Source organism: Pseudacidovorax intermedius, from assembly GCF_003350475.1.
Lineage (GTDB): Bacteria > Pseudomonadota > Gammaproteobacteria > Burkholderiales > Burkholderiaceae_C > Xenophilus > Xenophilus intermedius.
Window position 1 is genome coordinate 224,158 of sequence record NZ_QQAV01000006.1, and the last position, 55,972, is coordinate 280,129.

At 69.8% G+C, this 55,972-nt stretch carries 49 protein-coding genes and 1 riboswitch (2 of these 50 running past the window's edge); of the genes, 30 read left to right on the top strand and 19 right to left on the bottom strand.

Annotation, left to right across the window (positions count from 1 at the left end; translation table 11 throughout):
- Both DFR41_RS16630 and DFR41_RS16635 read left to right on the top strand, forming a co-directional pair.
- A protein-coding gene (locus DFR41_RS16630; RefSeq protein ID WP_114803529.1) for an LLM class flavin-dependent oxidoreductase crosses the window boundary here: on the top strand, window positions 1-605 show its 3' portion. Its footprint begins 250 nt before the window's first position; only the last 605 of its 855 coding nucleotides appear in the window; its start codon lies beyond the left edge, outside the window; it ends in the stop codon at window positions 603-605.
- 13 nt (window positions 606-618) lie between these two features.
- Complete coding sequence (locus tag DFR41_RS16635) at window positions 619-1,437, top strand: tRNA nucleotidyltransferase (protein ID WP_114803530.1); 819 nt, start codon at window positions 619-621, stop codon at window positions 1,435-1,437.
- 30 nt (window positions 1,438-1,467) lie between these two features.
- On the opposite strand, the gene DFR41_RS16640 is transcribed toward DFR41_RS16635, so the two are convergent.
- Window positions 1,468-3,681: a TonB-dependent receptor gene (locus DFR41_RS16640; protein ID WP_114803531.1), complete on the bottom strand. Its 2,214-nt coding sequence runs from the start codon at window positions 3,679-3,681 to the stop codon at window positions 1,468-1,470.
- A 272-nt stretch (window positions 3,682-3,953) separates the two neighbouring features.
- Between DFR41_RS16640 and nifE the strand changes: the two genes are divergently transcribed.
- The 13 genes from nifE to DFR41_RS16705 all read left to right on the top strand — a co-directional run bounded on the left by nifE (window position 3,954) and on the right by DFR41_RS16705 (window position 14,147).
- A complete protein-coding gene (gene nifE / locus DFR41_RS16645) occupies window positions 3,954-5,516 on the top strand; it encodes a nitrogenase iron-molybdenum cofactor biosynthesis protein NifE (protein ID WP_114803532.1) in 1,563 nt (520 codons plus the stop codon).
- Window positions 5,517-5,527: 11 nt separating this feature from the next.
- Window positions 5,528-6,955 carry a nitrogenase iron-molybdenum cofactor biosynthesis protein NifN gene (gene nifN, locus DFR41_RS16650; protein ID WP_114803533.1) on the top strand — a complete coding sequence of 476 codons (1,428 nt, stop codon included), beginning with the start codon at window positions 5,528-5,530 and terminating at the stop codon, window positions 6,953-6,955.
- 30 nt (window positions 6,956-6,985) lie between these two features.
- Window positions 6,986-7,408: a nitrogen fixation protein NifX gene (nifX, locus tag DFR41_RS16655; protein ID WP_114803534.1), complete on the top strand. Its 423-nt coding sequence runs from the start codon at window positions 6,986-6,988 to the stop codon at window positions 7,406-7,408.
- Entirely contained in the window at window positions 7,401-7,895 is a 495-nt protein-coding gene (locus DFR41_RS16660; protein WP_114803535.1) for a NifX-associated nitrogen fixation protein, read from the top strand. The genes nifX and DFR41_RS16660 overlap by 8 nt, the downstream gene beginning before the upstream one ends.
- A 153-nt stretch (window positions 7,896-8,048) precedes the next feature.
- Window positions 8,049-8,249: a CCE_0567 family metalloprotein gene (locus DFR41_RS16665; protein WP_017758743.1), complete on the top strand. Its 201-nt coding sequence runs from the start codon at window positions 8,049-8,051 to the stop codon at window positions 8,247-8,249.
- Between the two features lie 31 nt (window positions 8,250-8,280).
- On the top strand, window positions 8,281-8,586 hold the full coding sequence (gene fdxB / locus DFR41_RS16670; protein ID WP_017758742.1) for a ferredoxin III, nif-specific: 306 nt from the start codon (window positions 8,281-8,283) through the stop codon (window positions 8,584-8,586).
- Between the two features lie 28 nt (window positions 8,587-8,614).
- Window positions 8,615-9,202, top strand: a complete 588-nt coding sequence (locus DFR41_RS16675; RefSeq protein WP_425326707.1) for a nitrogen fixation protein NifQ — start codon at window positions 8,615-8,617, stop codon at window positions 9,200-9,202.
- Window positions 9,203-9,295: 93 nt separating this feature from the next.
- On the top strand, window positions 9,296-9,901 hold the full coding sequence (locus tag DFR41_RS16680; RefSeq protein ID WP_114803537.1) for a globin family protein: 606 nt from the start codon (window positions 9,296-9,298) through the stop codon (window positions 9,899-9,901).
- Window positions 9,898-10,941 carry an LLM class flavin-dependent oxidoreductase gene (locus tag DFR41_RS16685; protein ID WP_114803538.1) on the top strand — a complete coding sequence of 348 codons (1,044 nt, stop codon included), beginning with the start codon at window positions 9,898-9,900 and terminating at the stop codon, window positions 10,939-10,941. Before DFR41_RS16680 ends, DFR41_RS16685 begins: the two co-directional genes overlap by 4 nt.
- 63 nt (window positions 10,942-11,004) lie before the next feature.
- Window positions 11,005-11,712: a molybdate ABC transporter permease subunit gene (gene modB, locus DFR41_RS16690; protein WP_114803539.1), complete on the top strand. Its 708-nt coding sequence runs from the start codon at window positions 11,005-11,007 to the stop codon at window positions 11,710-11,712.
- An 89-nt stretch (window positions 11,713-11,801) separates the two neighbouring features.
- A complete protein-coding gene (gene modA / locus DFR41_RS16695; RefSeq protein WP_114803540.1) occupies window positions 11,802-12,578 on the top strand; it encodes a molybdate ABC transporter substrate-binding protein in 777 nt (258 codons plus the stop codon).
- On the top strand, window positions 12,578-13,363 hold the full coding sequence (locus DFR41_RS16700; protein ID WP_211322610.1) for a sulfate/molybdate ABC transporter ATP-binding protein: 786 nt from the start codon (window positions 12,578-12,580) through the stop codon (window positions 13,361-13,363). Before modA ends, DFR41_RS16700 begins: the two co-directional genes overlap by 1 nt.
- On the top strand, window positions 13,356-14,147 hold the full coding sequence (locus DFR41_RS16705) for a TOBE domain-containing protein (RefSeq protein ID WP_114803541.1): 792 nt from the start codon (window positions 13,356-13,358) through the stop codon (window positions 14,145-14,147). The genes DFR41_RS16700 and DFR41_RS16705 overlap by 8 nt, the downstream gene beginning before the upstream one ends.
- A 33-nt stretch (window positions 14,148-14,180) precedes the next feature.
- Here the strand turns inward: DFR41_RS16705 and DFR41_RS16710 are convergent, their stop codons facing one another.
- Window positions 14,181-15,446 (bottom strand): lipase family protein, encoded by a 1,266-nt coding sequence (locus tag DFR41_RS16710; RefSeq protein WP_017760578.1) that lies wholly within the window; start codon window positions 15,444-15,446, stop codon window positions 14,181-14,183.
- Window positions 15,447-15,630: 184 nt separating this feature from the next.
- Complete coding sequence (locus DFR41_RS16715; protein WP_114803542.1) at window positions 15,631-16,956, bottom strand: voltage-gated chloride channel family protein; 1,326 nt, start codon at window positions 16,954-16,956, stop codon at window positions 15,631-15,633.
- Between the two features lie 79 nt (window positions 16,957-17,035).
- Window positions 17,036-17,107, bottom strand: a riboswitch (Fluoride riboswitch).
- Between the two features lie 216 nt (window positions 17,108-17,323).
- Between DFR41_RS16715 and DFR41_RS16720 the strand changes: the two genes are divergently transcribed.
- Entirely contained in the window at window positions 17,324-18,445 is a 1,122-nt protein-coding gene (locus tag DFR41_RS16720) for an HDOD domain-containing protein (protein ID WP_114803543.1), read from the top strand.
- An 18-nt stretch (window positions 18,446-18,463) separates the two neighbouring features.
- Here DFR41_RS16720 and DFR41_RS16725 read toward each other — a convergent pair whose 3' ends face one another.
- The 5 genes from DFR41_RS16725 to DFR41_RS16745 all read right to left on the bottom strand — a co-directional run bounded on the left by DFR41_RS16725 (window position 18,464) and on the right by DFR41_RS16745 (window position 27,408).
- The gene (locus DFR41_RS16725) at window positions 18,464-19,759 is read right to left on the bottom strand and encodes an Hsp70 family protein (protein WP_114803544.1); all 1,296 of its coding nucleotides are present in this window, start codon (window positions 19,757-19,759) and stop codon (window positions 18,464-18,466) included.
- Window positions 19,760-20,544: 785 nt separating this feature from the next.
- Entirely contained in the window at window positions 20,545-22,725 is a 2,181-nt protein-coding gene (locus tag DFR41_RS16730; protein ID WP_114803545.1) for a phosphocholine-specific phospholipase C, read from the bottom strand.
- A gap of 39 nt (window positions 22,726-22,764) precedes the next feature.
- On the bottom strand, window positions 22,765-22,974 hold the full coding sequence (locus tag DFR41_RS16735) for a hypothetical protein (protein ID WP_114803546.1): 210 nt from the start codon (window positions 22,972-22,974) through the stop codon (window positions 22,765-22,767).
- A gap of 50 nt (window positions 22,975-23,024) precedes the next feature.
- Window positions 23,025-25,271, bottom strand: coding sequence for a phosphocholine-specific phospholipase C (locus tag DFR41_RS16740; RefSeq protein ID WP_114803547.1), 2,247 nt, complete (start codon window positions 25,269-25,271; stop codon window positions 23,025-23,027).
- A gap of 13 nt (window positions 25,272-25,284) precedes the next feature.
- Window positions 25,285-27,408 carry a LamG-like jellyroll fold domain-containing protein gene (locus tag DFR41_RS16745; RefSeq protein WP_114803548.1) on the bottom strand — a complete coding sequence of 708 codons (2,124 nt, stop codon included), beginning with the start codon at window positions 27,406-27,408 and terminating at the stop codon, window positions 25,285-25,287.
- A 467-nt stretch (window positions 27,409-27,875) separates the two neighbouring features.
- Between DFR41_RS16745 and DFR41_RS16750 the strand changes: the two genes are divergently transcribed.
- Window positions 27,876-28,652: a DeoR/GlpR family DNA-binding transcription regulator gene (locus tag DFR41_RS16750; RefSeq protein ID WP_114803616.1), complete on the top strand. Its 777-nt coding sequence runs from the start codon at window positions 27,876-27,878 to the stop codon at window positions 28,650-28,652.
- Between the two features lie 64 nt (window positions 28,653-28,716).
- On the opposite strand, the gene DFR41_RS16755 is transcribed toward DFR41_RS16750, so the two are convergent.
- From DFR41_RS16755 to DFR41_RS16765, 3 genes are read right to left on the bottom strand one after another with little or no spacing between them, the layout of a single operon-like run.
- A complete protein-coding gene (locus tag DFR41_RS16755) occupies window positions 28,717-29,151 on the bottom strand; it encodes a YeeE/YedE family protein (protein WP_114803549.1) in 435 nt (144 codons plus the stop codon).
- Between the two features lie 7 nt (window positions 29,152-29,158).
- The gene (locus tag DFR41_RS16760; RefSeq protein WP_114803550.1) at window positions 29,159-29,593 is read right to left on the bottom strand and encodes a YeeE/YedE family protein; all 435 of its coding nucleotides are present in this window, start codon (window positions 29,591-29,593) and stop codon (window positions 29,159-29,161) included.
- Between the two features lie 33 nt (window positions 29,594-29,626).
- Window positions 29,627-29,938: an ArsR/SmtB family transcription factor gene (locus DFR41_RS16765; RefSeq protein WP_043113376.1), complete on the bottom strand. Its 312-nt coding sequence runs from the start codon at window positions 29,936-29,938 to the stop codon at window positions 29,627-29,629.
- Between the two features lie 134 nt (window positions 29,939-30,072).
- Between DFR41_RS16765 and DFR41_RS16770 the strand changes: the two genes are divergently transcribed.
- Complete coding sequence (locus tag DFR41_RS16770; RefSeq protein ID WP_114803551.1) at window positions 30,073-30,966, top strand: MBL fold metallo-hydrolase; 894 nt, start codon at window positions 30,073-30,075, stop codon at window positions 30,964-30,966.
- Here the strand turns inward: DFR41_RS16770 and DFR41_RS16775 are convergent.
- From DFR41_RS16775 to DFR41_RS16790, 4 genes are read right to left on the bottom strand one after another with little or no spacing between them, the layout of a single operon-like run.
- Window positions 30,941-34,066 (bottom strand): efflux RND transporter permease subunit, encoded by a 3,126-nt coding sequence (locus tag DFR41_RS16775; RefSeq protein WP_114803552.1) that lies wholly within the window; start codon window positions 34,064-34,066, stop codon window positions 30,941-30,943. The two genes, DFR41_RS16770 and DFR41_RS16775, sit on opposite strands and share 26 nt — an antisense overlap.
- A gap of 17 nt (window positions 34,067-34,083) precedes the next feature.
- Complete coding sequence (locus DFR41_RS16780) at window positions 34,084-35,241, bottom strand: efflux RND transporter periplasmic adaptor subunit (RefSeq protein WP_114803553.1); 1,158 nt, start codon at window positions 35,239-35,241, stop codon at window positions 34,084-34,086.
- 28 nt (window positions 35,242-35,269) lie between these two features.
- A complete protein-coding gene (locus DFR41_RS16785) occupies window positions 35,270-36,871 on the bottom strand; it encodes an efflux transporter outer membrane subunit (protein WP_114803554.1) in 1,602 nt (533 codons plus the stop codon).
- Window positions 36,868-37,551 carry a CerR family C-terminal domain-containing protein gene (locus DFR41_RS16790; protein WP_114803555.1) on the bottom strand — a complete coding sequence of 228 codons (684 nt, stop codon included), beginning with the start codon at window positions 37,549-37,551 and terminating at the stop codon, window positions 36,868-36,870. Before DFR41_RS16790 ends, DFR41_RS16785 begins: the two co-directional genes overlap by 4 nt.
- Before the next feature lie 398 nt (window positions 37,552-37,949).
- On the opposite strand from DFR41_RS16790, the gene DFR41_RS16800 reads away from it, so the two are divergent.
- The 3 genes from DFR41_RS16800 to DFR41_RS16810 are packed head-to-tail and all read left to right on the top strand — an operon-like array spanning window position 37,950 to window position 42,882.
- On the top strand, window positions 37,950-40,403 hold the full coding sequence (locus DFR41_RS16800; RefSeq protein ID WP_147284374.1) for a DUF6351 family protein: 2,454 nt from the start codon (window positions 37,950-37,952) through the stop codon (window positions 40,401-40,403).
- The gene (locus DFR41_RS16805) at window positions 40,403-42,025 is read left to right on the top strand and encodes an AMP-binding protein (protein ID WP_114803558.1); all 1,623 of its coding nucleotides are present in this window, start codon (window positions 40,403-40,405) and stop codon (window positions 42,023-42,025) included. Before DFR41_RS16800 ends, DFR41_RS16805 begins: the two co-directional genes overlap by 1 nt.
- Complete coding sequence (locus DFR41_RS16810) at window positions 42,022-42,882, top strand: SDR family NAD(P)-dependent oxidoreductase (RefSeq protein WP_244917778.1); 861 nt, start codon at window positions 42,022-42,024, stop codon at window positions 42,880-42,882. The genes DFR41_RS16805 and DFR41_RS16810 overlap by 4 nt, the downstream gene beginning before the upstream one ends.
- Window positions 42,883-42,916: 34 nt before the next feature.
- Here DFR41_RS16810 and DFR41_RS16815 read toward each other — a convergent pair whose 3' ends face one another.
- The gene (locus tag DFR41_RS16815; RefSeq protein ID WP_170159404.1) at window positions 42,917-44,008 is read right to left on the bottom strand and encodes an AraC family transcriptional regulator; all 1,092 of its coding nucleotides are present in this window, start codon (window positions 44,006-44,008) and stop codon (window positions 42,917-42,919) included.
- A gap of 20 nt (window positions 44,009-44,028) precedes the next feature.
- Between DFR41_RS16815 and DFR41_RS16820 the strand changes: the two genes are divergently transcribed.
- The 9 genes from DFR41_RS16820 to DFR41_RS16860 all read left to right on the top strand — a co-directional run bounded on the left by DFR41_RS16820 (window position 44,029) and on the right by DFR41_RS16860 (window position 54,233).
- The gene (locus DFR41_RS16820; protein WP_114803618.1) at window positions 44,029-45,270 is read left to right on the top strand and encodes a lipid-transfer protein; all 1,242 of its coding nucleotides are present in this window, start codon (window positions 44,029-44,031) and stop codon (window positions 45,268-45,270) included.
- A gap of 50 nt (window positions 45,271-45,320) precedes the next feature.
- A complete protein-coding gene (locus DFR41_RS16825; RefSeq protein WP_114803560.1) occupies window positions 45,321-46,856 on the top strand; it encodes a sigma-54 interaction domain-containing protein in 1,536 nt (511 codons plus the stop codon).
- Window positions 46,857-47,007: 151 nt separating this feature from the next.
- Window positions 47,008-48,192 (top strand): substrate-binding domain-containing protein, encoded by a 1,185-nt coding sequence (locus DFR41_RS16830; RefSeq protein ID WP_114803561.1) that lies wholly within the window; start codon window positions 47,008-47,010, stop codon window positions 48,190-48,192.
- A 138-nt stretch (window positions 48,193-48,330) separates the two neighbouring features.
- Entirely contained in the window at window positions 48,331-49,782 is a 1,452-nt protein-coding gene (locus DFR41_RS16835; RefSeq protein ID WP_114803562.1) for an extracellular catalytic domain type 2 short-chain-length polyhydroxyalkanoate depolymerase, read from the top strand.
- 20 nt (window positions 49,783-49,802) lie between these two features.
- Complete coding sequence (locus DFR41_RS16840; protein WP_114803563.1) at window positions 49,803-50,567, top strand: ABC transporter ATP-binding protein; 765 nt, start codon at window positions 49,803-49,805, stop codon at window positions 50,565-50,567.
- Complete coding sequence (locus DFR41_RS16845) at window positions 50,564-51,289, top strand: ABC transporter ATP-binding protein (RefSeq protein WP_114803564.1); 726 nt, start codon at window positions 50,564-50,566, stop codon at window positions 51,287-51,289. The genes DFR41_RS16840 and DFR41_RS16845 overlap by 4 nt, the downstream gene beginning before the upstream one ends.
- Window positions 51,286-52,278, top strand: coding sequence for a branched-chain amino acid ABC transporter permease (locus DFR41_RS16850; protein WP_114803565.1), 993 nt, complete (start codon window positions 51,286-51,288; stop codon window positions 52,276-52,278). The genes DFR41_RS16845 and DFR41_RS16850 overlap by 4 nt, the downstream gene beginning before the upstream one ends.
- Before the next feature lie 18 nt (window positions 52,279-52,296).
- Window positions 52,297-53,361, top strand: coding sequence for a branched-chain amino acid ABC transporter permease (locus DFR41_RS16855; protein ID WP_114803566.1), 1,065 nt, complete (start codon window positions 52,297-52,299; stop codon window positions 53,359-53,361).
- Window positions 53,358-54,233 carry an alpha/beta fold hydrolase gene (locus DFR41_RS16860; protein WP_114803567.1) on the top strand — a complete coding sequence of 292 codons (876 nt, stop codon included), beginning with the start codon at window positions 53,358-53,360 and terminating at the stop codon, window positions 54,231-54,233. Before DFR41_RS16855 ends, DFR41_RS16860 begins: the two co-directional genes overlap by 4 nt.
- 199 nt (window positions 54,234-54,432) lie before the next feature.
- Here DFR41_RS16860 and DFR41_RS27400 read toward each other — a convergent pair whose 3' ends face one another.
- The 3 genes from DFR41_RS27400 to DFR41_RS27405 all read right to left on the bottom strand — a co-directional run.
- The gene (locus DFR41_RS27400) at window positions 54,433-55,317 is read right to left on the bottom strand and encodes a hypothetical protein (RefSeq protein WP_147284375.1); all 885 of its coding nucleotides are present in this window, start codon (window positions 55,315-55,317) and stop codon (window positions 54,433-54,435) included.
- A 131-nt stretch (window positions 55,318-55,448) separates the two neighbouring features.
- Entirely contained in the window at window positions 55,449-55,814 is a 366-nt protein-coding gene (locus DFR41_RS16865) for a DUF4160 domain-containing protein (protein ID WP_114803568.1), read from the bottom strand.
- 123 nt (window positions 55,815-55,937) lie between these two features.
- Window positions 55,938-55,972: the 3' portion of a hypothetical protein gene (locus DFR41_RS27405; protein ID WP_147284376.1), read on the bottom strand. It continues 826 nt past the right edge of the window; only the last 35 of its 861 coding nucleotides appear in the window; its start codon lies off the right edge, out of view — the gene reads right to left on this strand; it ends in the stop codon at window positions 55,938-55,940.

A 55,972-nucleotide genomic window follows, 5' to 3' on the forward strand; every position in this document is an offset into this window, starting at 1 on the left:
AGGCGCTGGCGCAGAGCCTGGCGACGGCCTCGCTGCTCAGCCGGGGACGGTTGGCGCTGGCGGCCGATGCGCGCGGCACACGCAGGGAAGCGCTGGCGTCGCTGGCGGCGCTGCAGTCCAGGCTGTCAGGGCAGGGCGGCCCGCTGATTCCGGCGGCGCCGGGCGGGTCGGTGCCGGCCTGGGCCCTGGTCGACGGCATCGAGGCCGCCCGGCAGGCCGCCGCCCTCGGGCTGGGCCTGTGGCTGCCCGCCGAACTGGACGAGGAGGCGGTGCACGCACTGATCGCCGCCTTCCGCGAGGCGGGCGGCTTGGCCGACGCCGGCGTGCTGCTGGCGCGCTTTGCCTGCCCGGGTGCCACGCGCGAGGCAGCGCTGGCGCTGGCCCAGCCCTTTGCCCAATGGCGTGCCGGTGCCGACGGGGCCCCCGCGATGCTGGCGCGCAGCCTGATCGGCAGCCATGCCGAGGTGGCGCAGGCGCTGCGCCACCTCGGCGAGCGCTTCGGCCTGCTGGGCGTCATCGTGGTGCCGATGAGCGCCGGCTTCGACGATGCCAAGCACATCCTGGCCGACCTGGTCGACGAGGTCCGGCCGCTGCTGGACGATTGAGGGTTCGCTGACCATGACCCGGTCGCGCGCGTCCCCCGCGGTGGGGCAGCAGCTGATCCGCCTCGCGCTGGGTGCCGCCCAGAGCGCGGGGGCTGCGCCCGATGCCGCGGACCTCGCACTGATGGTGAGCGCCGTGCAGCGCGACGCCATCGAGCGGCTGACGCCGGAGCAGGCCGGCGCGGCATTGCAGCGCGCGCTGCTGTCGCCCTATCCGGCGGGCTTCTTCCTGGCACTGCGGGCCTGCGCCGGCCTCCGGCGTTTCCTGCCGGAGCTGGACGCGCTCTTCGGCGTGCCCCACCTGTCGGACGAGCCTCTGCCGGTGGACGTGGGCGAGCATCAGTTGCGCGCCCTGGCCATGGCCGCGCGGCGCCATGCGCCGCTGGCGGTGCGCTTTGCGGTGTTGGCGCACAAGTTCGGCATGGCGGGTACGCCACCCCATTGTTGGCCTAGCCACGTGGGCCACGAACTGCGCGGCCAGGCCCGGTTGCGGGACTTGGCCGGCCGCATGGCGCTGGCTGCCGAGGCACTGGACCTGGCGGAACTGGCCATTGCCGAGGCCGACCGGGTGCACCGCGCCAGCGACATGCGTGCCGGCCCCATCGCCGAGCTGCTGGCGCGGGTGGAGGCCGTGGAGCGGCCCGAGCGCTTCGAGCAGCTGCTGCAGGTGTGCATCTGCGATTTCGCCGCCTATGCCGGCCACGGCGAAGACGACTACGCCAAGGCACCGCGCATGCGGCGGGCGCTGGCGGCCTTCGCGCGGGCGGGCGCCGATCCGCAGGCGCGCGCCATGGCCGTGGCGCGCGCGCTGGGGGGATCGTCGGATTCGCGCTGAGCGGCGCCCGGCGGGCGGAAGGCCGCCTGCCTAGAACTTGATCTGCCCCGACAGTGCCACCGTGCGCGCGCTGCCCAGGTAGTTGGCATTGAGCCAGTAGCGCTTGTCCGCCACGTTGGCCACGTTCAGCCGCAGCGTCAGCGGCAGCCCGGCAGCGCGCAGGGCGTGGCGAAGTCCGAGGTCAAAGGTGGCGAAGCCCGGCAGGCGCTGCGTGTTGGCCGCATCCGCGTACTGCGGGCCGGTGTAGTAGGCCCCGCCCGTGAGCGTCAGGCCGGGAACGTCGTCGAGTTCATATTCGAGATAGAGCTTGGCGCTGCGCTCGGCCACGTTCATGGGCGTCTTGCCTTCCAGGGCGGGCGATTGACGGTTCTCCTTGACCTTCGCATCCAGCAGCGTCAGGCCGCCCACCACGGTGAGGCCGCGCATCGGCTTGCCCGTGGCGGTGAACTCCAGGCCCTGGTGCACCTGCCGGCCGTCCTGCACATAGATCACCGGGCCGCTGCCGCTCACGTCGTAGTACTGCAGGCCCTTGTCGATCTTGAAGAGCGCCGCCGTCCACAGCACGTCGTGCGCATCGGCCTTCAGGCCCAGCTCGACCTGCTTGCTCTGCAGGGGCGCCATCACTTCGCCGGCATTGCTCACCAGGCGACCGTTGTAGGTAGCCGCGGCCACGCCGCCCTGTTCCAGGCTGCGCATGGTGCTGCCGTAGAGCGAGAGCCAGGGCACGGGCTTGTAGATGAGCGCGGCCGTCGGCGTGACGCGGCTGTCGTCGTAGCGGCTGGTGCTCGCGCCGGTGGCGCCGTAGCCCGTGTCCAGGATGCCCGCCTGGTTCACGCCGACGAGGGCGGACCATTGGTCGCCCAAGCGGATGTCGTCGCCCAGCAGCACATTGCGGCGCAGCGTGCGCTGGGCCAGGTACTTGCTGCCGGTGGGCACGAGGCCCGGGTCGGGCAGGTAGACGGGTTGGCCGAAGCTGACCGGCATGCTCGTGAGGGTGGTCCAGCCGCCCGCGGACGAGCGGTAGTTGGTGGCGGTGGTGCGGTCGGCCGACCAGCCGGCGGTCAGGGTGTGCTGCACCGGCCCGGTGGCGAAGAGCCAGTCCGCATAGGCATAGGCGCCCTGGTTGAGGTAGTCGGGGTACTCCCAGGCGCTGGTCTGCATCAGGTAGCGGCCGTCGCCGCCGGCGATGAAGGTGTTGTTGGCCACCACCAGGTCGGAGCGGCTGGTGCGGCGGGCTACGCCCGCGCGCAGCACCACCCTGTCGCCCAGCTGCCAGCGCAGGCGGCTGGCGACATGGTCCTGCGCGGTATCGGTCAGCGTGAAGGGCTGGCCGTAGAAGTTGCTGCGGGCGCGGTCGGCGGATGGATAGCCGGCGCCCGTGGCGGCGCTCCAGTAGGCCTCGCTGCCGCGCATGCGGTAGACGCTGCGCGAGGCGTCGAACTGCAGCTGCAGCCGGTCGCTCAGGTTCCAGTCGAGGGCGCCGCTGACCAGGCCGCGCCGGATCGACTGGTGGTCGGTGGCGGTGTCGCCGTCCTGACCGACGACGTTGAGCCGGTAGGCCAGCTTGCCGCCGTCGTCGATGCGGCCGCCGAAGTCGCCATGCAGGTAGGCGTTGCTGCCCTCGGTCACGCCCGCCGTCACGCTGCGCAGGGGTTCGTAGGTTGGCCGCTTGAGCACGTAGTTGAGCGTGCCGCCCACATTGCCCGCGCCCCAGAGGAAGCCGGAGAGGCCGGTGAGCACCTCCAGCCGCTCCTTGTCCTCCATGTCGACGCTGACCATGTTGGTGTTGGGCATGCCGTCGATGCGCTTGGTGGCGCCCAGGCTGAAGCCGCGCACCGTCACGCCGGTGAAGAAGCGCGACTGCGGCGTGGTGAGTTGCGTCACGGGATTGATGCGCAGCACGTCGTCGGGCTTGGTGGCCTGCAGGTTTTCCATCAATGCCTGGGGCACCACATTGACGGAGTAGGGCGTGTCCAGCAGGGGCCGTGAATCCAGCGGGCCGATCTGCGCGGCGGTGCGGGCCCGGTAGCCGCTGGCGGCCGAGCCCTCCTGCTGCAGGTCGGGCACCCGGTCGTCCTCGACCTGCACGGCGGGCAGCTGAGGGCCGGACGGGGCCTCGGCTTGCGCCCAGGCCGCCAGGGGGCCGGCGAGCGCCAGGGCCAGGGGCCAGGTGGCACGAGGTCTGGAAGGGGGGATGGCGCGAGCGCGCCGCGTGGGCAGATGGCGAGGGGGCAGCGAGGGCACAGCCGGACTCCGGGAGTAAGGAGGTGCGCGGCTGGCAGCGGCTGGCTGGCGCGGGATGCGGCCCCGGACGGGGCGCGCGGACGGCGCGGATTATAGGAACGGGTCGCGGTGGCCCAGCCGGTTGGCGCGAATGTCGCGATTGCTTCAAAACTGCCACGGCCTGCGGCTGCGACCCGCCGCCAAGCCGCTTCTGCGTGGGGTTTCGCACGCATCGGCGCTGGCACCGAATCTGCAATGAAGGTGTCACCCCGCCCAGTGCAAGGAGCCTTCCGATGTCCCCCTCGCTCAAAGCCAAGATCGCCCAGGTGTTCGACGAACCCGGTTGCGACAAGAACCAGGCCAAGGGCGCCAAGGAAAAGAAGAAAGGCTGCACCAAGCAGCTGTCGCCCGGTGCCGCCGCGGGCGGCTGCGCCTTCGACGGCGCCAAGATCGCGCTGCAGCCCATCGTGGACGTGGCGCATCTCGTGCACGGTCCCATCGCCTGCGAAGGCAACTCCTGGGACAACCGGCACAGCGCCAGCAGCGGCTCGCAGCTCTACCGCACCGGCTTCACCACCGACATCAACGAGCTGGACGTGATCTACGGCGGCGAGAAGCGCCTGTTCAAGAGCGTGCGCGAGATCATCGAGAAATACGACCCGCCTGCCGTCTTCGTCTACCAGACCTGCGTGACTGCTCTGATCGGCGACGACATCGAGGCCGTGTGCAAGCGCGCCAGCGAGAAGTTCGGCAAGCCGGTCATTCCGGTCAACTCGCCTGGCTTCGCCGGCCCCAAGAACCTGGGCAACAAGCTGGGCGGCGAATCGGTGCTCGACTACGTGATCGGCACGCGCGAGCCCGAGTACACGACGCCCTACGACATCAACATCATCGGCGAGTACAACCTGGTGGGCGAGCTGTGGCAGACCAAGCCGCTGCTCGATGCGTTGGGCGTGCGCGTGCTCTCGTGCATCTCGGGCGACGGCCGCTACAACGAGATCGCCAGCAGCCACCGCGCGAAGGTGAACATGATGGTGTGCTCCAAGTCGATGATCAACATCGCCACCCGCATGGAGCAGCGCTGGGGCATCCCGTACTTCGAAGGCTCGTTCTACGGCATCTCGGACATGAGCGAGACGCTGCGCAACATCGCGCGGCTGCTGGTGCGCCAGGGCGCGCCCGAGGACCTGATCGAGCGCACCGAGCGGCTGATCGAGGTCGAGGAAGCCCGCGCCTGGAAGCGCATCGCCGCCTACCGTGAGCGCCTGGCGGGCAAGCGGGCACTGCTGATCACCGGCGGCGTGAAGTCGTGGTCGGTGGTGTCGGCCCTGCAGGAGGCGGGGATCGAGGTGGTGGGCACCAGCATCAAGAAGTCGACCAAGGAAGACAAGGAGAAGATCAAGGAGATCATGGGCGACGACGCCCACATGATCGACGACATGACGCCGCGGCAGATGTACACCATGCTGCGCGATGCCAAGGCCGACATCATGCTGTCGGGCGGTCGTTCGCAGTTCGTGGCGCTCAAGGCCCGCATGCCCTGGCTGGACATCAACCAGGAGCGCTACTACCCCTATGGCGGCTACGAGGGCATGGTGGAGCTGGTGCACCAAGTGGACCGCGCGCTGTCCAACCCCGTGTGGCAGCAGGTGCGCATTCCGGCGCCCTGGGGCGACGACGGCGAGAGCCTGGGCGCCGTGACCGCGGGCACGCCGGTGCCGGCGCCTGCGCCCATCCCGCCGCAGGCGCCGCAGCCCGCCGCCCTGGCCGACTGCACGCCTCTGCCGGGCCTGGCCTTCCTGGCCGACGTGGCGCGCAGCGCCATGGGCCTGACCCTCGACGAAATGCCCGCCTGAGGAGCCGCGCCATGGCAGAAGTCGTCGAGTCGAAGAAAGCCTGCGCGGTCAATCCGCTCAAGATGAGCCAGCCGCTGGGGGCGAGCTTCGCCTTCATGGGACTGGATGCCTGCATGCCCGTGATGCACGGCTCGCAGGGCTGCACCTCCTTCGGGCTGGTGCTGCTGGTGCGGCACTTCAAGGAAGCCATCCCGCTGCAGACCACGGCGATGAACGAGGTGACCACCATCCTCGGCGGCTACGAGAACATCGAGGCCGCGCTGATGAACATCCACCAGCGCGCGGCGCCGCGCATCATCGCCATCTGCTCCACCGGCCTGACCGAGACCAAGGGCGACGACGTGGAGGGCTTCCTGGCCATCGTGCGCCAGCGCAAGCCCGAGTTGGCGGACACCGAGATCGTCTACGTCTCCACGCCCGACTACGTCGGCGCCTTCGAGGACGGCTACCGTCATGCCGTCACCGGTATCGTCCGGGCCATGGTCAAGCCGCTGCCGACGGTGGCCACGCAGATCACGCTGCTGCCGGGCAGCCATCTCTCGCCGGCGGACATCGACGAGCTGCGCGAAATCATCGAGGCCTTCGGCCTCACGGCCGTGGTGCTGCCCGACCTCTCTGGTTCGCTCGACGGCCACATCGCGCCCGACTGGCGCGGCACCACGCTGGGCGGCACGACGGTGGAAGAGATCCGCGCCGCGGGCGCCTCGGCCTTCACGCTGGCGGTGGGCGAGCAGACGCGCGATGCCGCCAAGGCGCTGCAGGACATCGCCGGCACGCCCTTCGAGGTCTACGAGCGACTCACGGGTCTGGCCTGCAACGACCGCCTGATGCAGCGGCTGTCGCAGATCAGCGGACGTCCCGTGCCGGCCAAGTACCGCCGCCAGCGCAGCCAGCTGCTGGACGCGATGCTCGACGGCCACTTCTATACCGGCGGCACCAAGGTGGCGATCGGCGCCGAGCCCGACCTGCTGCTCGCCGTGGGCAGTCTGCTGCACGAGATGGGCGCCGAGCTGAAGGTGTGCGTCAGCACCACGGCCTCGCCCGCCCATGCGCTGCTGCCGGCCGCGAAGGTGGTGATCGGCGACCTGGAGGACATGGAGCGTGCCGCGGCCGAGGCCGGCTGCGACCTGCTGGTCACGCATTCGCATGGCCGGCAGATGGCCGAGCGGCTGGGCAAGCCCTTCTTCCGGGTGGGCTTTCCGGTGTTCGACCGCATCGGCAACTCGCACCGCCGCTATGTGGGCTACCGCGGCACGATGAACCTGATCTTCGAGATCGCCAACCTGATGATCGAGCAGATCCCGCACCACCACGAAGGCGACTGGCCGCTCACGCCTGAGGCGCTGCGCGCAGCGCAGCCCGTGCCGCAGGCAGAGGCCGGCTGCGGCACGGGCTGCGGCTGCGGCGACCACGCGGCCGTGGCGGCCGCCAGCGCCTGAGCGACCTCTTTTCCACGGCACGGAGTTCCCATGAAGATCGCATTCGCCACCCAGGACAAGGTCCATGTCGACGCCCACTTCGGCTGGGCCAAGGCCATCGTCGTGTACGAGGTCACGCCCCAGGGCCACCGCTTCGTCGAAAGCTTCGACTTCGGCGGCAAGCTGGAGGAAGACGGCGACGAGGACAAGCTCGCCCCCAAGCTGGACGCCATCCGCGACTGCGCCATCCTGTATGTGGCGGCGATCGGCGGCTCGGGCGCGGCGCGGGTGGTGGCGCTGAAGATCCATCCGATCAAGGTGCCGCAGCCCGAACCCATCGCGCAGATCCTGGACAAGCTGCAGGACGTGCTCAAGGGCACGCCCCCACCCTGGCTGCGCAAGGCGCTGGCCAAGGACGGCGGTGGCCGTGCCTTCGATTTCGAGGACGAAGAGGAAGCCCACTCCCATGGCTGAAGAAGCAACCCTGGCCGCCGCCCCGGCGGCCGACGACGACGCGGCGCACCTGGCGTCGCCCTTCGTGCAGCAGCTCATCAAGCAACTGCGCGCCCAGGACACCCACGGCACCTGGGAGGGCAAGAGCGATCTGCAACTGCTCAAGCCCTACATCCTCACGCCCGAGGAGCGGCGTGCCATTCCGATCATGGGCGACCCCGACCCCGAGACGCTGTGGCACCTGGAGCTGTTCTACAACGCCATCGCGGTGGCCATCGAGCGCGAGACGAAGCAGATGGTTTCGCCCATGATGAAGATGAGCCACGAGGGCTTCGGCCGCATGGTGCTCATCGCCGGGCGGCTGGTGGTGGTCAACAAGCAGCTGCGCGACGTGCACCGCTTCGGCTTTCCGTCGCTGGCCAAGCTGTCGGAAGCCGGCGGCAAGTTCCTGGACGAGGCGGTGCAGATGATCCGCACCTACCCGGACGTCGCCAACTATGGAGCATGAAATAGACCCACCCCCGTTTCTTGCTCACTTCGTGTAGCCGAATCCCCCCTCAAGGGGGCGCGCCCGGTGGCCCTGCAAAGCCGGTTCCACGGGCGCCCGAGCACAGCGTTGGCTGTGCTTGACGTTTGCCACCGAGTACCCAGGAGCCGCCGAATGTCTGAAACAGCAGAAGAACTGAAAGCCCGCCTCAAGAAGCTCAACGCCCAGGCCGTGCAGGCCAAGATGGACCTGCATGACCTCTCGGAAGAGCTGCCCACCAACTGGGAGCGCATCCTGGAGGTGGCCCAGCGCTGCCACGAGGCCCATGCCGCGCTGATGGCGGCCCGGAAGGCCTCTGCCGCCGCAGCGGCCTGAAGACGCACGCCCCGCCAGCCCCGAGCCAGCCATGACCACTTTCAACGTCACCCTGCCCAGCGGCGCCACCTGGACGCCCACCTTCGTCGCCGAACTGGACGAAGGCAAGTGCATCGGCTGCGGCCGCTGCTTCAAGGTCTGCCCGCGCGGCGTGCTCGAGCTCGTCGGCCTGGACGACGAGGGCGAGCACATCGCCCTCTCCGGCGACGACGACGAGGACGACGAGTACGAGCGCAAGGTGATGACCATCGCCCACCAGGAGCTGTGCATCGGCTGCACGGCCTGCGCCAAGATCTGCCCCAAGAAGTGCTACACGCACGCCGCGGCGCAGGTGTGAGGGCCGCCCGGCAATGAATGCCCAGGCCCTGCATCCCCGCGCCCTGCTGCTGGCATGTGCCCCGCAGCGGGACGATCCGGCCAGCCTGGCGCTGGCCGGCGTCATCGGCGCGGCCTTCGCCGACCACGGCACGCAGTGGCTGCCCCTCACGGGTCTGGCGGCCGCGCCCACGCGCGCGCTGATGGAGCGCCGCTTTCCCGGCGCCGACGAGGCGTTGGGCCTGGACTGGCTGGCGCTCGACGGCGCCGAGCGCGCCGAGCCGCGGCAGGACGAGGTGGACGACATCGTGGCGCTGCTGCTCGACCACCTGTCGCCGACAGCGGGCCCGGCCGGGGACGGACGGGCCGTCGCCCATGCGCTGGCCTGTGCCAGCCTGGGCGACAACCACCTGTGGCAGGACCTGTTCCTGCCCTCGCGTCGCGAACTCTCGGCGCTGATCGGCGGCTGGTTCCCCGCGCTCGCGGCCCGCAACACGGGCGACATGAAGTGGAAGAAGTTCTTCTACAAGCAGTTGTGCGAGCGTGAAGAGATCTTCGTCTGCAAGTCGCCCAGCTGCGGGGTCTGCAGCGACCATGGCCTGTGCTTCGGGCCGGAGGACGGCCGGGCGCGGATCTGACGCGCCGGGCACGCGGCTTGCACAAGGACGGCTAACGCGATGTAGTTCGCTACATAACAAGTCGCCTGTCCTGACAAAACCGACGAAGCCGCCATGTCCGCCTTCCAATCCGCCCCACCCGTGTCCCGCGGCGCCCGCTGGGTGCCCTGCGACCGGGCCTGTTATCTCACGCTCCACTGGCCGGCCGGCGATTCGCCGGGGGCCGGGTCGGCCCTTGCCGAGGCACCGTGCCTGCCGTTGCTGCCCCAGCCCGCGCACCGGCTGCTGGCCCAGTGCAGCGAGGAGGGCCTGCGCCGGCTGGTGCATCTGCACATGCAGCGGCTGTGTCGCACGCCGCTCTTCGCCCGCGCGGGCCGGTGCGCCGGCTGCGTGGAGCAGCGCGTGGCCGACTTCGTGGTCGAGTCCTGCGGCGGGCCGCTCTTCTACAGCGGCCGGCACGCGCGGCTGCGCGCCGGCTCGGGCCTGCCGCTGCTGCTGGACGAGGAGGGCCGCGAGCTGTGGCTGGTGCAGCTCTGGCATGCCTTCGACGATGCCGGCTGGACGCCCGGGCTGCGGGCCGACTTCTGGCGCTGGGCCGAGCCCCTGTCGGTGCACCTGATGGCACCGCGCAGCCGCCATGCGGGCCTGACGCGCTATCCCTACGACACCGTGCGCAGCTGGTTCCTGGAGGCGGCGCCCGCCGCGGGAGGCGGGCGATGAGCGCGCTGTCGCCAAGCACGAACCCGGCTCCCGGCACAGGCATCGCCGCCGCGCCTGTGGGCTCGCGCTACGGCGTCTTCCTCAACGTGGAAGACCCCGACAGCGACCCGCGCGATGCACTGGCGCAGACCCTGCTCACGGGCGAGCTGGCCGAGGCACTGGGCTTTCATTCCGTCTGGGTGGCCGAGCATCACCACAGCCGCTTCGCCATCGGCAGCGCGCTCATGGTGCTGATGGCCCAGCTGGCGGCACGCACCCGTCGTATCCGCCTGGGCACGGGCGCCGCGCTGCTGCCGCTGAACGACCCGGTACGTGTGGCCGAGGATGTGGCCGCCCTCGACCTGCTCAGCGGCGGACGCATGGAATTCGGCGTGGCGCGCGGCGGGCCTTTCCCGGCGCAGTACCGGCATGCGGGCGTGGCCTCCGAGGCCGAGGCGCGCGAGCGCCTGCTGGAGGCCCTGGCCTTCATCCGCCGCCTGTGGCGCGAGGATGCGGTCGATTTCGATGGACGCCACTACCGCAGCCACGGCCTGTCGGTGCATCCGCGTCCGCTGCAGCAGCCCGTGCCCGTGTGGCTGGCCAGCCTGAGCCCCGAGGCGCTGCGCCTGGCGGCGCAGGAGGGCCATGGCCTGATGGCCACGCCCTCGGCCGACCTGGCCAAGGTGGCGGCGGCCATCGCGTCCGAGCGCAGCGCCCGACCGCGGAACTGGCGCTTCGCCATCGCCCGCTTCTTCCACTGCGAGCCGGACCATGGCCGGGCCGTCGCCCACGGGCTGGCCGCCGTTCGCGCCTACCCGCAACTCATGGGCGTGGAATTCGGGGCGCAGGGCAGGCCGCCGATGTTCCGGCCCGATGCCGACGACGACACCATCCTGGCCAATGCGGTGATCGGCGATCCGGCCCATTGCGCGGCCCGGCTGCGGCTGTTGCAAGCGCAACTGGGCCCGCACCTGCTGCTGCTCAAGCCGGCCGTGCACGCGCCGGCCGCGGCCCGCGAGGCCCTGTCGCTGTTCATGCAGTCCGTGGCGCCCGCGGTGTGACGGGCTTCACAACGCTGGCGCGTATATTGCACCCCGGTCGTTATGTACTGAACTACGTAGCAAATGTCGCAAAACCTCCCGCCCGCTCTGTCGGATCTGTCCCAAAGCCTCCAGGCCACCGACTGGCATCCCCTGCTGCTCTCGCTCAAGGTGGCGGGCGTGGCGACCGTGCTGGCGCTGGTCGTGGGCACGGCGCTGGGCTGGCTGTTCGCCCGTCGGCGCTTCGCCGGCAGCAGCCTGCTGGAGGCGGTCTGCATCCTGCCCCTGGTGCTGCCGCCCACGGTGATCGGCTACGCCATCCTCGTTCTGGCCGGACGGCGCAGCGTGGTCGGCGGCTGGCTGTACGAGTACTTCGGCTACACGATCGTCTTCAACTGGCACGGGGCCGTCGTCGCCTCGGCCGTGGTGGCCCTGCCGCTGGTGCTCAAGTCGGCCAGCGCCGCCTTCGGTGGCGTGGACCGCAGCCTGGAAGCCGCGGCCCGCACGCTGCGGCAGTCGGCCTGGAGCAGCTTCGTGCGGGTGACGCTGCCGCTGGCCTGGCCCGGCATCCTGGCCGGCACGCTGCTGGCCTTCGCCCGCGCGATGGGCGAATTCGGCGCCTCGCTGATGGTGGCGGGCTCCATTCCGGGCAAGACGCAGACCCTGTCGATGGCCATCTACGACGCCGTGCAGGCCGGCGAGGACCGCACGGCGCTGCTGCTGGTGCTGGTCACCTCGGTGCTGTCGGTGGCGCTGCTGGTGGTGTCCAACCGCTTCCTGTCGCTGCGTTGAGCTGAGCTGCCCATCGGCCACGTCCCCCCATCGCATCGTCTTTGTCGCATCTGTCGCATCTGTCGCATCTGTCGAGAAGGAGTCCCACCATGTCCCGTCCCCCGTCCCTGGCCCGCTTCACCCGTCGCGATCTGGCTGTGCTGGCCCTTGCCGCGTTGCCGGCGCTGGCCGCGGCCCAGCAGCTCACCGTATCGGCTGCGGCGAGCCTGACCAATGCGTTCAAGGAGCTGGCGCCCAGGTTCGAGGCCACGCATCCGGGCGTCAAACTGGTCTTCAACTTCGCCGCCTCCGGCACGCTGATCCAGCAGGTTGCCCAGGGCGCGCCGGTGGATGTGTTCGCCAGCGCCGACCAGGCGACGGTGACGCAGGGCATCGAAAAGAAGCTCTTCGACGCCGACAGCAAGCGCGACTTCGCCCTCAACACCGTGGTGGCCGTGGTGCCCGCGCAGGGCGGCCCGGCGCTGGCCTCGGTCAAGGACCTGGCCGGCGCCGCCGTCAAGCGCATCGCCATCGGCAAGACCGCCACTGTGCCGGTGGGCCGCTACACCAAGGAATCGCTCGACGCGGCCGGCCTGTGGAGCACGCTGGAGCCCAGGTTCGTCTACGCCGACAGCGTGCGCCAGGTGCTCGACTATGTGGCGCGCGGCGAGGTCGATGCCGGCTTCGTCTACCGCACCGATGCCGCGATCGGCGGCGACAAGGTGAAGATCGCCTTCACCGCCACCGGCCACACGCCGGTGAGCTATCCGGTCGTCGTGGTCAGCGAGAGCCGCCAGAAGCCGCTGGCGAAGGAGTTCATCCAGTTCCTCGCCACGCCGCCGGCGATGGAGGTGCTGAACAAGTACGGCTTCGGCCAGCCGTCCTGATGGCGCTGATCGACGTCGACCTGCAGCTGGCCGTGAGCGATGGCCAGCGCCGCTTCGCGCTGCACACGCGCTTTCGCAGCCAGGCGCGCATGGTCGCGCTCTACGGCCCCTCGGGCGCGGGCAAGTCGCTCACGCTGCAGGCGGTGGCCGGCCTGCTGCGGCCCGAGCGTGGCCATGTGCGCATCGGCGGGCGCACGCTCTTCGATGCCGAGGCGGGCATCGACCTGCCGACGCAGCAGCGCCGCGTGGGCTACCTGTTCCAGCACTACGCGCTGTTTCCGCATCTGAGCGTGCGCCAGAACATCGCCTTCGGCCTGACCACCTGGCGCCGCCGCCGTCTGGACGCGCGGGCGGCGCAGCGCGTGGACGAGCTGCTGGTCAGCTTCGGCCTGGAGGCCATGGCCGATGCACGCCCATCGGCGTTGTCCGGCGGCCAGCAGCAGCGCGTCGCCCTGGCGCGTGCCCTGGCCTGCGAGCCGCAGGTGCTGCTGCTCGACGAGCCTTTCGCCGCCCTCAACCCCATGCTGCGCCACGACCTCCGGCAGGAACTGGCCGCCGTCTGCGCCCGCTGGCAACTGCCCGTGCTGATGATCACGCACGACGTCGACGACGTGCTGGCGCTGGCGGAGGAAGCGGTGCTCATCGAGCAGGGCCGCGCCGTGCGGCAGGTGGACGTGGCGCGGGGCACCGGCGTCGAGCTGGAATTGCTCGGCGCCCCTGCGCGCGCCGCCGAGCCGCCGCAGGCCGCGGCGGTGCGCCGCCTGCTGGGAGCCGCCCATGGCTGACGCCACGCTGCTGCATGGCGAGCTGCGCCTGGCCGGGCGGCTGGACGCGCGCTTCTTCGCCCTGCTCGAAGCCATCGACAGCACCGGCTCCATCAACCGCGCGGCGCGCACCGCGGGCTACAGCTACAAGGGCGCGTGGCTGTTGCTGGAGACGGCCTCCAACCTTGCCAACGAGCCGCTGATGTCGCGTGCCACCGGCGGCAAGGGCGGCGGCGGCACGCAGCTCACGCCGGCAGCCCATGCGCTGCTGGCCGCCTGGCGCGGGTTGCAGGGTGCCCACGCCGACTTCCTGCGCGCGCAGGAAGCCCTTCTTGTCCAACAGCCGGCCCTGGCCGGCCTTCTCCGGAGAATTGCCATGAAGACCACCGCCCGCAACCAGTTCGCCGGCACCGTCAGCGCCGTCGAGTCCGGCCCGGTGACCACGCAGCTCACCATTGCCCTGGCGGGCGGCCAAGAGATTGTCGCCACCATGACCAGCGCCGCCGCCACGCGGCTGCAGGCCGCCGTGGGCAAGGAGGCCATCGCCCTCGTCAAGTCGTCGGCCGTGGTGCTGGTGACCGACTTCGCCGGCTACCAGCTCTCGGCACGCAACCAGTTCGCCGGCACCGTCTCGCGCGTGGAGCGCGGCGCCGTCTCCTCGCTCGTGGGCTTGACGCTGCCCGGCGGCGCGGTGATCACGGCCAGCGTCACCAACGACGCCATCGATGCCCTCGGCATTGGGGTGGGCCACGCCGCCACGGCCGTGGTCAAGGCGTATTCGGTGATGGTGGCGATGCGTGCGTAGGCAGCCCGGACCAGAGAGAGCGCCAGCGTTGCGCTAGTCGTTGAACGGAATCGCCGGATTCGCAACCCCTGGCGTTCCCGGCAGGGTCAGGGCGGCACAGTTGCCTGCAGGCGTCTGCCCGGCCATGACCTGCCGCACGAAACGCAGCTCGTCGTCGAAGGCCGCGTTGACGATGCCGTTGTGCGAGACGCCGGCATAGGTCTGCCAGGTCAGCGGATTGCCAGCGGCACACAGCGCCGCCGCAGCGGCGTACTGGCGCCTCGGCGGCACCGTGCGGTCGGCCAGACCCGTGCCCAGGAACACGGGCGCCGGCATGCGCGTCATGCTCATCTCGGTGCTCTTGAGCAGCAGAGCCTCCAGCGCGGCGGGATCGCGGGCGAACGAATTGCCGGCGTTCAGGCCGTTGCGCTGCTCGTAACCCCGCATATCGTCCACGCAGGTCTCGCGCGCCATCTTGAGCATGGGCAGCGCGCCTTCCGTCACCAACGATTCGGCACTGGGCCCTCCATCGGGAATCGCGCCGCCGACCAGCCGCAGCATGGCAAAGCGCACCGGCCCCTTGGGATTCGGTGCCGACTCCGGCGCCTGGTAGGGGCCCTGTGGGAACACCGGGACCACGCCGGTGGCGATGGTGGCGCGCAGCTTCAGTTCCGGCGCGTACTCGGGGGCGATACGGCTGGCGCCGATGGACGAGGCCGAACCCTGGGACTGGCCCGTGATGACCACCTCGTTGGCGATGCGGCCGGGATAGGCCGACAGCGCGGCGCGTGCGCTGTCCAGGATCGACCGGCCTTCGGCCTCCCAGAACAGGTAGGGATGCGGGCCGGGGCCGCCCAGGCCCTGGTAGTCGGTGGCGACGACGGCGAAGCCCTGTTGCAGCCAGCGGTTGAGGTAGGTGGCGTCGCGCGGCCGGTGGCCCGTCCACGACGGCGCGCAGCTGTCCGCCACGCCCAGCGTGCCGTGTCCCCAGGCCACCAGCGGCCAGCCACCGGCGGGCGGCGTGCCCTGTGGCAGGTAGAGCGTGCCCGAGACGGGGATCACGCCCGAACGCCAGCGTGCATCGGTCGAGCTGTAGAGGATGCGCTGCTGCAGGCCGGCCGCGGTGAGTTCGGGCTGGGTGGGCTGCGGCTCCATGCGCAGCATGACGCCCGGCCTGGCCGGCAGGTCGCCGGTCCAGGCATAGAAGGGCGAGAGGGTCTGGTCGCCCGCGACGGGGCCGGTCGGCAGGCGGCTGCCGGTCGAAGAAGGCACGGCACAGCCGGCCAGCATGGCCGCGCAGGCCAGGGCAAGAAAACGCATGGGATGTCTCCGGAACTGCCGGCGTCATGGCCGGCTGGGTTGGAAGCATCGATCTTCGCGGCAGCCTCCGATGGCGACCCATTAAAAATCGCCGCCACCCATCAGCGTTCGCGATGGCTCGGGCCCGGGCCTGCGCCGCACGGGACGGCAGGCGCGGGGCGCGTGGGCCCGGCCGGGCCGGTGCTCAGTCCGGCTTGGTGGCCTCGGCCGCCTTGGCGTGTGCGGCCTTGGCCTGCAGCCGGTACTGCGCGATCTCCGACAGCCGCAGCCCCTCGGGCAGCGCCGGCCGGTACTTGCCATTGCCCACGCGCTGGGCGTGGTAGATGCCGGTGTGGCCGGAACTGAGGTAGCTGGCCAAGCAGCCGATGGCCGCCAGCGGGCCGATGGCCGGCCCGAAGAGTTCCACCGCCATCACGATCGTCGCCACCGGCGTGTTGGCCGCGCCCGCGAACACCGCCACGAAGCCGATGCCCGCCAGCATCGACACCGGCATGTGAAGGAGCGGCGCCAGCGCATTGCCCAGCGTGGCGCCGATGTAGAACAGCGGCGTCACCTCGCCGCCCTTGAAGCCGGTGCCCAGCGAGACGATGGTGAAGGCCATCTTGCCCAGGAAGTCCCACGGTGGCAGCGGTCCCTCGAAGGCCGCCACGATGGTCGGAATGCCCAGTCCGATGTAGCGGTGGGCGTCCAGCGCCCAGACCGCCACCGCGACCACCACCCCACCCGCGAAGGGACGCAGTGGGGGATAGGCGATCCAGCGCCGCACCCAGCCGCCCAGGCGGTGCGTGGCCACGGCGAACACCCGGCCGGTGAGCCCGAAGGCGATGCCCGCCAGCGTGACCGCCAGCACGCTCCACAGCGTCACGGGGGCCACGCTGCTCACCACGTAGTGCGTGTGGTGCACGCCCCAGGCCAGCCCCACCTGGTCGGCCACGATGGCCGCCACGGTGCACGGAAAGAGCGCGTCGTAGCGCATGCTGCCGATGGCCAGCACCTCCAGGCCGAAGAGGGCGCCCGCCAGCGGCGTGCCGAACACCGACGAGAAGCCGGCCGCGATGCCCGCCATCAGCAGGATGCGCCGGTCCTCGTTGTCCAGCCGGAACAGGCGCGTCAGCTGGTCGGCCAGCGCACCGCCCATCTGCACCGCGGTGCCTTCGCGCCCCACCGAGGCGCCGAACAGGTGCGACACCACCGTGCCGCCCAGCACCAGCGGCGCCATGCGCAGTGGCACGGTCTTCTGAGGATCGTGGATCTCGTCGATGATGAGGTTGTTGCCGGCCTCCACCTGCTTGCCCAGGCGCCAGTAGATCCAGCCCACGGCCGCGCCGGCCAAGGGCAACAGCCAGATGATGGCCGGATGCGTCTCTCGCCATCGCGTGGCGGCGTCCAGTGCGAAGAGGAAGAAGGCGGAGGCCGAGCCGGCCAGCGCGGCCACCAGGCTGGCCAGGGGCAGCCACTTGGCCACCGAGCGCAGCACGGCAAGCTGCTCGAAGCGGGAATGTCGGGTCATGTCGTCGATGCGAAGGGAAGGGACCTGACCCAGCCGTGCGGTGCGGACGCGAGCGCCTACAGCTTCCCGACGAGGTCAGGGGCATGTAGGCATCATCAGCCGCGGCAGGCGCCACGGCGGTTCATGGAGGAATGCCATCTCCAGGGCCGTCGATCATAGCGTTGGGTCGCGCCCGTTGCGCCAATTGAAACAAAGCGTTAATAATTCCTTTGACTTCATTTGCTGGTGCGCCGCCCACCCCGGGTGCGCCGTGCGCCTCACGACCCTCCGCCACCATGTGCCTGTGTCCGTCCGCCCCCCACTGCGCCATCGCCAGCGGACCGGTGCGTCCGGCCGGGTGGCAGGCTCATGGGGGCGGCCGCACCGCATGACGAGCCGCTGGCAGCACTGGTGGCGCTCGTTGACCGGCCGCGCCGACACGCCCGGCGTGCCCGCGCCCGCGCCTCGCCGCCACATGGCGACCGCGCCTGCGCCTGCGCCGCTAGCACCCGAGTTCGAATGGCGCGAGGTGGAGGCCGGCCCCGACGCCGCACCCCAGGCCTACGCGCCGCCGCCCACAGGCGGCCTGCCCGAGCAGTTGGCCAGCTTCCAGCTCACCGCCGCCGACGCCCTGCTGGAGGAGCAGGCCCGCCGCGTGCGCACGGTGCTGCGCGAGATCCCGCCGCCTCCACGCGCGTTGCAGCAGCTGGTGTCGCCCGACTTCGTGTCGCGCGCTGGCGCCTCGGAGCTGGCGGCGCTGGTGATGGGCGAGCCGCTGGTGGCGGCCAAGGTCATGGCGGCCGTCAATTCGCCGCTCTACGGCGTGCGCCAGCCGGTGGGCAGCGTCAGCCAGGCCATCACCTTCCTGGGCCTGACCACGGTGCGCAACATCTGCCTGCGGCACATGCTGGGCATCTCCTTCAACAGCGGCTCGCCCTTTGGCCGCCGGGTGCTGGACACGCTGGACGCCTCGGGCGGGTTGGCGGGCGCGCTGTGCCTGCGCCTTGCGCCGCGCCTGCAGCTGGAGGACCCCGGTGCGCTGGCCACCGGCGTGGTGATCTCCTTCGTGGGCCACCTGGCCGCCACCACCTTCCAGCATGCGAGCCGCGCGCCCGACGATGCCGTGGCGCCCGGCGCGCTGCTGCCGCGGCTGCGCCTGCAGCAGGCCCATTGGGGTGTGTCGGCCAGTGCGCTCGGGCAACTGCTGATGCGCGAATGGAAGCTGCCCGCCCATCTGGCGGCGGACGCCTGGGCGCTCGAATCCGTGCTGGTCACGCCGCTGGAGGCGGTGCCGCCGGCGCGCGCACCCGCCCTGGCCCTCGGCTACCTCTGCGCCCGCATCGGCGAGCGACTGGCCTGTGGGCAGTTCCTCGGACCGCAGGAACTGGATGCCGTGTTCGACAGCGACCCGGACTTCCACCATGTGCGCAGTTACCTGGGCCTGCCGGCCCTGGCGCCGCTGCCGGCATTGCTGCGGGAGGAGCGGACCCTGGAGGGCCTGCGCGTCTGACGCGCCGACGCCCGCTGCTCAGCCGAAGACGCGCAAGGCGTGCAGCCCGAGGCCGCGGGCCACGCTCGATTCCCGGTCGCCGTGCACCACGCGTGCCCCGGGCACCACCTGGGCGATCCGCTCGGTGAGGGCGCGCAGGCCGGTGGAGCCGCCGGTGAAGTAGAGCGTGCGTACGTCCTGCGCCGTCACGCCGGCCCGGGCCAGTGTCTCGACGGCGGCATCGGCGATGCGCTGCAGGTCGGCGTCCAGCGCGTCGAGGGCGGTGGTGGCGTCCAGCGGGGTGGCCAGGCCGGGCTCGATCAGGTCCAGCCCCAGCGTGGTGGCGCCGCCTTCGGCCACGGCGATCTTGGCGGCTTCGGCGCGCGCCAGCAGCGCGTGGCCCAGGCGGGCCTGCACCACATGCATCAGGCGGGCATGCAGCCGCGCGTCGGCGTAGAAGCTGCGCATGCGCTGCAGCTCCAGCACGCGGTTGGTGGCGTACACACCGTTGATCAGGTGCCAGGTCGCGAGGTCGAAGTACACCGCGTTGGGCACCTCGCGCGGGCGCTCGCCCGGCCGGGCCGGGCCCAGGGAACGGTAGCCGCACAGGGGCAGGATGGCGGCCAGGTCCAGCCGGCGGTCGAAGTCGGTGCCGGCGACGTGCACGCCGTGGTTGGCCAGGATGTCGTCCTTGCGGTCCAGGCGTTCGCGCCGCTGCGGCCCGACCCGCACCAGCGAGAAGTCGGAGGTGCCGCCGCCGATGTCGGCCACCAGCACCAGCTCTTCCTGCGTGACGGACTGTTCATGGTCCAGGGCGGCGGCGATGGGCTCGAACTGGAAGTGCACCTCGGCAAAGCCCACCTCGCGCGCCGCGGCTTCGAGCGAGGCCTGGGCCTTGGCGTCGCGCGCATCGTCCTCGTCGACGAAGTGCACCGGCCGGCCGAGCACCACACGCGCGAGCGGCCCGCCGGCGGCCTGTTCGCCCAGACGGCGAAGGTGCCGCAGGTAGTCGCCGATCACGTCGAGGTAGCGCACCGAGCGGCCTTCGCCCACTTCGGTGGACTGCTCGGCCAGGCCCGAGCCAAGGATGCTCTTCATCGAGCGCATCAGCCGGCCCTCGCGGCCTTCCACATAGGCGGCCAGGGCGGCCCGGCCATGCAGTTGGCGCGGCGGCTCGTGGCCTTCCAGGTCTTCCACGTCGTAGAAGACGGTGGTCGGCATGGTGGGTCGCCCGTCCTCCACCATCACCAGCCGCGCGCTGCCGTCCGCCTGGGGCAGGGTGATGGCGGAGTTGGAGGTGCCGAAGTCGATGGCGCAGCAGGACGGGGCGGTCATGGCAGGGGCGGGCAAAGGGCGCGGATTCTAGGGGGTGCGCCTTTTGCTGCAGCGGGTCGATGGGCGGAGCAAGTGCTGGGCCTGGTGATCGGCCGCGGGGGCGATCAGCGGCTCGGTCAGGTGATCGGCCGCTGGTTCGGGTGATCGACTGGCGCGCCGCTAACCCGGCAGAGGACGCCGGCATGCGCGCTCCCGGTGCACGCTCGCGCTGACCGGCTTGCCTCACCAGATGGGTGCTCGCTCTCCACCGACGCGCCTTCTGCACTGCACGGCGCCGCGAATGGCACCTCCGCACGCACACCGGCGCCCTCCGCCTCGACGCTGCGCGCGAGCCCTCCCGGTTTGAAGCCTTGGTGCTTTCGGTCGCTTGGGTTGTTGGGGGCGCGGAGCCAATGCCGGCCAATCAACCCCAAGCCGTTCGGGCTGAGCTTGTCGAGGCCTCGTCCCTATGGGCAGCAGGCTGGCGGGTCGAGCATCGCCAGGCACATGCGCGGCGCGCCGCTCTGCCCTTCGACAAGCTCAGGGCGAACGGAGTGATGACCCGGGCGGCCGAACCCGGCCGTTCGGGCGCAGCGTCGAGGCGGAGGGTGCCGGTGTGCGTGCGGAGGTGCCATTCGCGGCGCCGTGCAGTGCAGAAGGCGCGTCGGTGGAGAGCGAGCACCCATCTGGTGAGGCAAGCCGGTCGGCGCGAGCGTGCACCGGGAGCGCGCATGCCGGTGCCCTCTGCCGGGTCACCGCCCCCATCACTTGCGCATGGAGCGCGCACGCGACCGACGCAGCCGGACTCAAAGGTCCTGCAGCCCCATCGCCGGATCGCTCACCGACGGCGCGCCGGTCTCCACGCGGCCCGCGAAGCGGCGGTAGAAGCTCGCGTCGGCGCTGCTGGTGACCGCGAAGTCGTACCAGCGGCCGCTGCCGGCCAGGTCCCAGTGCTGCTCGGCGCTGGCACCCGCGGCCACCGTCGCCGTCCACGGCCCGTCGTTGCGGTAGGCCTTGGCGCGGATGGTGAAGCTGCACGCACCGCTGCCGCCGTTGAGCATCTTCAGATAGACGTTGCCGTTGGCCACGTCGTAGCACACGCGCAGCTCCGGGTTGGCCGAGCCGCCCGCCCGCAACGCGTTCAGGTCGCCCCGGAAGTGGCGGTGGTACCCGTTGGGGCCCAGAACCCACAGGTCGTACAGGCCGGCGTTGTCGGTGGCGGCGGCCCAGCTGTCCTCCAGCTGCTTGCCCGGCTCCACCATGTAGCGGCGCGGCAGGCGGTCGAGGTTGAGCTTGTCGTAGACATGGAACACAGCCGCCTGCTTGCCCGTGTTGCTGAAGATCAGCCGCACGGTGCCGGCCGATGCATCCACGCGCGCGCTGGTGTGCAGCTCGTAGGGCAGGGCGCGCGAGGGGCGCGTGCCGGTGGCCTGGCGCGGCAGCTGCTGCGTGGCGGGCGGCACGATCTGGGCCAGCGCCTGCTGCTGGGCGCGAAGCTGGTCCGCCTCGGCCTGGGTCTTGCGGCCGGCCAGCGTGGGCAGGGCCTCGTTGTTGGGATTCGCGAAGTTGAAGGCGCTGGTCAGGTCACCGCACACCGCACGGCGGTAGGCGCTGATGTTGGGCTCCGTCACGCCGAAGCGCTGCTCCAGGAAGCGCAGCACCGAGGTGTGGTCGAAGACCTGCGAGTTGACCCAGCCCCCACGGCTCCAGGGCGAGATCACGTACATGGGCACGCGGATGCCGGGGCCGTAGACCTTGCCATCGGGCACCGGCTGGCCGGGCGAGGCCACCGGATGGGTGAAGCGCTCGAAGGCGACGTCGGCCTCGGGCAGCGTGGTCTTGCCGGCAAAGGTTCCGTCGCCGTTCGGCGAGGGCGCCGAAGGCGACGGCATATGGTCGAAGTACCCGTCGTTCTCGTCGAAGTTCACGAAGAGCACGGTCTTGCTCCACACCTCGGGCACGGCGGTGAGCGCGTCCAGCACCTCCTGGATGTACCAGGCACCCTGCACCGGGCTCGACGGGCCGGGATGCTCGGAGTACGTGGCCGGCGCCACGATCCACGACACCTGCGGCAGCTTGCCGTTCTTGATGTCCTGCTTGAAGGTGCCCAGCAGGCCGCCGTCGGGCATGGTGTTGGCGATGCCCTTGTAGAGCGGGTTGCCGGCGTTGTCGCTGGCCGGGTCGTAGGCGGGCGAGGCGGCGTCATTGCTCACGGGCTTGCCCGAAGCCTCGTTGGCCTTGCGGTACTGCACGAAGCCGGCCAGCGGGTTGTCGGTGAAGTTGTCGGGCATGAACTGGTAGACCATCCAGCTCACCTTGGCCGCTTCCAGCCGCTCGGGGTAGGTCTTCCAGGTGTAGCCCTGGGTCGAGGGGCCGATGTCGTCCCACACGTTCACCACCGAGGCCACGTTGGCGCCGGTGGGGCCGTTGGTGCCGGTCCACAGGAACATGCGGTTGGAGTTGGTGCCCGTGTGCATCGCGCAGTGGTAGGCGTCGCAGATCGTGAAGGCATTGGCCAGCGCGAACTGGAAGGGCAGCTCCGCCTCCTTGTAGTAGCTCATGGAGGCCGTGTTCTTGTAGCGTGGCCACTGGTACATGCGCCCGCCGTCCCAGGCGTTCTGGCCGTCGGTCCAGGAGTGGGGCGTGCCGCTCACGCGCTGGGCGTTGCCCTTGCTGCCGTCCAGGTAGTAGGGCAGCACGGGCTTGCCGTTGGCATCGGACTGCTGCCACACGTTCAGGCCCTTGGGCAGCGGAATGGTGAAGCGGTCGCCGAAGCCGCGCACGCCCATCAGCGTGCCGAAGTAGTTGTCGAAGGAGCGGTTCTCCTGCATCAGGATGACCACGTGCTCGACGTCTCTGATGGTGCCGGTGACGTTGTTGGCCGGAATGGCGAGCGCCTTGCGGATGCTGGGCGGAAAGGCCGCCAGCGTGGCGGCGGCGATGCCCGAGGTGGCCGAGGCCTGGAGGAATTTGCGACGGGAGTTCATGGTGTGCGTGTCGTCGTGGTTCTGCGTGGGGCGGCGGGCTCAGGGTGCGCAGCGCATGTCGGGTGCCTTGCTGCCGTCGCCGGTGGCGGGCGGCGTGGTGCCGCTGTTGCCGGTGCCGGCACCCGGCGTGCTGCCGCCGACGGCGGGCACGAAGCCGCTGCCGCCACCGCTGCCGCCGCAGGCGGACAGGGCGGCGCAGGTGGCCAGCACGACGAGGCCGGTGCGCAGGGAGAGGAGGGTGTGGGACATGGTGGGTTGCTCGTGGTCGGGGATGGAAGGGAAGAGGTGGGGCGGACGGCTCAACGTTCGGCCAGGCCCATGGCCGGGTCGCTCACCGACGGCGCGCCGGTCTCGACGCGGCCGGCGAAGCGGCGATGGAAGCTGGGGTCGGTGCTGCTGCCGACCTCGAAGTCGTACCAGCGGCCGCTGCCGGCCAGGTCCCAGTGCTGCTCGGCGGTGGCGCCGGGTGCCAGGGTGGCGGTCCAGGGGCCGTCGTCGCGGTAGGCCCTGGCGCGGATCGTCAGCGTGCAGGCGGCGGTGCCGTCGTTGCGCATGCGCAGGTAGACGTTGCCGTTGGCCACGTCGTAGCAGACGCGCAGTTCCGGGCTGGCCGTACCCGCGGCGCGGCTGGCGTTCAGGTCGCCGCGGAAGTGGCGGTGATAACCGTTGGGGCCGAGCACCCACAGGTCGTACAGGCCCGCGTTGTCGGTGGCGGCGGCCCAGCTGTCGTCCAGCTGCCTGCCGGGCTCGACCATGTAGCGGCGCGGCACGCGGCCCAGGTTGAGCCGGTCGTAGACGTGGAACACCGCGCCCTGCTTGCCCGTGTTGCTGAAGATGAGGCGCACGGTGCCGGCAGCGGCATCCACGCGTGCGCTGGTGTGCAGCTCGTAGGGCAGGGCGCGCGAGGGTCGCGTGCCGGCGGCCTGGCGCGGCAGCTGCGGGTTGGCCGGCGGCACGATCTGCGCCAGCGCCTGCTGCTGCGTGCGCAACTGGTCGGCCTGGTCGCGCGACTTGCGGCCCGACAGCGTGGGCAGCGGCTCGCCATTGGGATTGACGAAGTTGAAGGCGCTGGTCAGGTCGCCGCAGACGGCGCGGCGGAAGGGGCCGATGTTGGGTTCCGCGACGCCGAAGCGCTGTTCCAGGAAGCGCAGCACCGAGGTGTGGTCGAAGACCTGCGAGTTGACCCAGCCGCCGCGGCTCCAGGGCGAGATCACGTACATGGGCACGCGCGGGCCGGGGCCGTACACGCGGCCGTCGGGCTTGGGCTGGCCGGTGCTGCCGTCGGGCGCGGCATGGGTGAAGTACTCGGCGGCGAGCGCCGAGTCGGGCAGCGTGGTCTTGCCGGCGTAGCTGCCGTCGCCATTGGGCGAGGGCGCCGACGGCGAGGGCACATGGTCGAAGTAGCCGTCGTTCTCGTCGAAGTTCACCAGCAGCACCGTCTTGCTCCAGACCTCGGGCACGGCGGTGAGCGCGTCCAGGATCTCCTGGATGAACCAGGCGCCCTGCACCGGGCTCGACGGGCCGGGGTGCTCGCAGTAGATGGAGGGCGCGTTGATCCACGAGACCTGCGGCAGCCGGCCCTCGCGCACGTCGCGGCGGAAGGCGTCGAGGTAGTCCTCGGGCTTGCTGCCCGGCAGCGTGTTGGCGATGCCCTTGTAGAGCGGGTTGCCGGCGTTGTCGGTGGCCGGGTCGTAGGCGCGGTAGGGCGTGGCCTGGCCGCTGTTGGAGTAGGGCTGGTTGGGCGCGCCGCCGCTGCTCACGGGGTAGGGCGAGGCCAGGTTGGCCCGGCGGAACTGGCGGAAGGCGCCCAGCATGTTGTCGCCCCATTCGTCGGGCATGTTCTGGTACGAGATCCAGCTGACCTTGGCATCCTCCAGCCGCTCGGCATAGGTCTTCCAGGTGTAGCCGGTGGTGACGGCCGAAGCCCGGCCGTCGAGCCAGTCCCACTCGTTGCGCACGAAGGCCACGTTCTGGGCCGTCGGGCCGTTGGTGCCGGTGAGGTGGAAGGAGCGGTTGGCGTCCGTGCCCGTGTGCATCGCGCAGTGGTAGGCGTCGCACAGCGTGAAGGCGTTGGCCAGCGCGAACTGGAAGGGCACCTCGGCTTCCTGGTGGTAGCCCATGGCCTTGGTGGTCTTGTAGCGCGGCCATTGCGCCAGGCGGCCGTTGTCCCAGGCCTTCTGGCTGTCGTCCCAGTCGTGGGGCGTGCCGCCGTCGCGCTGGGCGTTGCCCTTGCTGCTGTCCAGGTGGAAGGGCAGGATGACCTTGCCGTTGCCGTCGCTCTGCTGCCAGACGTTGAGGCCGCCGGGCAGCGGCACGGTGAAGCGGTCGCCAAAGCCGCGCACGCCCGGCAGCGTGCCGAAGTAGTGGTCGAAGGAGCGGTTCTCCTGCATCAGGATGACCACGTGCTCGACGTCCTTGATGGTGCCGGTGACGTTGTTGGCCGGAATGGCCAGCGCACGGCGGATGCTGGGCGGAAAGGCGGCCAGGGCGGCGGCAGCACCGGCCGTGGTGGCCGAGGCGCGCAGGAAGTTGCGGCGGGTGTTCATGAGGGCGGCTCCTTCAGCGCGGCAGGGTGGACAGCGGCTGCGCCGCCTTGAACATGCTGGCGATCTCGTCGGCCGTGAGGGCCCGGCGCCAGATGGCGAAGTCGTCGAAGTCCATGGCGCCGCGGGGCGAGCTGGTCTCGCGCTGGTAGTACAGGCCGGTGCCGTCCTCGTTGAGGCCGATGCCGTTCTTGAGGCCGCCGAGCTGGGCGACCAGGGTGCTGGTGAGCGTGGCGCTGCCGGTCTGCGTGCCCAGGGCCGGGTCGAGCACGTAGCCGGTCATCCTGAGGTTGGCCTTGTCGATGACCACCGCCACGTAGGCCCATTGGCCGGCGCTGAGCTTGTAGCCATTGCTGTCGGCGCGGCTGCCGCCGGCACCGACGTTGAAGCGGATCTCGCAGCCGCCGAACAGACCGATGGCCAGGCCCGCGTTGGCGCCGGTGGTGTAGTTCTTGTTGCCGATCACCGTGCCGCCGTTGCTCACGCCCTGGCTGCAGCTGGCGTCGGTGCGCAGCCAGAAGCCGAGGGTGTAGGCCGTCACGCTGTTGTCGGTGGCCACGTCGGTGCCCTGCAGCAGGCGGTAGCCCGACATGCCGCTGGCGTTCTTGATGGTGCTGTCCACGCGCAGGGCCTTGCCCTTGTACGGCGCGACGAAGGGGTCGTCGCTCACCAGCGTGCCGGCAGCGGCGTCCGAGGCCCAGGGCGCCATCGTCGAGGCGCCGATCGCATCGGTGGGGGGCAGCGCATTGAGCGGGTAGTACGCGGCCAGGCCCTGCACCAGCGTGGTCGCGAGAAGCGCGGGCTTGACGTAGGCGATCTGCGCCTGCACGCCGGTGGCCGAGTCGCCGGCCACCACGGTGTAGCGGTAGGCATAGAGGCCGTCCGCGGCGGCCTGGATGTTGTCCGTGTAGCGGGTGCTGGCGGCGGGCAGGGTGGCGATCAGCGTGCCGTCGCGGTACACCTTCACCGGCACCTGCGTGTTGCCGGCCATCGTCCAGCCGAGCACCAGGCTGGCCTTGTCGGCCCCGGCCACGGCGCGCAGCTGGCGCACGGCGGTGCCGGCCTGCAGCGCGATGCCGTCGTAGCCGCGCTGCTCCAGTGCGGGCAGCATGCCCAGGTGCTGCAGCACGGTGGGCGCGAGGTCGGTGGCCGCCGCGGCCTGCAGCAGGGTGGCGATGTCGGCCGGCGGCGCATCGTTCACGGCCGGCAGCGAGGGCAGGGCCTTGTTGCTGGCGACGAAGCTGATCTTGTCGTCCAGCGACTGGCTGCCGGTGGTGCTGCCGAAGGCATCCAGGCCATGGTCGGCGGTCAGCAGCACGAGCCAGTCTTCCTTCGGGTCGTTGGCCTGGCGGCGGGCGATGGTGTCCAGCAGCTGCTGCACGGCGGCCGCCGTGGCGGTGACGCTGGCGCGGTAGCCGGCGCTGCCCAGGCCGTCGGTGGCGGCGCGGGCGGGCGCGCCGTACTCGGCCACCGTGAGGTCGATGCCGGCCTCGATGAGCTGGCGCGTGCGGGTGGTGACGCAGCCGTCATCGCCGTTGCAGTCCACGCGCCGGTCGATGGCGGCCGCCACGGCGGGGTCGGCGCTCAGGCTGGCGGCGACCGTGCTGCTGGTGACCACGCCGCTCTGCAGGGCGAAGGGCTGCGTGCGCTGGCGCAGCTGGGCCAGCAGCGTGGGCGTACGCGCGGTGTCGATGCGCTGGTCGGCGCTGTCGAAAGCGACGCCGTGACGCGCCCAGGTGCCGGTCAGCAGCGTGGCGAAGGCCGGGCCGGTGGTGGTGGGCTGGGCGCTGGGTGTGCCAGCGATGCCGCCCGTCCATGCGGGCGCGGCGCGCAGGCTGGTCAGCGCACCGGCCGCCTGCGCCTGGCGCAGTGCGGCGTAGGTCATGCCGTCGATCTGCACCAGCAGCACCTTCGGGCCGCTGCGGCCGGCATTGGTGCCGGGCGTGGCGGGCGGCGTGCTGCTGCCCGTGGTGGGCGGTGGGGTGGTGGTGCTGCTGCTGCCGGCAGCGGCGGCGATCAGGCCGATGTTGCTGCTGCCGCCACCCCCGCCGCAGGCGGCGAGCGAGAGGGCGGTGGCCAGGCCCAGGAGGCTCGCCTTCCAGGCGGGCGCGGGTCGACAGGACAGGTGCGTGCGTGGCATGCCGGTTCTTTCTTCGAACGGTCGAATGGACGCGCGGCCGTCCAAGGCCGGCGCGTGTGTTTTCCCCCATCTGCCGTGGCCTGCCTCATGCCTGCGGAAGCAGGAGGTAATTCACAACAAATGACTCAAATGCACAATTTGCCAACAGTCCGTGTCAGTGCCGTGAATTGAGGCCCAGTCTCCGTTGCGATCTCCGCAGCCCGTTCGGGCTGAGCCCGTCGAAGCCGGGGCACGGCGCTTCGACAGGCTCAGCGCGAACGGAGGAAGGAAGCGCAGCGCCGACGGTGGGAAGGAAGCTCAGCGCGAACGGCTTCAACTGGCACCGTCGCAGGCCATGCCCGCCGGCTCGCACAGGGCCGGTTCAGGTGCACGCCGCTACGATGCCGGCGCGGCCTCCCGCCGTGCCGGCCGCGACGGCGCTGGCGCCGTGCGGCACCCGCTTCCCCGATCCTTCTGCTGCGACCTTCATGCTTCAACAAGCGCGCATCCACCGAATCCGCACCCTGCTCGGCACCCAGGGCGCCGTGAGCACCGACCGCCTGGTGCAGGAGCTGGGCGTGTCGCGCGAGACGGTGCGGCGCGACCTGCAGACGCTGGAGGCCGAAGGCGCGCTGCGCCGTGTGCATGGCGGCGGCGTGGGGGTGGAAGAGGCCGGCCGCGAGGCGCCGCTGGCCGTGCGCCAGGCCACGCGGGCACGGGAGAAGAAGGCCATCGCCCGGGCCGCCGTCCGCCTGCTGCGGCCGGGTCAGACGCTGCTGGTCGATGCCGGCACCACCACCGCGCTGCTGGCGCAGGAGCTGGCCGGCCTGAGCGGCCTGACCATCGTGACCAATGGGCTGGAAGTGGCGCGGCACCTCACGCGCGACGAAAAGAGCCGCCGCGCCAACGAGGTGATCCTGCTGGGCGGCCAGCTGTTGACCGAGGTGCCCGCCACCTGCGGCGCACAGACGGTGGCGGAGATCCAGCGTTACCGTGCCGATGTGACGCTGCTATCGCCCGTCGGCATCTGCGCCGAGCATGGCGCCAGCAGCTTCGAGCGGCCCGAGGCCGAGGTGGCGCGTGCCATGGTGGCGGCCGCGCGCCGCTGCATCGTGCTGGCCGACCACAGCAAGATCGGCCAGCGCAGCCGCATCGCCTATGCGCCGATCGGCAGCGTGCACACGCTGGTCACCGATGCACGTGCGCGACAGCGCGCGGGCATGGCCGCGCTGATGGCGTCGAGCTGCGAGGTGGTGTTCGCCTGAACCCGGCAAGAGCTACTGGCGCCAAGGTCCGTCTTCCACGGCGCTTCAGGCGAGACGTCCGGATTCAGACCGGCCGCGGCTGACGGCGCCAGCCGCCTTCCAGCAAAGAGAACAAGGCCATGCCCGCCACCATCGCCGCCACGAAGAGCCAGGCTTCGCGGTAGCCCGCGGCGGCGCTCACCAGCGCTGGCCCGGGACAGAAGCCCGCCAGGCCCCAGCCAGCGCCGAAGACGAGACTGCCCAGCACCAGCCGGCGGTCGATGTGCGTGGCCTTGGGCAGTTGCATGGCCGCGCCCAGCAGGCCATGGCTGCGTCGGCGCGCCAGTGCGAAGGCGGGCGCCGCCACGGCGATGGCGCCCCCCATCACGAAGGCGAGCGACGGGTCCCAGGTGCCGGCCAGGTCCAGGAAGCCCAGCACCTTGGCCGGGTCGGCCATGCCGGAGAGCAGCAGGCCGAGGCCGAAGACGAGGCCGGAGAGAAAGGCGGTCAATGCAGGCATGGCGGGTTCATCCGATCAGGTGGCGAAGAAGGAAGACCGTGGCGAAGCCAGCGGCCATGAAGGCGAGCGTGGCGGCCAGCGAGCGCACCGAGCCGCGCGAGAGCCCGCACACGCCATGGCCGCTGGTGCAGCCGCTCGCGTAGCGCGTGCCGATGCCCACCAGCAGGCCTGCCACGATCAGCAGGCCGGAGCTGGCCGCGATGTGCGCGGCCGGCAGGGCGCCGCCGATCTGCCACACCATCGGCGCGGCCAGCAGCCCGACGAGGAAGGCCAGCCGCCAGGGCCGCTCGCCCGCGGGGCTGCGGCCGACCAGCGTGCCCAGGATGCCGCTGATGCCGGCGATGCGGCCGTTGGCCAGCACCAGCAGTGCAGCGGAGAGGCCGATGAGGGCGCCGCCGGCGAGCGAGCGCCAGGGCGTGAAGTGGAGCCAGTCGAGGGTCATGGGAAGGTTCCTGGATCAGAAGGGAAAAGGGCTTCACTGCGGCGCACAGAAGCTGGCATGCAGGGCCTGCATCAGCCGCAGCACCTCGGTGCTGGCCAGTGCGTAGTAGATGAACTTGCCCTCGCGCCGCGTCTGCACCAGGCCTTCCTCTCGCAGCACGCCCAGCTGCTGCGAAAGGCTGGGCTGCACGATGCCGGTGGCGGCCTGCAGCTCGCCGACGTTGCGCTCGCCTTCGGCCAGCATGCACAGCAGCAGCAGCCGGTCTTCGTTGGCCATGGCCTTGAGCAGGGCACAGGCGCGCCCGGCAGAGGCGCGCAACTGGGCCAGTGCCTCGGGGCCGGGCATGGCGTCGTGATGCAGATCGGTGGAGGAGGACGTGGTGGCGGCGGGCATGTCCAACAGTTTATTGAAAAACAAACTATCTTTCAATAAACTGTTGTCCAGTCCTTTCCGCATCCCGTGCTTTCCAGGAGCCACCGATGACCGACCAGCCTGTCTCCGCCCGCGTCCAGCCCTTCTTCGACCCGGCCACCTTCACCATCAGCTACGTGCTCTTCGAGCGCGAGGGTGGGGCCTGTGCCATCGTCGATTCGGTGCTGGACTACGACCCCAAGTCCGGCCGCACGGCCACGTATTCGGCCGACCGCCTGATCGACTTCGTGCGTGCGCACGACCTCTCGGTGCAGTGGCTGCTGGAGACGCATGCGCATGCCGATCACCTCTCGGCCGCGCCCTATCTGCAGAGGGCGCTGGGCGGCACCATCGCCATCGGCTCGGCCATTCGTACGGTGCAGGGCGTGTTCAAGAAGGTGTTCAACCTGGAGCCGGGTTTCGCGCTCGACGGCTCGCAGTTCGGCCACCTGTTCGAGCCCGACGAGCTCTTCCACGTCGGTGCGTTGCGGCTGCGCGCCATGCATGTGCCCGGTCACACGCCGGCCGACATGGCCTATGTGCTGGAGGACGAAGCCGGCACCGCGCAGCTCGCCTTCGTGGGCGACACGCTCTTCATGCCCGACGTGGGCAGCGCGCGCTGCGACTTCCCCGGCGGCGATGCGCACCAGCTCTACCGCTCGGTGGAACGCCTGCTGGCGCTGCCGCCGGCCACGCGCCTCTTCATGTGCCACGACTACCCGCCCGAGGGCCGCGCGCCGGCCTGGGAGACCACGGTGGCCGAGCAGCGCCGCGCCAACATCCACCTGCACGCGGGCGTGGACGAGGCCGGCTTCGTCGCCATGCGGCAGGCGCGCGACGCCACGCTGGCCATGCCGGTGCTGATCCTGCCGGCCATCCAGGTCAACATCCGTGCCGGGGCGCTGCCGCCGGCCGAGGCCAACGGCGTGCGCTACCTCAAGATTCCGGTGGACGTGCTGTAGCCGCCGGGTGGTCGCGGCCTTCGGCAGTGTCGTCCGCCGAGGCCGGCCGCCCGCGGCGCAGCAGCCGCTTGACCCACTGCTCCAGGTCGTCCACGTAGGTGAAGGTGGCCGGAATCACCAGCAGGCTCAGCACCGTGGACGTGACCAGCCCGCCGATCACCGCCACCGCCATCGGCGAGCGGAAGCTCATGTCCGCCTCGCCCCAGGCCAGCGCGATGGGCATCATGCCGGCGCCCATGGCGAGCGTGGTCATGATGATCGGCCGGGCCCGCTTGTGGCAGGCATCGAGCAGCGCGTCCCAGCGGCTCATCCCATGGTCGCGCCGGGCCACGATGGCGTACTCCACCAGCAGGATCGAGTTCTTCGTCGCGATGCCCATCAGCATCACCAGCCCGATCAGCGAGGGCATCGAGAAGCTCTTGCCCGCCAGCAGCAGCGCCACGAAGGCACCGCCCAGCGACAGCGGCAGCGCCGCCAGGATGGTGGCCGGCTGCAGGAAGTCCTTGAACAGCAGCACCAGCACGATGTAGATGCACAGCACGCCGGTCAGCATGGCCAGGCCGAAGCTGCTGAACAGCTCGCCCATCATCTCGGCGTCGCCGACGTCGATGGTGCGCACGTTGGGCGGCAGGTTCCGGATGGCCGGCAGGGCGCGGATGGCCTCGGCCACCTCGCCCAGGCCGCGCTCGCCCAGCTCGATCTCGAAGTTGACGTTGCGGGCGCGGTCGTAGCGGCTGATGACGGCCGGTCCGCCCGCGGGCTCCAGCGTGGCGACTTCGCCCAGGCGCACCGGGCCGCGGGCGCCGGGCACCGTCAGCCGTTCCAGCGTCGACAGGTTCTCGCGCGCGCTGTCGTCCAGCCGAACCACGATCGGCACCTGCCGCTGCGCCAGGTTGAGCTTGGGCAGGTACTGCTCGTAGTCGCCCACCGTGGCCACGCGCAGCGTCTCGGCAATGTCGCTGCTGGTCACGCCCAGGTCGGCGGCGCCGGCGAAGTCGGGCCGCACCGCGATCTCGGGCCGCACCAGGCTGGCGTTGGAGCTGACGTTGCCCACGCCGGGAATCGTGCGCAGGTCGCGCTCCACATCGCGCGAGGCGGTGGCCAGGGCCTGCGGGTCCTCGCTGGAGAGCGCCAGGATGTATTTGTCGTTGGAGCCGCCCAGGCCCACCTTGACGCGCACGCCCGGCACCTCGGCCATCACCTGCCGCAACTCGCGCTCGATCACCTGCTTCACCGGCCGCTCGCCGCGCGGCGCGAGGCGCAGCGTCAGGGTGGCCTTGCGCGGATCGCTGCCTGCGCCGCCGGACATCGGGTCGGCGCCCGCCGCTCCGCCGCCGATGGCCACGTAGATGCTTTCGATGTGACCGACCTTGCGGATGCGCTCGCTGGCCGCCTCGACCGCGCGGCGCGTGTCCGCCAGCTTGCTGCCGGGCGGCAACTCCAGCGTGACCTGCGTCTGCACGTTGTTGTCCGGCGGGATGAAGCCCGAGGGCAGCAGCGGGATCAGTGCCAGCGAGCCGACGAAGAACACCAGCGCGCCCAGCAGCGTGAGCCCGCGGTGGCGCAGGCACCAGGCCGAGGCGCGCATGTAGCTGCGCATCCAGCCCGGCTCCTTGTCGTGGCCCACCAGCGGCTTGAGGATGTAGGCAGCCATCATGGGCGTGAGCAGCCGCGCCACCACCAGCGAGGCGAACACCGCCAGCGCTGCCGTCCAGCCGAACTGCTTGAAGAAGCGGCCCGGAATGCCGCTCATGAAGGCCGTCGGCAGAAACACCGCGATCAGCGTGAAGGTGGTGGCGATCACCGCCAGGCCGATCTCGTCGGCCGCCTCCATCGCCGCCTGGTACGGGCTCTTGCCCATGCGCAGGTGGCGCACGATGTTCTCGACCTCCACGATGGCGTCGTCCACCAATATGCCCACCACCAGCGACAGCGCCAGCAGCGTGATGATATTGATCGAGAAGCCCAGCAGGTGCATGCCGATGAAGGCCGGGATGACCGACAGCGGCAGCGCCACCGCCGAGACGATGGTCGCCCGCCAGTCGCGCAGGAAGAGCCACACCACCACCACCGCCAGCAGCGCGCCTTCGTAGAGCAGCCGCATGGAGCTGTCGTACTCGCCCTTGGCGATGTCCACGAAGTCGAAGGTGCGCTGCAGCGTGAGGTGCGGATAGTCGGCCTTGAGCTTGTCCAGCGCCTTCTCCACGCCGTCGCCCACTTCCACCTCGCTGGCGCCGCGGCTGCGCGAGATCTCGAAGCCGATCACCGGCTTGCCGTCCAGCAGGGCCAGGGCTCGCGGCTCGGCCACGGTGTCGGTGACCGTGGCCACCTCGTCCACGCGCGCATGGCGTCCGTTGCCCAGCGGGATCTGCATGGCCGCCACCTCGGCGGCGGTCTTGGCGGTGGCCAGGGTGCGCAGCGGCTGCTCGGCGCCGCCCAGCTCGGCCCGGCCGCCGGCGCTTTCCATCTGCACCTGGCGCAGCGTGCGGGAGACCGTCGCGGCCGTGATGCCCAGCGCCTGCATGCGCGCCGGATCGAGCGCGACGCGCACCTCGCGCGTGACGCCGCCCACGCGGGTGATGGCACCCACGCCCGGCACCGCCAGCATGCGGCGCGACAGCGTGTCGTCGACGAACCACGACAGCTGCTCGTCGTCCCAGTTGTCGGAGGCGATGGCGTAGGCCTGCACCGGCTGGGAGGACAGCTCCAGCTTGGCCACGATGGGATCGCGCAGATCGGCCGGCAGGTCGGCGCGCACGCGGCTCACGGCCGAGCGGACGTCGTCCACGGCTTCCTGCACGGGCTTTTCCAGCTCGAATTCGGTGGCGATGGTGGCCTGCCCATCGACCAGGGTGGAGGTGATGTGCTTGACGCCCTGGATGGTGGCGATCGAGTTCTCGATCTTGCGCGCCACATCGCTTTCGAGCTGCCCCGGCGCGGCGCCGGGCAGGGCGGCGGTGACCACCACCACCGGCAGGTCCATGTCCGGGAAGTTCTGCACCTTCATGGACTTGAAGGACAGCAGCCCTGCCAGCGTCAGCAGGACGAAGAGCATCGCCGCCGGAATGGGGTTGCGGATCGACCAGGCGGAAAGGTTCATGCGCTTTGGCTCCTGCGTCACTGCTTGGGCGCCGGCGCGGCCGCTGCCGGCGTGGGCTGCCCCTGCCCCTGCACCTGCACCACGTCGCCGTCGTTGAGGAAGGCGGCGCCGCGCTCGACCAGCTTCATCTCCGGCTTCACGCCCTCGGCGATGGCGATGCGGTCGCCCGCGCGCTGGCCGGTCGTCACGCGGCGCATGGCCACCTTGCCGTCGGCGGCCACCTCGAACACGCTGGCGAAGCCGTCGCGCACCACCACGGCCGACTGCGGCACGGTGAGCTGCTGGATGCGGCCGAGCATGAACTCACCCCGTGCATACATGCCGGCGCGCACGTCGCCGTTGCCCGGCAGGTCGACGTAGACCAGCGCATTGCGCGTCTGCGGATCGACCGTGGGCGCCAGGGCGCGCACCGTGCCTTCGACGGTGACGCCGCTGGCGGCCGTCACGCGGGCCTTCTGGCCCACGCGCACCTTCGGCAGCTCGTTGGAGGCGACCTCGGCCCGCCATTCGAGCCGGCCGAGGCGCACCAGGCGGAACAGCTCGGCGCCCGAGCCCACCACCGCGCCCACGGTGGCCGTGCGCGAGGAGATGACGCCGTCGTCCGGCGCCAGCACCTGCGTGTTGCGTTGGCGCACCTGCTGCGCCTGCAGCGCGGCGCGGGCGGCCTCGACGCGGGCCTTGGCGGTCTGGCCGGTGGTGAGGTACTGATTGATCTGGGCCTGGCTCAGCGCGCCGGTGGCCGACAGCGTGCGGGCACGCTCGGCATTGGCGGCGGCATCGGCCGCGGCGGCCTCGGCCTCGGCCAGGCTGGCGCGGGCCTGGGCCACCTCGGCCTGCACCGTGTCGCCCGAGAAGGTGGCCAGCACCTGGCCCTTCTTCACCACGTCGCCCACGTTCACCCGCACGTCGGCCAGACGCAGTCCGGCGGATTCGGAGCCGATGATGGCTTCCTGCCAGGCGGCGATGTTGCCGTTGGCCGGCAGACCGGCCACCAGCTCGGCGGGCTGCGGCTGCACCACGGTGACGGTGAGGGCAGGGCGGGCGGTGGCGGCGGGCTTGTCGGCCTTCTTCGCCTCGCCTTCCGCGGACTTGCCGCGAAGCAGGAAGAAGGCGGCCACGGCCACGAGGGCCACGACCAGGATCGCGATGAGGAGCGGGCGTCGGGAGCGTTGCATGGTGATCTTTCCGGGCGCGGGGCGGGATTCAGGGGTGCGGCGTGGCGGTGGCGCCGGTCGTGGTCGGGATGGCCGTCGGAGCGGCCTTGGCTTCTGGGGCGGCGACGGCGGCGTTCGACCTGCCGGCAGCGGTGGCCAAAGCGGTGGCTGCGGTGTCGGCATCGGGCCGTTGCCAGCCGCCGCCCACCGCGCGGTACAGCGCGACCCAGGCTTCGTTGCTCTCGCGCTGCAGCGAGACGCGCGCCGTCTGCGCGGCGAACAGGGTGCGGCGCGCATCCTCCAGCTCGAACAGGCTGGCCAGACCCGTCTGGTAGCGCGACTGGGCCGCGTCCAGCGCGGCCTGGTAGCCGCGGACGGCGGTGTCGGCATCGGCGGCGCGCTGGCGGGTGCTGTCGAGGTTGGTCAACGCCTCTTCGACTTCGCGCACGGCCTGCCGCACGCTGGCGCGGTACTGCACCACGGCCTCCTCGTAGCGGGCGCGCGCCGACTCGGCATTGGCGGCCGACACGCCGCCGTCGAACAGCGGCACGGACAGCGCCACGGGGCCCACGCTCCAGGTGTCGACCGAGGCGCGGAAGCCCTGGGTGCGCAGCTGCAGCCGGCCCACGCTGCCGCTGAGCGTCAGGCGCGGATAGCGCTGCGCCTGGGCCGCGCCGGCCTCGGCGCTGGCGGCGGCCACGGCGCGCTCGGCCGCAAAGAGGTCGGGGCGCTGCAACAGGGTCTGGGCCGGCACGGCGTCCACGGCCGGGGGCGTGGGCAGGGCGGTGATGGCGGACTGGGCATCGAGACGCCGGTCGAGATCTTCCGCTGGCAGGCCGGTCAGTGCGACCAGTCCGTGGCGCAGCACGCGGCACTGGGCACGCTGCTGCGTGAGCCGGGCCGAGGCATCGGCCGCGCTGGCGCGGGCCAGGGCCGCATCGGCCGGCGCGGTGAATCCGGCATCGGCGGACAAGCCGGTGAGGCGGGCGGTCTCGCTGCGCGAGCGCGTGTCAGCCTCGGCCACGGCCAGCTGGCGGGCGCAGGCGCGTTCGGCGAAGTAGGCATTGGCCGTCTCGGCCGCCACGGCGATGCGGGCATCGTGCCAGCGGGCCTCGCCGGCATCCAGGCGGGCGATGGCCGCGTCGCGGCTGGCGCGCAGGCCGCCGAAAAGGTCGATCTCCCAACTGGGTTGCAGCGTGGCCTGCAGCACGGTCGCCGGTGGCACGCTGGTGCTGCTGGTGTTCGTCGTGGTGCTGGTACTTGTGCCGCTGAGCGGCGAGGCGCTGCGCGTGGCCGACAGGTTGCCGTCCAGCCGCGGCGCCAGGGCGGCGCCGGCCTGGGTACGGGCGCCGCGGGCCTCGGTCACGCGCGCGGCGGCGCTGGCGACGTTGGGGCTGGCAGCCTGGGCGGCCTCGATCAGGTCGGCCAGCAATGGGTCGCCGGCCTGGCGCCACCACTGCGTGAGGTCCGCCGTGGAGCCGTGGTGAGGCAGGGCGTCGGCGGGCACCGGGCTGCGCCATTGGGCTGGGGCGGGCGCCTGCACGGCGGCGGGCGGGCGGGTCACGCCGCAGGCGGCCAGGGCCAGCGCGAGCGGCAGGGTGGCCAGCAGGCGGCCAGGCACTGGACGACGCGGTGCGGTTGTCGGTGTCATGCGGAAGGTTCCTCGGAAGCGTCGGCCGCGCGGCGGCTGCGTTCGTCCGCCACCATGGCCAGGGCCAGGCCGGTCAGTCGTTCGGCCCACTGGTCCACGGCGCGGGCGGTGCGCAGCAGGCCGGGGCGGATGATGTCGATGAAGTCGCGCGTCACATAGGGTTGCATGGCCAGGCCGGTGATGGCGAAGGCCAGCCTGTGGACGTCGTCGTCCACCCGGGCATCCAGGTGGCGGGCCAGCAGCCGCACCATGGCCTGGTGGGGGGCTTTGATGTCGCGCTCGACCTCGGTGGCCCACTGGCTGCTGGGCTCCAGCATCTCGCGCAGGTGCAGCCGCATGCACTGGCGCACCGGCTCGCCCAGTTTGAGTGGCGCCAGGTATGCGCCCATGAACACGGCCAGCGCCTCGCCGAGCGACAGGCCGGGCGCGGACCACCGGGCCGTGGTCTCTTCGGCCGTGCCGCCCAGGGGTTCGGTGAAGCAGGCGGCATACAGCCCGGCCTTGTCGCCGAAGTAGTAGCTGATGGCGCCGATGTTCATGTCGGCGGCCGCGGCGATGGCGCGCGTGGAGGTCTTGGCGAAGCCCTGGTCGGCGAACAGGGCGAGCGCGGCCAGCAGCAGGCGCTGGCGGGCCTCGGCCCCGTCGCCCCGGGCTGCCTTGGCGGGAACTGGGATGGGCATGGCGCTGTGATTGAAACACAGAATCAATCGATTGATTAAATCTTGGACGCCAGAAGGGTACGCAGGCAGGCAGCGCGTCGAAAGGCCCGCCCTGAAAAGACGCGCCAGTGCACCAGCCCTGAGCCGGCATCCACGCCGATGTGGGCCTTCATGCCGAAGTGCCACGGGTTGCCCTTCTTGCTCTGATGCATCTTGGCATGCGGCCTCCGGCACTGGCGCGATGTGCACAAAGACTGACGCCAGCGGCCCTGGTTAGGACCCCCTCCCGCTGCAAACAATTCACCGCACAACGGAGTCTGCCGGCCACCGAGGCGGGCCATCAACGCGCAGACAGGATGAACGGCGGACCAGCGCAGATCCTGCGTGCCGGGACAACAACATCAACAGGAGACAGAGTGATGAATGAGAGAACTGCGCGGCGCGCCACGCTGCGCTGGCTGACGGCCGCACTGGTAGCAACACTGGCCGCGTGCGGCGGCAGCGGTGGTGGCAATGGTGCGGTGTGGACTCCGGTCCAGAACTCGACGCCCGCAGATCCAGGCCAGATCCCGATGCCGTTGGCGGCCATCCAGATCAGGACCACATCCAACCGGGCCGACCTCGTCAGTGGCGGTGATGTGACCCTCGAAGTCGTGCTGCCGTCCGGTGCACAAGCCTCGACCCTGAAGGTCGCCGTGGGCGGCCGCGATGTCAGCGATGCCTTCGCTACAGCGGCGGACGGTCGGATCACGGGCTACGTGAGCGGCCTGGTCGACGGTGAGAATGTGGTGTCTGCTTCGGCGTCCGGTGCGCGTGCCGCAAGCTTGGCGGTGACCAACCACCCCCGCGGCGGCCCGGTGCTGTCCGGACCACAGATCACGCCCTTCTTCTGCGCCACGCCGCAACCCCAGGCAGCCACCTCGAGCACGCCCGCGACGGCGCCGAGCGGACTTGGAACGGTGGCCGTCGACGCGCAATGCAACATCGCGACGGAGTTCAAGCTCTACTACAAGAGCACCGCCGCCAACTGCGCGCTTGGCTTGCCCGACCCGTTCCCCGCGGTGAACTTCGCAGCGACCACGCCGCCTGCCCTCCCGGCCCCCAACTCGAACAACTGCTTCAAGCCCTACGACCCGGCCGCACCCCGGCCCGGTGATCTTGCCACCACCACCACGGACGCCGGAGCGACCGTGCCTTTCATCGTCCGCGTCGAGCGCGGCACCCTCAACCGCGGCATCTACGACATCGCGACGCTGTTCGATCCGACCCGGGACTGGACCGCCCGGTCGCCGCAGCCGCAATGGAGCGGCAAGGTGTACTACCCCTTCGGTGCCGACACCGGACAGCCGCGCCGTCAGGTCCGGCCGGCGACCAACTGGCCGACGGGCGCCGACGTGATCGGACGCGGCTACCTGTGGGTTGCGAACAGCATGACGGACTCGGGGGCCAACTCGAATCGTCTGGTGATGGCCGAGACGGTGATGATGATGAAGGAGCACATCGCCGAGACCTACGGGCCGATCCGCTACACGATCGCGACGGGTTGCTCCGGCGGCGCGATCAACTCGAACGTGGCGAACTCATTGGCGCCCGGCCTGCTCGACGGCGTCATCGTCACCTGCACCTTCCCCGACCAGGAGACCACCGGCATCGAAGTCAGCGACTGCGCCTGGCTCGTCGAGGCCTATGCCAAGCCCGCCTGGTCCGCCCTCATGGCCGGACTGACGCCAGCGCAGATCGACGCCAGGAAGGGAGCCATCAACGGCCACCCCGACGCGTCCGCCTGCAACGCCTGGTTCAATGCGTTCGGCGGCGTGTCCAAGCCCGGCATCTATACGACGCGTTTCGTCGACGCCTCGGGCAACATCGCGACAGGCGCATCGACCAACAACTGCCAGTTGCCGGCATCCCTGGTGTACTCGCCGACGTCGAACCCGACGGGTGCGCGCTGCAGCGGCTGGGACTGGTCGGCATCCATCTTCGGCAAGACAGCGGATGGTTCGCGTGCTCTGATCACGCGGGACAACGAAGGCGTCCAGTACGGCCTGTCGGCTCTGTTGTCTGGGGCGATCAGCGCCGAGGAGTTCGTGACGATCAACGAGATCGTCGGCGGCAGCAACGGGGACTACGAAGCGCAGCCGGCCCGGTCGGTGGCCGACAGCGGTGCGCTCGGCATCGCCTATCGGTCCGGCCTCGTTGCGAGCGGACGCCAAATGGCGGGCACCGCGATGATCGACCTTCGGGGCTACGACGATTCGTCGATGCCCACGCCGGGCGGCGCATCCTCGGCGTATCCGGTGCACCACATCTGGCGAAGTTTCAGCATGCGCGAGCGGCTGGACAAGAGCCAGGGTGACCATGGCAACCACGTGATGTGGCGCTTCGGCCGCAACGGCCTGTCGCCTTCACCGGCTCTGCAGCGCGAGGCGCTGGACACCCTCGACGCCTGGCTCGCCGCCGTGGGCGCGGACACGGGCAGCGCGCCGCTGGCTGCGAAGGTGCGCTCGCATAAGCCTGCCGGCGCGAGTGATTTCTGCCTGCTCTCGTCCGACGCGACGCAGAGCACCCGCATCACCGATATGGCGGTGTGCGAGCAGGATCCGTTCCTGAAGCCGTCGCGGTCACCGCGGCAGGTGGCCGGCGGCCCGCTCGCCGAGGACATTCTGAAATGCGCACTCAAGCCGATGGACATCACCCGATACCACGGCCTGCTGACCGCGTCGCAGCAGGCGCGCCTCGCGGCAGTATTTCCCAACGGCGTGTGCGACTGGACCCGCCCCGGCATCGGGCAGCAGGACGCGATCAGCCCGGCATTCGTGTCGCGCGAGGGCTTGCGCGCATTGCCTCCCGCACCGGCTTCGAGGACGAACTGATGACCACGACCCTGCGCTACAGCAAATTCACCGACCCGGCGGGCGCGACGCTGGTCGATGCGCTCGCGGAACAGGCACGATTCCGCCCGGACGCTACCTGGCTGACCTTCATCGGCGGGGAGACGCTGAGCTTCGGCGCCGCCCATCGTGACGCGTTGCGCGTGGCGTCATTCCTGGCGGGGCATGGCGTGCGCCGTGGCGATTTCGTTGCGCTCGTCGCCGGAGGCCACGCCGACTTTGTTCGCGCCTGGCTCGGTCTCCAGTGCCTTGGCGCCGTGGCCGTGATTCTCAACACCGAACTGCGCGGTGCGTTCCTGCGTCACCCGCTTGAGGACAGTGGCGCTCGCCTCGCGATCGTCGACGGAGCCCTGGTCGGTGCGATCGAGGAAGCGATCGGACCGAGCCCGACGCTCGAACGTGTGCTGCACATCGGCGAGGCGGCGCCAGTCCCGGCCAGCTTGTCGCGGATCGACTGGGCCGGCTGGCGCGAGGCCGCCGTGGGCGATCATCCACCGCCCCGACCGAAGGACATTGCGTGCGTGATGTACACGTCGGGCACCACTGGCCCGAGCAAGGGCGTGCTGATGCCCCACGCGCACTGCGCGCTGTATGCCATCGGAGCTGTCGGCGCGCTGGAGATCGGCGACGACGACCGTTACTACGTCGTGCTCCCGCTGCACCATGCGAACGGCCTGCTGATGCAACTGGGCGCTGCGCTCGTCGCAGGCATCCCGGCGTTCGTGCGGGCACGGTTCTCCGCGGCCGCATGGCTGTCCGATATTCGGGAACACGCGGCCACCCTCACGAACTGCCTGGGTACGGTGGCCGCGTTCATCTGCGCGCAGCCGCCGACCTCTCAGGATCGGTCACACCGGCTGCGTGCCGTCGGCAACGCGCCAGCGATCCCGTCGCTCCATGCGGCGCTGCGGGAGCGCTTCGGCATCGCCGACGTCATCTCCGGCTACGGGATGACGGAGGCGAACATGCCAGTGTGGGGTCGGCTGGGGCAGGACGGCGGGGACGCGGCTGGCTGGACAACCCCGTATTTCGACTTGGTCATCGCCGACCCGGACACCGACCAGGAGCTGCCCGCGGGCCAGGTCGGCGAGATCCTGGTGCGACCCAAGGTCCCGTTCGGATTCATGACGGGGTATCACCGTCGGCATGATCAGACGGTCGATACGTGGCGCAACCTGTGGTTTCACTCCGGCGATGCCGGTGTCATCGACGAACACGGGCGGGTGCGATTCGTCGACCGGATCAAGGACTGCATCCGGCGGCGCGGCGAGAACATCGCGCCCAGCGAGATCGAGGCGGTGATGGCCGCCTTGCCCGGTGTGGCGGGCGTGGCTGCCTACGCGGTCGCGAGCCCGATCAGCGGTGGCGAGGACGAGGTAATGCTTGCGATCGTGCGCCAGCCCGGCCAAGTGCCAGACCTGAAGGCCCTGGGCGACGCCGCTGAGTCGCTGCTGCCGCGCTTCGCGCGGCCACGCTACCTGCGGCACGTTGACGCGCTTCCCGTCACCGCCACGGGCAAGGTGCAGCGCGCCGAACTGCGCCGACTCGGCACGGCGGGCGCGTTCGATCGCGGCGAGCCGGCCCGCAGGGAGAGAGCCGCGTGACGGCGGGTGGCAGCACATCGGGCGCCGCTGCGCCGCTGGCGGGCCGCGTCGCGCTCGTGACGGGTGCCGGACGGGGCATCGGTGCCGCTGTCGCCGAACGGCTGGCGGCCGCCGGGGCGCACGTCGTCGTCAACGACCTCGACGACGGTCCGCTCGGCGAGGTGCTGTCGCGCATCGGGGCCGCCTCCGGCTCTGCGCTCGGTTTCAATGGCAGCGTCACGGCGGCGAACTTCGCAGAGCAGGCGGTCGCGGCCTGCGTCGATGCGTTCGGCGGCCTCGACATCATCGTCAACAACGCCGGCTACACCTGGGACGGCCCGCTGCACAAGATGACGGACGAGCAGTGGTTGGCCATGTTGGACGTGCACCTCACGGCCCCGTTCCGGATACTGCGCGCTGCCTATCCGGTGCTGAAAGATCAGGCCCGGCGCGACAGTCAGATGGGGGTCGAGCGACGCCGCAAGGTGGTCAACGTGTCGTCGATCGTCGGCCTGGTCGGCAACGCTGGGCAGGCGAACTACGCCGCGGCCAAGGCCGGCGTGCAGTCGCTGACGCGAACGCTGGCCAAGGAATGGGGCCGGATCGGCGTGAACGTGAACTGCGTAGCCTTCGGCCACATCGAGACCCGATTGACCCAGCCGCTGACCGATGCGTCCGCCACGCTGCGGATCGATGGCCGCCACATCGCGGTGGGCGTCGGTCATGCGGTATTGGAGCAACTGCGCACCCAGATTCCACTCGGGCGGGCCGGCACCGCTGAAGAGGCGGCGGGTGCGGTCTGCATGTTCTGCGGGCCCGACAGCGACTACGTGTCCGGGCAGGTGATGGTGTGTGGCGGTGGCCTGGCAGCATTCTGAGCGGGTGGCGCGGCGTCGCTGAAGTGCGGCGGCCTCAGACGCCCTTGACGCCCGCGACACGCCGCCATTCGCCCGGGGACCTGCCGGTCCACCGGGTGAAGGCGCGGCCGAACGTGGGCGGGTCGGCGAATCCGAGCGTGAGTGCGATTTCCTTGATCGGCATTGTGGTCCGCGTCAGTTGCTCGATCGCCCAGTCGCGTCGGACCTGGTCCTTCAGGCCCTGGAACGACTCGCCTTCGCCATGCAGCTTGCGGTGCAGCGTCCTGACCGACATGGCCAGCCGGCCGGCGACTTCTGCAGCGTCCGGCAGGTGGGGAAAGGTCTGCAGCATGAGGCCGCGCGCGCGAATCGACACCGGGCTCTGCCCGAGGACCGCCAGCAGCAGGTTGCCTGGTGTGCGCTTCAGGAACGGCAACACGTCGCCGCTCTTGCGCTGGACCGGCAGGCTCGCCTGGCTGTGCAGAAAGTGGATCGCCGCGCGCGGCTGGCGGTCGCGCACGAGGCCCGGGAGCAGACGCCGCACCCCGAGCAGGTCGTCCGGGGCGTCGAAGGGCAGGTCGGCACTGACCACATCGGGGCGCCGGCCCACACACCAGGCCAGAAGCGAATAGGAGATCAGGAAGATCACCACCTCGTACAGCAGCTGCCGGTTGCGCGTGACCGGCGCCTTCTCGACGAACACCCACGACAGCGTCTGCGGCCCTTCCTCGACCAGCACTGAAAAGTCGGGCATGGTCACCGTCAACCCGACGGCCAGGGCGCGCATGCACTCCTCGAAGGAGGAGGTCGAGACCGCGACCCGACACAGCATCTCGAGCGTGCCGTCGGTCATCGGTCGCGACATCAGGCCGCACGCCTCGTCGCGCATCGGGATCGAGATGGCGTTCGAGAGCCGCGAGAACTCGGCCACCGTCAAGGTGCCCGACGCATCCCAGGACGACGGGTCCAGTTGTGCCTGGGCCAGCACGGCGCCGGGGTCGAGGCCGGCGCGAACGGCGCACGCGAGCGTCTCGACGGCGCACTGCACCAAAACGGTCTGGGGCAGGGGGAGCGATGAGTCAGGGCGGATCGGCACGCGGGTGATTCCGGATTCAGGGGCGGCGTCGGGCCGCTCGACATATTTCATCGACAAAGGAAAGAGGAAACATGACAGACGACATTGCATCCCCGCGGCCGGGTATCGACGCGGTCGAGGGATTCTCGCGCCATGTGCACGTGGCAGGGGTCGGCATGACCCGCTTCTGCAGGCCGCATGCAGACTGGTCCTATGCGCGGGAAGCTGCGCAGGCCGCGCGGCAGGCACTGAGGGACGCAGGCCTCGCATACGACGACCTGGACCAAGCCTTCGTCGGCTATGTTTACGCGGACTCGACGGCGGGACAACGCGTGCTGTACGACATCGGCATGTCGGGTCTGCCCATTGTCAACGTCAACAACAACTGTGCCACCGGCTCATCGGCCCTGTATCTCGCGCGGCAGGCGGTTGCCAGCGGCGCGGCGGACTGTGTGCTGGCCCTCGGCTTCGAGCAGATGCGTCCCGGCTCCCTGGCGGCGGTCTTCCCCGACATGGCGTCGCCGCTCGAACGATTCGATTTGGTCGCGAACCAGGCCGTCGGCCATGACGAGCTGCCATTGGCCCTGCGCTACTTCGGAGGGGCAGGCCTTGAGCACATGCGGCGCTTCGGAACGGCGCTGTCGACCTTCGCCGCCATCCGAGCCAAAGCCAGCCGGCATGCAGCGCACAACCCCCATGCCATCTTCCGTCAGCCGCTGTCGGTCCAGGATGTTCTTGACTCTGCGGTGTTGTGGCCCGACGTGATGACCCGCCTGATGGCGTGTCCTCCAACCTGCGGAGCAGCCGCGGCCGTCGTATGCAGCGAGCGTTTCGCGCGTACGCGTGGGCTGGACGGGCGGGTGCGCATTGCAGCACAGGTGTTGGCAACGGATCGGACCGACACGTTCGCGACGCACGATATGCGGGATCTGGTCGGCTTCGGCATGGCCCGGCGGACCGCCCGCGCCGTCTACGAACAGGCGGGTGTGGACCCCGCAGATGTGGACGTGGTCGAACTGCACGACTGCTTCGCGCAGAACGAACTCCTGTCGTACGAGGCGCTTGGGCTTTGCGAAGAGGGCGAGGGCGAGCGCTTCGTGCTCAATGGCGACAACACCTACGGGGGGAAGGTTGTGACCAACCCCTCCGGCGGACTGTTGTCGAAGGGCCACCCGCTGGGTGCGACCGGACTTGCGCAATGCTGCGAGCTGGTCTGGCAGCTCCGAGGTCAGGCCGGCGAACGCCAGGTCGAAGACGCCCGCCTGGCGGTGCAGCACAACCTCGGATTGGGGGGAGCCTGCGTGGTGACGCTCTATGAGCGCGGTTGTTGGTGAAGGTCCGATTGCGAGCGGCGGCGTCATCGGCCCCGCTACGATCGCGCGCCATGTCTGCCGCTCCCTCCGACCCCACGCTGCCGCAGGACGCCCAGGGCATCCTCGCGCTGGCGGCGCGCTCGATGTTCCAGCTGTTCTCCAGCATCAGCCAGGGCATGTTCCTGATCGACCGCAGCGGCCGCATCGTGTGGGTCAACGAAGGCTACCGCCGCTTCCTGCCGGCGCTGGGCTTCGACTCGGTGGACCAGTTCGTCGGCCACATGGTGGAGGAGGTGATCCCCAACACCCAGATGCGCCGCGTGCTGGAGACCGGCGAGCCGGTGCTGGTGGACCTGCTGACCAACAAGGCCGGCACCTTCGTCGTCAGCCGCCTGCCGCTGCGCGAGGAGCACGACGACGGCACCGGGCCGGTGATCGGCGCCATCGGCATCGTGCTCTTCGACCATCCGCAGACCACGCTGCAGCCGCTGGTGGCCAAGTTCGCCCTGCTGCAGCGCGACCTGGACGAGGCCCGGCGCGAGCTGGCCAGCCAGGCCAGCCGCGCAGCGCGCAACGGCCTCGAAGGCGGGCTGCCTCGCCAGGCCAAGTACAGCTTCGCCAGCTTCATCGGCAGCAGCCCGGCGGCGGTGGAGGTCAAGCGCCATGCGCGGCGCGCAGCCCAGTCCACCAGCCCGGTGCTGCTGCTCGGCGAGACGGGCACCGGCAAGGAATTGCTGGCCCATGCCATCCACGGCGCCTCGGCGCGCGCGGCCGGGCCCTTCGTCAGCGTCAACATCGCGGCCGTGCCCGACACGCTGCTGGAGGCCGAGTTCTTCGGCTTCGCGCCCGGCGCCTTCACCGGTGCGGACCGGCGCGGTCGAGAGGGCAAGTTCAAGTTCGCCGACGGCGGCACGCTGTTCCTGGACGAGATCGGCGACATGCCGCTCTCGCTGCAGGCCAAGCTGCTGCGCGCGCTGCAGGAGGGCGAGATCGAGCCGCTGGGCTCCAACAGGCTGGTGGCCTTCGATGCGCGGGTGATCGCCGCGACCTCGCGCGACCTGCCGGCGCTGGTGGCGCAGGGCCGCTTTCGCGAAGACCTGTACTACCGCCTCAACGTGCTGCCCATCCGCGTGCCGCCGCTGCGCGCGCGGCGCGGCGACATCCCGGCGCTGGTGGAGGCCCTGGGCGACGAGGTGGCCCAGCGCACCGGCGATGCGCCGCCCGAGCTGCTGCCCGATGCGCTGGCCCTGCTGGCGGGCCAGTACTGGCGCGGCAACATCCGCGAGCTGCGCAACGTGCTGGAGCAGGTGGCCATGCGCAGCGACGCACAGCGGGTGGATGCCGCGCAGCTCACGCGCATCCTGCGCGAGGCTGGTGTGGGCGAGGTGGCACCGGCCGCGGCGCCGGAGCCTTCGCCGGCGCAGGCCGCGGCCGAAGCGCCTGGCAGTGGGCTGCTGCGCCCGCTGGCCGAGCAGGTGGCCCAACTGGAGCGTCGCGCCATCGACGCGGCCATGGCCCACACGGCGGGCAACAAGCTCAAGGCGGCGCGGCTGCTGGGAATCTCGCGGGCGACGCTCTATGGACGCCTGGAAAACCCTGAGCATTGAACAAACAACTGTCTGATTAATAGACAGTTCTGCCTGTATTGATTTCAGGCATTCGCTCTCGATTCACGTAGCAAGTCTTTGATCGATAAGGGCTTGATGCGTTGGCACGGCGTGTGCAATATCCAGGCATCCGTCACAAGGAGACAACCGCATGCAACGTCGCCACCTCATCGCCTGCGCCGCCCTGGCCGGCGCCATCGCCGCCCCCGCCTGGGCCCAGTCCAACGAAATCCGCATCGCCCACGTCTACAGCAAGACCGGCCCGCTGGAGGCCTACGGCAAGCAGACCCAGACCGGCCTGATGATGGGCCTGGACTACGCCACCGGCGGCACGATGATGGTCAATGGCAAGAAGATCGTCGTGATCGAGAAGGACGACCAGGGCAAGCCCGACCTGGGCAAGTCGCAGCTGGCCGCCGCCTATTCCGACGACAAGGCCGCGCTGGCCGTCGGCCCCACGTCGTCGGGCGTGGCACTGGCGATGCTGCCGGTGGCCGAGGAATACAAGAAGCTGCTGATCGTCGAGCCCGCCGTGGCCGACTCGATCACCGGCGACAAGTGGAACAAGTACATCTTCCGCACTGGCCGCAATTCGAGCCAGGACGCCATCTCCAACGCCGTGGCGCTCGACAAGCCGGGAACCACCATCGCCACCCTGGCCCAGGACTACGCCTTCGGCCGCGACGGCGTGAAGGCCTTCAAGGACGCGGTGAAGAAGGCCAAGATCGTCCACGAGGAATACCTGCCGCAGAACACCACCGACTTCACCGCCGGTGCGCAGCGCCTGATCGACAAGCTCAAGGACCAGCCCGGCCGCAAGGTGATCTGGATCGTCTGGGCCGGCGCGGGCAACCCCTTCAAGATCGCCGATCTGGACTTGAAGCGCTACGGCATCGAGATCGCCACCGGCGGCAACATCCTGCCGGCCATGGCCAGCTACAAGAACTTCCCGGGCATGGAAGGCGCGACCTACTACTACTTCGGCATCCCGAAGAACCCGGTGAACGAGGCGCTGGTGTCCATGCACTACAAGGAATTCAAGAGCCCGCCGGACTTCTTCACCGCCGGCGGCTTCTCGGCCGCCATGGCCGTCGTCACCGCACTCAAGAAGACGGGCGGCGACACCGGCACCAACAAGCTCATCTCCACCATGGAAGGCATGAGCTTCGACACGCCCAAGGGCACCATGACCTTCCGCAAGGAAGACCACCAGGCGCTGCAGAGCATGTACCACTTCAAGATCAAGGTGGACCCGGCCTTCGCCTGGGGCGTGCCGGAGCTGGTGCATGAGATCAAGCCGTCCGAGATGGACATTCCGATCCGCAACAAGAGATAACAAGGCGACATCCCCCATGCCGCTTCGCGGCTCCCCCTTCTCCTCGAAGGGGGCACACCCGACGGCCCGGCAAAGCCGGTTCCGTGGGTGTCCCCGCACAGCCCAACACCTGCTCTTCGCTTTCTCGGGAGACGGACCATGCAAAAGTTCACCGCGCCCCTCAGGCGCGCCGCCGGTGTGCTCGTGTCGGCCTGGCTGATGGCTGGCGCGGCGGCGGCGGTGCCGCTGCCGGAGCTGAACATCGACCCGGCGCAGGTCAGCGTGTCGGGCGTGTCCTCGGGCGGCTACATGGCCGTGCAGCTGCATGTGGCGTACTCGGCCACGTTCAAGAAGGGCGCCGGCGTGGTGGCGGGCGGGCCGTACTACTGTGCGGAAGGCTCGGTGGTCTATGCCACCGGCCGCTGCATGGCGCATGACACCAGCATCCCGGTCAGCAGCCTGGTGACCACCACCAACAACTGGGCGGCGAGCGGCGTCATCGACCCGGTGTCCAACCTCGCGGCCAGCCGGCTTTACCTGTTCTCGGGCACGCTCGACAGCGTGGTCAAGACCGCCGTGATGGACGACCTGCGCAGCTACTACGGCGCCTTCGTGCCCGCGGCCAACATCGCCTACAAAAAGGACCTGGCGGCCGAGCATTCCTTCGTCACCGACGACTATGGCAGCGCCTGCTCGGTCAAGGGCGACCCCTACATCGACGACTGCAACTTCGACCTGGCCGGCGCGCTGCTGCAGCAGATCTACGGCACGCTCAACCCACGCAACGTGGGCACGCTGGATGGCAGCTTCGTCGAGTTCGACCAGCGCGGCTTCGTCGGCGGCCACGCGATGGCGCAGACAGGCTGGGCCTATGTGCCGGCGCCCTGCGCCAGCGGTGGCGCCACCTGCCGGCTGCACGTGGCGCTGCATGGCTGCAAGCAGAACACGGCGCAGATCGGCCAGCAGTACGTGCGCAACACGGGCTACAACCGCTGGGCCGACACCAACAACATCGTGGTGCTTTATCCGCAGACCGGCGTGACGGCCACCAACGGCTGCTGGGACTGGTGGGGCTACGACAGCGCGGACTATGCGAAGAAGGCCGGCCCGCAGATGGCCGCGATCCAGGCCATGGTCAGGCACCTGTCCGGCGGCGCCGCCACGGCTGCGCTTGCCGCGCCAAGCGGCCTGACGGCATCGGCCGCCACGGCCAGCAGCATGAAGCTCGCCTGGTCCGCCGTGCCGGGTGCGGCGGGCTACGTGGTCTACCGCAACGGCGGCCGGCGCAATGCCACGCCGCTCACCGCCACCAGCTACACCGACACCGACCTCGTCGCCGGCAGCAGCTATGACTGGACGGTGCGCGCGGTGAACGGGGCCGGCGCCCGCGGCGCCGCGTCGGTCGTCGCCACGGCCAGCACCACCGGGATGACGCCCGTGTGCACCACCACCGACAACTACAGCCACACCCTGGCCGCGCGGGCCTATGCGCTCTACGGCTTCACCTATGCCTATGGCTCCAACCAGGGCATGGGTCTGTGGAACATCTACATCGAGACGACCCTGAAGAAGACCGCCGCCGGCTACTACGAAGTCGGCACCTGCTACTGAACGCGCCAGGACTTCCGCAATTGCTTGAAACCCAGAACCTCACCATCCGCTTCGGCGGGCATGTGGCGGTGAATGCCGTCAGCTGCCGCTTTGCGCCGGGCACGCTGACGGCCATCGTCGGCCCCAATGGGGCGGGCAAGACCACCTACTTCAACCTGGTCTCGGGCCAGCTCAAGGCCACCGAGGGCAAGGTGCTGCTCAATGGCCGCGACCTCTCGGCGCTGCCGGCCTCGGCCCGCACCCGCGCCGGGTTGGGCCGCGCCTTCCAGCTGACCAACCTGTTCCCCAACCTCACGGTGCTGGAGAACGTGCGCCTGGCCGTGCAGGCCGCGCACGAAGGGCCGCACCGGCGCGGCCTCAACCTCTGGAGCATCTGGAGCGACCACCGTGCGCTCACCGAACGCGCCGATGCGCTGCTGGCCGAGACCAACCTCAAGGCCCGCGAGCACGATGTGGTGGCGAGCCTGCCGCACGGCGACCAGCGCAAGCTGGAAGTGGCGCTGCTGATGGCGCTGGAACCGCAAGTGTTCATGTTCGACGAGCCCACGGCGGGGATGAACGCGGCCGAGGCGCCGGTCATCCTCGACCTGATCCGCCGCCTCAAGCAGGACAAGAGCAAGACCATCCTGCTGGTCGAGCACAAGATGGACGTGGTGCGCGAGCTGGCCGACCGCATCATCGTGCTGCACAACGGCACGTTGGTGGCCGACGGCGAACCGGCCGAGGTGATCGCCTCGCCGGTCGTGCAGGAAGCCTACCTGGGCGTGGCGAAGGAGGCGGCATGAACGACGCATTGCTCACCCTCGAAGGCGTGCACACCCACATCGGCGCGTACCACATCCTCCATGGCGTGGACCTGGCGGTGCCCAAGGGCCAGCTCACCATGCTGCTGGGCCGCAACGGTGCCGGCAAGACCACCACGCTGCGCACGATCATGGGCCTGTGGAAGGTGGCGCAGGGCCGCGTGCAGTTTGGCGGCAAGAGCATCGCCAACCTGCCCACGCCGCAGATCGCCGACCTTGGCATCGCCTACGTGCCCGAGACCATGGGCATCTTCGCGGACCTCACGGTCAAGGAGAACATGCTGCTGGCCGCCCGCGGTGCCCGCCGTGCGCAGGACATGGACGAGGCGCGGCTGAAGTGGATCTTCCGGCTATTCCCCGCGGTGGAGAAGTTCTGGAACCACCCGGCCGGCAAGCTCTCCGGCGGGCAGAAGCAGATGCTGGCCGTCTCGCGCGCCATCGTCGAGCCGCGCGAGCTGCTCATCATCGACGAGCCCAGCAAGGGCCTGGCGCCAGCCATCATCAACAACATGATCGACGCCTTCGCCGAGCTCAAGGCCAGCGGCGTGACCATCCTGCTGGTGGAGCAGAACATCCACTTCGCCCAGCGCCTGGGCGACACCGTGGCCGTGATGGACAACGGCCGCGTGGTGCACGCCGGCGGCATGGCTGAGTTCTCGGCCGACACGCAACTGCAGCAGCGCCTGCTGGGACTGGCCCTATGACGACCCTCGCCAAAGACATCGACTGGAAGCCGCTGCTGCTGGTGCCCGCGCTCGCGCTGGTGGCCCTGCCGCTGGTCGGCTCGCCCTCCACCTGGCTCACGCTGACCATCGCCGGCCTGGCGATGGGCATGATCGTGTTCATCATCGCCTCGGGCCTCACGCTGGTCTTCGGCTTGATGGACGTGCTGAACTTCGGCCACGGCGTGTTCATCGCGCTGGGTGCCTTCGTCGCCACCAGCGTGCTGGGCGCCATGGGCGACTGGACGCAGTCCAGCTCCATCCTCACCAACCTGGTGGCGGTGCTGCCGGCCATGGTGGTCGCGATGCTGGTGGCCGGCGCCGTGGGCCTGGCCTTCGAGCGCTTCATCGTGCGGCCGGTCTATGGCCAGCACCTGAAGCAGATCCTCATCACCATGGGCGGCATGATCATCGGCGAGGAGCTGATCAAGGTGATCTGGGGCCCGGCGCAGATTCCGCTGCCGCTGCCCGAGGGCCTGCGCGGCTCCTGGCTGTGGGGCGATGCGGCGGTGGAGAAGTACCGCGTGCTGGCCGTGATCGTCGGCGCGCTGGTCTTCGGCCTGCTGGCCTGGACGCTGGCCCGTACCAAGATCGGCCTGCTGATCCGCGCCGGCGTGCAGGACCGCGAGATGGTCGAGTCCCTCGGCTACCGCATCCGCGTGCTCTTCATCGGCATCTTCGTGGCGGGCAGCGCGCTGGCCGGCCTGGGCGGGGTGATGTGGGGCCTGTATCAGCAGAACGTGATCCCGCAGATGGGCGCGCAGGTCAACGTGCTGATCTTCATCGTCATCATCATCGGCGGCCTGGGCTCGACCACGGGGGCGCTGATCGGCGCACTGCTGGTGGGGCTGATGGCCAACTACACCGGCTTCGTCGCACCGAAGGTGGCGCTGTTCTCCAACATCGCGCTGATGGTGGCGATCCTGTTGTGGCGGCCCCAAGGGGTCTACCCCGTGGCGGGCAGCCGCTGAAAGGGAAGGGGACCGATCATGCTTCGACGCCTTCTCTCCAACGACCTGCCGCGCAGCAAGGTGCTGGCGGTGCTGCTGCTGGCGGTGCTGCTGGGCCTGGCCTTCGCACCCTTCCTGTTTCCGGGCGTCAAGGCGCTCAACGTGGCGGCCAAGATCCTGGTCTTCATCGTGCTGGTGGCCAGCTTCGACCTGCTGCTGGGCTACACCGGCATCGTGAGCTTCGCCCACACCATGTTCTTCGGCATCGGCGCGTACGGCGTGGCCATCGCCGCCACGCGCATGGGCGCGGGCTGGGACGCGGTGATCGTCGGCGTGCTTTGCGCGCTGGCCGTCTCGCTGGTGCTGGCGCTGGCGGTGGGCCTGTTCTCGCTGCGGGTGCGGGCCATCTTCTTCGCCATGATCACGCTGGCGGTGGCCTCGGCCTTCCAGACGCTGGCCTCGCAGCTGTCGGACTTCACCGGTGGCGAGGACGGGCTGACCTTCAAGCTGCCCGAACTGATCTCGCCCAGCTTCGAGTTCAGCGAGGAGCCCTTCCTCGGCGTCTCGCTCGACGGCCGGCTGCTGTGCTACTACCTGCTCTTCGTGTTGGCTGTGGTGCTGGTGCTGGCGCTGCTGCGCATCGTCAACTCGCCCTTCGGCCGCGTGCTGCAGGCGATCCGCGAGAACGAGTTCCGCGCCGAGGCCATCGGCTACCGGGTGGTGGTGTTCCGCACGCTGTCGGCCGTGCTGTCGGCGCTCTTCGCCACGCTGGCCGGCGCCATGCTGGCGATCTGGCTGCGCTACAACGGCCCGGACACCTCGCTCAGCTTCGAGATCATGGTCGACGTGCTGCTGATCGTGGTGATCGGCGGCATGGGCACCATCTACGGCGCGGCCATCGGCGCGGTGCTGTTCGTGGTGGCGCAGAGCTACCTGCAGGACCTGCTGCGCCTGGGCAGCGAGGCGGCGAGCGGCCTGCCCTGGCTGTCGGCCGTGCTCTCGCCCGACCGCTGGCTGCTGTGGCTGGGCGTGCTGTTCGTGCTCTCGGTCTACTACTTCCCCACCGGCATCGTCGGCAAGCTGCGCAGCAGGAGCGCGAAATGAGCGTCACCCCCACTTCCCATTACGCGCAGCTGGTCGGCCGCGAGATCCACTGGATGGACTGGGGCGACCCGGCCGCGCCCGCGGTGATCGCGTGGCACGGCCTGGCCCGCACGGGCCGCGACATGGACGAGCTGGCAGTGCACCTGGTGGGCGATGGCTGGCGGGTGATCTGCCCCGACACCCTGGGCCGCGGCCTCAGCCAGTGGAGCCCGGCGCCTGACGAGGAATACCAGCTGGCCTTCTATGCGCGCCTGGCCGATGCGCTGTGCGAGCACCTGGGCCTGGCCCGCGTGCACTGGGTGGGCACCTCCATGGGCGGCGCCATCGGCACGGTGTGCGCATCCGGCCTCGTGGTCCCGGCGATGAAGAAGCGCATCGCCGCGCTGGTGCTCAACGACAACGCGCCGCAACTGGCCGCCGCGGCCATCGAGCGCATCAAGGCCTATGCAGGCAATCCGCCCGCCTTCGACACGGTGAGCGAACTGGAAGCTTTTCTGCGCACCGTCTACAAGCCCTACGGCTGGCTCAGCGATGCGCAGTGGCGGCGCATGACCGAAACCTCGACCCGCCGCCTAGCGGACGGGCGCGTCACGCCGCACTACGACCCGGCCATGGTGCGCCAGTTCACCGTGCACGACGACGACTATCTGATCTGGTCGCACTACGACGCCATCGAAGTGCCAGTGATGATCTTGCGTGGCGCCGAGTCGGACCTGGTGCTGCCGGAGACTGTCGAGGCGATGCGCCATCGCGGGCCGGGTGCGGCGGGGCGGCTGACGGTGCTGGAGGTGGTGGGTTGCGGGCATGCGCCTGCGCTGAACGTGCCTGAACAGTTGGAGCCCGTCGCTGCCTTCCTGCGCGCTGCGCCTTAGTTCGGCTGGGGCCGGGCGCAGGGCGCGGTCGCAAGCGCGTCCTCGCCCACCTTATGGGACGCAACGCTCAGGTTAACCGGCGCCGGAGCCAAAGACGGAGGAAACCAACAGTGGCCATGAAAATGCCTAAGGCATGGCCAGTGTTAGCGTCCGCGCTCAACCGCCAGTTAGACCCTGCGCGCTATATTGCTGCTTCACTTTAAAGTGGCCCCTTCTCAGCAACGCAGAACACATTTGAAACTTCATCATAGACGCCCAAATCAAGGAACTCTAACCGCCAGGAAAGACGGTACTTTTCAGGTGCACCGTCGTTAGGGGGTGCCCTAAAAATTGCCTTCAGATAGCTGGCATCCTCGAGCGTTGGATCAATAGATGCAATAGTTCGCGCATAACGGCTGGCCATAAAGACGTGATGTGTGCAGTGACCAGACGAGGAGATAGACCAAGGCATGTACGCGACGCCTGGTGGAATTGCTCGACTAGATCGAGCTTGAAATATTCGCCAAAGTCGGTCTCTTTCTGCCGACATTTGGTTTGGGGAGCGGGAGGTCGATTCGAAGACCGAGTGATCAAAGAAGCCTATGGCGATAAAGTCATTCCGAGTTACTTGGGCGAAAAGTACATCATTGGTGCGCTTGGCATGGCCCTTCCTTTCAATGTCGTGACTTAGATGAAAATGATGGTAACCCATGACATTCAGAATAAAGTCTTTGTCTGCCCACTTGTCTCGTACCTCAGGGTCAAATGAAGTGGTCGCGAGGGAGAAACCTTCCTTATGTATTTTCAGTGAAAGGTGGGGCATCAAATCGACGCCCGCCCGGGCCTTCTCAAATAGTTGCTTTGCATCAGAGCCTAGCGATCGCCACCTGGGGTCGTGCGTTACGGTTGGCTCGATAAAGACAGATCGAGGCCTTGGTGGAACGAATCTGGCTGCATTGTTGATGTAGACGATCAAAAGCTCCCCTAGCGACCTGGCCTTAAGTGCTGCAAGGGTTTCAGCATTGTTTGGTGACCGAGGAATGTTCCCGATCAATTCTTCGCGAAATTTTCGAATTCGCTTGGACTCTGGCTGAATGCGGTTCATTTTCGGCGAGGTCTAACGGAAGGGTGACCGGCACGTTGCGGCAAGGCGCAGCGAAGTGCAGGATATCCAACGGCGCCTTGCGGCGCCGTGCCGCAACGTGGCCGAGTCGACCGACAAGTTAGGCAGCACCCTCACCCTTTCTCGCGAAACTCACCGACCGGGCAGTCACTAGGCCGCGACTCATTCCAGGCGTCAATGAGAACCTGTCGGTTCTGCTTGTGCCAAGCCTTGATGTTCCGTCGAAACTTTTTGAGGCCATCGTCCAGCGGCGAACAGTCATCAATTTCGAAACGACACGAGCCCTCAGAGCACTTCACGAGGAAGTGCGGTGGCGGGTGCTCGTCTGAGTAGACGATCACCTTCAAAGCGCCGATCTTATCTACCGCGCGTTCGATGAGGAAGCGTCGGCCGGCGTCGTCAATGATGGGGCCGAGGTCGAATGAATTCTGCAGTTCGGCAACTGTGTTTTGCGGAAGCTCCACTTCCCAAATTGGCATGGCCGCTCCTGTACTGACTAACGCCCAAGGTAAGCGGCGCCGGAGCACCGCAGGTGCGGAGGGTTCCAACAAGAGTTATAAGCATGCCGAAGACATGACCCTTGTTGGCGTCCGCTTGACCGATCAGTTAGGCGCTGCGATGGATTCAAGGTGCTTCC

What these genes read in the sequence shown, in the direction of transcription:
- DFR41_RS16745 (WP_114803548.1), bottom strand. Translation starts at nt 27,408, where the DNA reads ATGCCACGCACGCACCTGTCCTGTCGACCCGCGCCCGCCTGGAAGGCG.
- DFR41_RS16845 (WP_114803564.1), top strand. Translation starts at nt 50,564, where the DNA reads ATGAACGACGCATTGCTCACCCTCGAAGGCGTGCACACCCACATCGGC.
- DFR41_RS16805 (WP_114803558.1), top strand. Translation starts at nt 40,403, where the DNA reads ATGACCACGACCCTGCGCTACAGCAAATTCACCGACCCGGCGGGCGCG.
- DFR41_RS16680 (WP_114803537.1), top strand. Translation starts at nt 9,296, where the DNA reads ATGTCCGCCTTCCAATCCGCCCCACCCGTGTCCCGCGGCGCCCGCTGG.
- DFR41_RS16715 (WP_114803542.1), bottom strand. Translation starts at nt 16,956, where the DNA reads ATGACCCGACATTCCCGCTTCGAGCAGCTTGCCGTGCTGCGCTCGGTG.
- DFR41_RS16730 (WP_114803545.1), bottom strand. Translation starts at nt 22,725, where the DNA reads ATGAACTCCCGTCGCAAATTCCTCCAGGCCTCGGCCACCTCGGGCATC.
- nifE (WP_114803532.1), top strand. Translation starts at nt 3,954, where the DNA reads ATGTCCCCCTCGCTCAAAGCCAAGATCGCCCAGGTGTTCGACGAACCC.
- DFR41_RS16815 (WP_170159404.1), bottom strand. Translation starts at nt 44,008, where the DNA reads ATGAAATATGTCGAGCGGCCCGACGCCGCCCCTGAATCCGGAATCACC.
- DFR41_RS16700 (WP_211322610.1), top strand. Translation starts at nt 12,578, where the DNA reads ATGGCGCTGATCGACGTCGACCTGCAGCTGGCCGTGAGCGATGGCCAG.
- DFR41_RS16780 (WP_114803553.1), bottom strand. Translation starts at nt 35,241, where the DNA reads ATGCAACGCTCCCGACGCCCGCTCCTCATCGCGATCCTGGTCGTGGCC.
- DFR41_RS16740 (WP_114803547.1), bottom strand. Translation starts at nt 25,271, where the DNA reads ATGAACACCCGCCGCAACTTCCTGCGCGCCTCGGCCACCACGGCCGGT.
- DFR41_RS16750 (WP_114803616.1), top strand. Translation starts at nt 27,876, where the DNA reads ATGCTTCAACAAGCGCGCATCCACCGAATCCGCACCCTGCTCGGCACC.
- DFR41_RS16665 (WP_017758743.1), top strand. Translation starts at nt 8,049, where the DNA reads ATGTCTGAAACAGCAGAAGAACTGAAAGCCCGCCTCAAGAAGCTCAAC.
- DFR41_RS16765 (WP_043113376.1), bottom strand. Translation starts at nt 29,938, where the DNA reads ATGCCCGGCCCCGAGGCACTGGCCCAGTTGCGCGCCTCTGCCGGGCGC.
- DFR41_RS16660 (WP_114803535.1), top strand. Translation starts at nt 7,401, where the DNA reads ATGGCTGAAGAAGCAACCCTGGCCGCCGCCCCGGCGGCCGACGACGAC.
- DFR41_RS16860 (WP_114803567.1), top strand. Translation starts at nt 53,358, where the DNA reads ATGAGCGTCACCCCCACTTCCCATTACGCGCAGCTGGTCGGCCGCGAG.
- DFR41_RS16855 (WP_114803566.1), top strand. Translation starts at nt 52,297, where the DNA reads ATGCTTCGACGCCTTCTCTCCAACGACCTGCCGCGCAGCAAGGTGCTG.
- DFR41_RS16735 (WP_114803546.1), bottom strand. Translation starts at nt 22,974, where the DNA reads ATGTCCCACACCCTCCTCTCCCTGCGCACCGGCCTCGTCGTGCTGGCC.
- DFR41_RS16710 (WP_017760578.1), bottom strand. Translation starts at nt 15,446, where the DNA reads ATGCGTTTTCTTGCCCTGGCCTGCGCGGCCATGCTGGCCGGCTGTGCC.
- DFR41_RS16835 (WP_114803562.1), top strand. Translation starts at nt 48,331, where the DNA reads ATGCAAAAGTTCACCGCGCCCCTCAGGCGCGCCGCCGGTGTGCTCGTG.
- DFR41_RS16775 (WP_114803552.1), bottom strand. Translation starts at nt 34,066, where the DNA reads ATGAACCTTTCCGCCTGGTCGATCCGCAACCCCATTCCGGCGGCGATG.
- DFR41_RS16635 (WP_114803530.1), top strand. Translation starts at nt 619, where the DNA reads ATGACCCGGTCGCGCGCGTCCCCCGCGGTGGGGCAGCAGCTGATCCGC.
- DFR41_RS16820 (WP_114803618.1), top strand. Translation starts at nt 44,029, where the DNA reads ATGACAGACGACATTGCATCCCCGCGGCCGGGTATCGACGCGGTCGAG.
- DFR41_RS27400 (WP_147284375.1), bottom strand. Translation starts at nt 55,317, where the DNA reads ATGAACCGCATTCAGCCAGAGTCCAAGCGAATTCGAAAATTTCGCGAA.
- DFR41_RS16705 (WP_114803541.1), top strand. Translation starts at nt 13,356, where the DNA reads ATGGCTGACGCCACGCTGCTGCATGGCGAGCTGCGCCTGGCCGGGCGG.
- DFR41_RS16760 (WP_114803550.1), bottom strand. Translation starts at nt 29,593, where the DNA reads ATGACCCTCGACTGGCTCCACTTCACGCCCTGGCGCTCGCTCGCCGGC.
- fdxB (WP_017758742.1), top strand. Translation starts at nt 8,281, where the DNA reads ATGACCACTTTCAACGTCACCCTGCCCAGCGGCGCCACCTGGACGCCC.
- DFR41_RS16785 (WP_114803554.1), bottom strand. Translation starts at nt 36,871, where the DNA reads ATGACACCGACAACCGCACCGCGTCGTCCAGTGCCTGGCCGCCTGCTG.
- DFR41_RS16865 (WP_114803568.1), bottom strand. Translation starts at nt 55,814, where the DNA reads ATGCCAATTTGGGAAGTGGAGCTTCCGCAAAACACAGTTGCCGAACTG.
- modA (WP_114803540.1), top strand. Translation starts at nt 11,802, where the DNA reads ATGTCCCGTCCCCCGTCCCTGGCCCGCTTCACCCGTCGCGATCTGGCT.
- nifX (WP_114803534.1), top strand. Translation starts at nt 6,986, where the DNA reads ATGAAGATCGCATTCGCCACCCAGGACAAGGTCCATGTCGACGCCCAC.
- DFR41_RS16825 (WP_114803560.1), top strand. Translation starts at nt 45,321, where the DNA reads ATGTCTGCCGCTCCCTCCGACCCCACGCTGCCGCAGGACGCCCAGGGC.
- DFR41_RS16770 (WP_114803551.1), top strand. Translation starts at nt 30,073, where the DNA reads ATGACCGACCAGCCTGTCTCCGCCCGCGTCCAGCCCTTCTTCGACCCG.
- DFR41_RS16830 (WP_114803561.1), top strand. Translation starts at nt 47,008, where the DNA reads ATGCAACGTCGCCACCTCATCGCCTGCGCCGCCCTGGCCGGCGCCATC.
- DFR41_RS16720 (WP_114803543.1), top strand. Translation starts at nt 17,324, where the DNA reads ATGACGAGCCGCTGGCAGCACTGGTGGCGCTCGTTGACCGGCCGCGCC.
- modB (WP_114803539.1), top strand. Translation starts at nt 11,005, where the DNA reads ATGTCGCAAAACCTCCCGCCCGCTCTGTCGGATCTGTCCCAAAGCCTC.
- DFR41_RS16800 (WP_147284374.1), top strand. Translation starts at nt 37,950, where the DNA reads ATGAATGAGAGAACTGCGCGGCGCGCCACGCTGCGCTGGCTGACGGCC.
- DFR41_RS16725 (WP_114803544.1), bottom strand. Translation starts at nt 19,759, where the DNA reads ATGACCGCCCCGTCCTGCTGCGCCATCGACTTCGGCACCTCCAACTCC.
- DFR41_RS16685 (WP_114803538.1), top strand. Translation starts at nt 9,898, where the DNA reads ATGAGCGCGCTGTCGCCAAGCACGAACCCGGCTCCCGGCACAGGCATC.
- DFR41_RS16790 (WP_114803555.1), bottom strand. Translation starts at nt 37,551, where the DNA reads ATGCCCATCCCAGTTCCCGCCAAGGCAGCCCGGGGCGACGGGGCCGAG.
- DFR41_RS16850 (WP_114803565.1), top strand. Translation starts at nt 51,286, where the DNA reads ATGACGACCCTCGCCAAAGACATCGACTGGAAGCCGCTGCTGCTGGTG.
- DFR41_RS16755 (WP_114803549.1), bottom strand. Translation starts at nt 29,151, where the DNA reads ATGCCTGCATTGACCGCCTTTCTCTCCGGCCTCGTCTTCGGCCTCGGC.
- nifN (WP_114803533.1), top strand. Translation starts at nt 5,528, where the DNA reads ATGGCAGAAGTCGTCGAGTCGAAGAAAGCCTGCGCGGTCAATCCGCTC.